Consider the following 57,529-nt stretch of genomic DNA (forward strand, 5'->3'; position numbering starts at 1 on the left):
AGCGCAAACGCATTGAACTGGCCAAAGGGCTGCTGATGAAAATGAAGGACTGCAACGAGGAAGAGGCCTACACCCTGATGCGCCGCCAGGCCATGAGTCGCCAGCAGAAGCTGATTCAGGTGGCGGAGCAGATCATTGCCATGAGTGAGTTGCTTGGCTGAATTCTATCAGAGCCCGTAAGCCCTCTTCGCGAGCAGGCTCGCTCCCACATTGGAAATGCATTCCCCTGTGGGAGCGAGCCTGCTCGCGAATCGCCGCCCCCACCCCCCGTCAAGGACTGTTGGCACAAATCTGGCTAAGTATTCCGCACAGGTAACCAACGGCGGTTGCCCCACCCACGACAAAGACGTCGCTCACCCCGCTCGCCCACATCGGCGAACCAGGTAGCGGCGTTTTTGCGTTTTGGCCCCACAGCCCGGGGCCGGTGGTGCGGCCGTGGCGGCGCGCCACCTGCTGTGACTCCTTTCGAGACTCTTTTCAGCTGAGGTGCGCGATGAATTCAAGCTTCTGGAAATCCGGCCACACCCCGACCCTGTTCGCAGCGTTCCTGTATTTCGACCTGAGCTTCATGGTCTGGTACCTGCTCGGTCCGTTGGCGGTGCAGATCGCCGCCGACCTGCACCTGACCACGCAACAACGTGGTCTGGTGGTGGCGACACCGATTCTCGCCGGCGCGGTGCTGCGCTTTGTGATGGGCATGCTGGCCGATCGTCTGTCGCCGAAAACCGCTGGCCTGATCGGTCAGGTGATCGTGATCTGCGCGCTGTTCGGCGCGTGGAAACTCGGCATCCACAGTTATGAACAGGCGCTGATTCTGGGACTGTTCCTCGGCATGGCCGGTGCTTCGTTTGCTGTGGCCCTGCCGCTGGCCTCGCAGTGGTATCCGCCGCAGCATCAGGGCAAGGCCATGGGTATCGCCGGCGCCGGTAACTCCGGCACCGTGTTTGCCGCACTGATTGCCCCGGTACTGGCTGCGGCGTTCGGCTGGAGCAACGTGTTCGGTTTCGCCCTGATTCCGTTGATCCTGACGCTGGTGCTGTTCGCCTGGCTGGCAAAAAACGCCCCGCAGCGGCCCAAGGCCAAAGCCATGGCCGACTACTTCAAAGCCCTTGGCGATCGCGACAGTTGGTGGTTCATGTTTTTCTACAGCGTCACCTTCGGCGGCTTTATCGGTCTGGCCAGCGCCCTGCCCGGCTACTTCAACGACCAATACGGCCTGAGCCCGGTGACCGCCGGTTACTACACCGCTGCCTGTGTGTTCGGTGGCAGCCTGATGCGTCCGCTCGGTGGTGCGTTGGCTGATCGCTTCGGTGGCATCCGCACCTTGTTGGCGATGTACACCGTGGCGGCAATCTGCATCGCCGCTGTCGGTTTCAACCTGCCCAGCTCCTACGCCGCACTGGCGCTGTTCGTCTGCACCATGCTCGGTCTCGGTGCCGGCAACGGCGCGGTGTTCCAGTTGGTGCCGCAACGTTTTCGCCTGGAGATCGGGGTGATGACCGGGCTGATCGGCATGGCCGGCGGCATCGGCGGTTTTGCCCTGGCGGCCGGCATGGGCGCGATCAAGCAAAGCACCGGCAGCTATCAACTGGCGCTGTGGTTGTTCGCCAGCCTCGGCGTGTTGGCGTGGTTCGGTCTGCACGGGGTCAAACGTCGCTGGAGAACCACCTGGGGTTCGGCCGCAGTGACCGCTGCGCGGGTCTGAAGCCTCCATGCCCCTGCAACTGAGCTTTGCCCAGGCCAGCGCCACCGGCCCGCGCGCGGAAAATCAGGACGCAATGCGCCTGGTGACGCCCGCCCCGGCGCTGGCCGCCAGCAAAGGCTATCTGGTCGCCATCGCCGACGGTGTCAGCCAATGCGCCGACGGCGGCCTGGCCGCACGCTCGACCCTGCAAGCACTGGCGCTGGACTACTACGCCACGCCGCAAACCTGGAGCGTGGCCCAGGCGCTGGATCGCCTGCTGCTCGCGCAAAATCGCTGGTTACAGGCCAATGGCGGCGGGCAACCGTTGCTGACCACGGTCAGCGCGCTGGTCCTGCGCGGTCGGCGTTTCACCCTGGCCCACGTCGGCGATTGCCGGGTCTATCGCTGGCAGGCTGACGCTTTGCAGCGGATTTCGCAGGACCATGTCTGGGAGCAGCCGGGCATGCAGCACGTGCTCAAACGCGCGCTGGGACTGGATCAACATCTGGTGCTGGATTTTCTCGACGGTGACTTACGCGAGGGCGAATGTTTCGTGCTGCTCAGCGATGGCGTGTGGTCGTCGCTGGGCGATACCGCAATCGCGGCGATTCTGCGCGATCAACCGGATCTCGACAGCGCCGTACGCACGCTGGTCAACGCCGCGCATCTGGCCGGCAGTCAGGATAATGCCAGTGCGCTGCTGGTGCGGGTCGATGCGCTCGGCGAAGCGAACATCGGCGATGCGCTGATTCACTTACAGCAATGGCCGCTACCGCCAGCGCTGAAAACCGGGCAGATGTTCGAAGGCTGGCAGGTGCAGGGCGTTGTCGCTCAGAGCCAGCAATCGCTACTGTATCGAGTGCTGGATGGCCAAGGTCGGGGCTGGTTGTTGAAAACATTGCCGGCGCGGCTGGCCGATGATCCCCAGGCCGGGCAAGCCTTGCTGTCGGAAGAATGGTTCCTCAAGCGTGTCGCCGGGCGGCATTTTCCTGAAGTCCACAGCGGCACTCAGCGTCAGCATTTGTACTACGTGATGCGCGAATATTCCGGGATGACGTTGGCGCAGCTGTTTCAACACCACCCTGCATTGCCGCTGGCGCAGTGGCAGGACATTGCCGAGCGCTTGCTGCGGGCGGTAGGCCTGCTGCATCGGCGGCAGATTCTGCACCGCGACATCAAGCCGGAAAACCTGCATCTGGGTGACGATGGCGAGTTGCGCCTGCTGGACTTTGGTCTGGCGTACTGCCCCGGTCTATCCGAAGACACCCCGTCAACGCTGCCGGGAACGCCCAGCTTCATCGCCCCGGAAGCCTTTCGCGGCGAGCCACCGAGTGCGCAACAGGATCTGTACGCGGTGGGCGTGACCCTGTTTTTCCTGCTGACCGGGCATTTTCCCTATGGCGAGGTCGAAGCGTTCCAGCGGCCGCGATTTGGCCTGCCGGTGAGTGCAGGTCGCTACCGCCCGGACGTGCCGGAATGGATTGCGCAGAGTCTGGAGCGTGGCGTGGCTGCCGATCCGCAACAGCGCTTTGAAACGGCTGAGGAATGGTTGCTGGTGCTGGAACAAGGTGAGCGGCGCAGTTTGAGTGCGCGACCCAGGCCTTTGCTGGAGCGTGAGCCGTTGAAGGTCTGGCGGACGGTAGCATTGCTGGCCTTGCTGGGGAATCTGGTGCTGCTGGTGGTGTTGTTTAACCGCTGATACCGCGTCGCGCCCTTCGCGAGCAAGCCCGCTCCCACAGGGGATTTGTGAACGACACCGATCACTGTGGGAGCGAGCCTGCTCGCGAAGAGGCCAGCCCAATCACAACAATTCTGTCTGCCTGAATGCCCCGCGAACGAGCAACCCGCGTCGATTCGGTGCAAAAAATCCCCGTCTATAAACGCTTGCGCCTAATAAACACGCCATTCTCCCACTTGGCACAACCACTGCATTACCCGTTTCACCATACATAAAGCCCAGCCTTCAACGACGAAGGCTGCGCTTCCCGAGAGAACGGGACCAGGACAAAGGCGTCCTCGCTAGGCAACTAGCGGGACGCCTTTTTTGTTTGCGCAACATTTGTCGAGCACGGCCTGACTGCCCACAAGAGGCCAGCCACCGCTCCCCGGAGAACCTGATGAAAAAACTCAAACTGGTGATGATCGGCAATGGCATGGCTGGGGTTCGCACCCTGGAAGAACTGCTCAAGTTGAGCAACGAGCTGTACGACATCACGGTCTTCGGTGCCGAACCGCACACCAACTACAACCGCATCCTGCTGTCGCCGGTGCTGGCCGGTGAGCAGACCTTCGAAGAGATCGTGCTCAACGACCTCGACTGGTACCTGGAAAACCACATCAAATTGCTGCTTAACCGCAAGGTGGTGCAGATCGACCGGGTTAAACGCCGGGTGATCGCCGAGGACGGCACCGAGGCTGAGTATGATCGCCTGCTGATCGCCACCGGCTCGACGCCGTTCATCCTGCCGATTCCGGGCAATGACTTGCAGGGTGTGATCGGCTACCGCGACATCGCCGACACCCAGGCGATGATCGACACCGCCAAAACCCACAAACACGCGGTGGTCATCGGCGGCGGCCTGCTCGGCCTCGAAGCCGCCAACGGCCTGATGCTGCGCGGCATGCACGTCACCGTGGTGCACATCGGCGAATGGCTGCTGGAGCGACAACTGGACAAGACCAGCGGCCAACTGCTGCAAACGGCGCTCGAAGCCCGTGGCCTGCACTTTCGTTTGTGCGAGCAGACCCAGGCCCTGCACGACGCAGGCAACGGCCGGGTCGGCTCGGTACAGTTCAAGAACGGCGAGATCATCCCCGCCGATCTGGTGGTGATGGCCGCCGGTATTCGCCCCAACACCGAACTGGCGGAACGCGCCGGCATCCCCTGCAATCGCGGGATTCTGGTCAACGACACCCTGCAGACCTACGATCCGCGCATCTATGCCATCGGCGAGTGCGCCAGTCATCGCGGCATCGCCTATGGCCTGGTGGCACCGCTGTTCGAACAGGCCAAAGTCTGCGCGAACCACCTCGCACAACTGGGTTTCGCCCGCTATCAGGGCTCGGTGACCTCGACCAAATTGAAAGTCACCGGCATCGACCTGTTTTCCGCCGGTGATTTCATGGGCGGCGAAGGCACCGAAACCATCACCCTCTCCGACCCGATCGGCGGCGTGTACAAAAAACTGGTGATCAAGGATGACGTGCTGGTCGGCGCCTGTCTGTACGGCGATACGGCAGATGGCGGTTGGTATTTCCGACAGATTCGTGAGAATCACGCCATCGGCGAGATCCGCGATCACCTGATGTTTGGTGAAAATTCTATCGGCGACGTAGGACATCAGGGCCAGGACAAAGCCATGAGCATGGCCGACACTGCCGAAGTCTGCGGCTGCAACGGCGTGTGCAAAGGCACCATCGTCAAGGCGATTCAGGAACACGGCCTGTTCAGCGTCGATGACGTGAAGAAGCACACCAAGGCTGCCAGTTCCTGCGGCTCCTGCGCCGGGCTGGTCGAGCAGATCCTGATCAACACCGTCGGCGGCGCGGCGGACGTCAAACCGAAAAGCGAAAAAGCCATCTGCGGTTGCAGCGACCTCAACCACGGGCAGATCCGCCAGGCGATCCGCGAACAGCATCTGCTGACCATCGCCGACACCATGAGCTACCTCAACTGGCGCACCCCGAACGGCTGTGCCACCTGCCGGCCGGCGCTGAACTACTACCTGATTTCCACCTGGCCCGGCGAAGCCAGGGACGATCCGCAATCGCGCCTGATCAACGAACGCGCCCACGCCAACATTCAGAAGGACGGCACCTATTCGGTGGTGCCACGGATGTGGGGCGGCGTGACCAACCCTTCGGAACTGCGGCGCATCGCCGACGTGGCCGACAAATACAACGTACCGATGGTCAAGGTCACCGGCGGTCAGCGCATCGATCTGCTGGGGATCAAGAAGCAGGACTTGCCGGGCGTCTGGAAAGACCTCGACATGCCCTCCGGCCACGCCTACGGCAAATCCATTCGCACCGTGAAAACCTGCGTCGGCAGCGAGTTCTGCCGCTTCGGCACGCAGAACTCGACACAACTGGGCATTGAGCTTGAGCACGACCTGTTCAACATGTGGTCGCCGCACAAAGTGAAACTCGCTGTCTCCGGATGCCCACGCAACTGCTCGGAAGCGGGGATCAAGGACGTAGGAATCATCGGTGTCGACTCCGGCTGGGAGATGTACATCGGCGGCAACGGCGGGATCAAGACCGAAGTCGCCGAGTTCTTCGTCAAGCTGAAAACCGCCGAGGAAGTTCGTGAATACAACGGCGCGTTCCTGCAGCTGTATCGCGAAGAAGCCTTTTACCTCGAACGCACCGTGCACTACCTGCAACGGGTCGGCATGGAGCACATCAAGCAGGCCGTGCTTGAAGATCCGGAGCGGCGCAAGGCCCTGAACGAGCGTCTGCAGTTCTCCCTGTCGTTCGAACAGGACCCGTGGAAAGAGCGTCTGGCGCAGCCGCAACTGAAGAAAGAATTCGAGGTGATCCCCGTGAAAAACCTGGAGGTGCCGGCATGAATTGGCTCGATATCTGTGCCCTGGAAGAGATCAATGCCCTCGGTTCGCGGATCATTGCCGGGCCGAAAGGTGACATCGCGATTTTTCGTACAAGCGACGACGAAGTTTTCGCCCTCGACGATCGCTGCCCGCACAAGGGCGGGCCGTTGTCACAGGGTTTGATCTACGGCAAACGTGTGGCCTGCCCGCTGCACAACTGGCAGATCGACCTGCAAACCGGCGAGGCTCAGGCCCCGGACATCGGCTGCGCGCACCATCATCCGGCCCGAGTCGAAAACGGCCGCGTGCAGCTGGCACTGCGGGATGCGGTCTGATGAACCGCCAGACGACCGCCTCGACCTGCTGTTATTGCGGCGTCGGCTGCGGCGTGCTGATCGAGCATGACGGCGAGCGCATTCTCGGCGTCAGCGGCGATCCGGCGCACCCGGCCAACTTCGGCAAATTGTGCAGCAAAGGCTCGACCCTGCACCTGACGGGCGACCTGGCCGCCCGGGCGCTGTACCCGGAGCTGCGTCTGGGCAAAAGCCTGGCCCGCAGCCGTTGCGACTGGAATACGGCGCTGGATCACGCGACCCAGGTCTTTGTCGAGACCATCGCCGAACACGGCCCGGACAGCGTGGCGTTTTACATCTCCGGACAGTTGCTGACCGAGGACTATTACGCCTTCAACAAATTGGCGCGAGCGCTGGTCGGGACCAACAACATCGACAGCAATTCCCGACTGTGCATGTCGTCAGCGGTGGTCGGTTACAAGCGCAGCCTCGGCGCCGATGCGCCGCCGTGCAGCTATGAAGATCTGGAGCTCAGCGATTGCGTGATGATCGCCGGCAGTAACATGGCCTACGCCCACCCGGTTCTTTTCCGACGCCTTGAAGAGGCAAAATCGCGCCGACCGCAGATGAAGGTCATCGTCATCGATCCCCGACGCACCGACACCTGTGAGTTGGCGGACCTGCATCTGGCGATTTTGCCCGGCACCGATGTCGCTCTGTTCCATGGGATTTTGCATCTGCTGCTGTGGGAAGACTGGATCGACCGCGACTTCATCAAGGCGCACACCGACGGTTTGCCTGAACTGAAAAATCAGGTGCGCGATTACACCCCGCAAATGGTCGCGCAACTGTGCGGGATCAGTGTCGAGCAATTGCAGCAGTGCGCGGAATGGGTGGGCACCGCGCCGAGTTTCCTGTCGCTGTGGTGCATGGGCCTGAATCAGTCCACCGCTGGCAGCGCGAAAAACAGCGCGCTGATCAATCTGCACCTGGCCACCGGGCAAATCGGCCGTCCAGGCGCGGGACCTTTCTCACTGACCGGTCAGCCGAATGCCATGGGTGGACGGGAAACCGGCAGTCTGTCCAATTTGCTGCCCGGTCACCGGGAGGCAGCCAACCCCGAGCACCGCGCCGAAGTGGCAGCCTATTGGGGGGTCGATCAACTGCCTGAAAGCAGCGGCCTGAGCGCCATCGAGCTGTTCGAACGGATGCGCAGCGGCCAGATCAAGGCGCTATGGATTGCCTGCACCAACCCCGCGCAGTCCATGCCAGATCAACACGCGGTTCGCGAAGCACTGCAAGCTTGCCCGTTCGTGGTGTTGCAGGAAGCCTTCCGCACCACCGAAACCGCCGCCTTCGCCGACCTGTTGTTACCCGCTGCCAGTTGGGGCGAAAAGGAAGGTTCGGTGACCAACTCCGAACGGCGCATTTCACACGTGCGCCAGGCCATTCTCCCACCCGGTGAAGCGCGGCCGGACTGGGCGATCACCGTGGATTTCGCACAACGGCTGGAGCAACGTCTGCGTCCGCAACAACCAAGCCTGTTTGCTTTCGAGCATCCGGCGCAGTTGTTCGACGAATACAAGCAACTGACCCGTGGACGCGATCTGGACCTGTCGGGCATCAGCCATCAATTGATCGATGAACTGGGACCGCAGCAGTGGCCCTTCCCCACCGGCGCCCGACAAGGCACCGCGCGTTTGTATGGCGACGGGATTTTTCCCACGGCCAACGGTCGTGCGCAGTTTGTTGCCGATCCTTATCGTGCGGCCAAAGAACAACGCGATGCACGGTTTCCGCTGACCCTGATCACCGGGCGTCTGCGCGATCAATGGCACGGCATGAGCCGCACCGGCACCGCAGCGCAATTGTTCGGGCATGTCAGCGAAGCGCTGTTGAGCCTGCATCCGGACGAAATGCGCCGTCATCGTTTGCAGCCGGGAGATCTGGTCAATCTGAAGAGTCGACGCGGTGCGGTGATTGTGGCTGTCGGCAGCGACGACGGCGTGCGTCCGGGTCAGGCTTTTTTGCCGATGCACTGGGGCGAGCGCTTTCTCAAGGGCGGAGTAAACAGCCTGACCCTAACGGCCTTCGACTCGCTGTCGAAGCAGCCCGAACTCAAGCACAGCGGCGTGCGTCTGGAACCGGTGAATCTGCCATGGCAGCTCTTCGCACTCATCGAGGGCGATGTTCAACGGCATTTCGAGACACTACGCCCCCTGTGTGAGGCGTTTTCCTACGTCAGCCTCAGCCTTGCCGGACGTGAACGGCCCGCGCTGCTGATACGCGCTGCCAACGCCACGGCGCCGGCGCCGCAACTGCTGCGCGATATCGATCAGTGTCTGGCGCTGCTCGACGGGCCGGTACTGGCCTACGACGACCCCCGTCGCGCCATCGGCAAACGGGTACGCATCGAAAACGGCCGCATCACCGCGATCCGCCTGGCCGGCGAAACCCTGGCCCGGCATTGGCTGCAGGGGCTATGGCTGGAGGGCCGCGCCGATGAACAACTGCGACGCTGGCTGCTGGCGCCGATGAGTGCGCCGCCGGGCAGTGCCGGTTTGCAGGCCAATCCGGGAAAAACCCTGTGCAACTGCCAAAACGTCAGCCACAGCGCGGTGTGTGCCGGGATTCGCCAGGGTCTCGATCTGCTAGGCCTCAAACAACAACTGGGATGCGGCACGCAATGCGGTTCGTGCGTCCCGGAAATCAAACGATTGCTGGCGGCCGATCTGCAGCCGGTATCCAGCTGATAAGGAAAACACCATGAATGCAAAAGTCTGGCTGGTGGGGGCAGGTCCCGGTGATCCCGAACTGCTGACGCTCAAAGCGGTGCGCGCATTGCGTGAAGCGCAGGTGGTGTTGATTGACGATCTGGTCAATGCCGCGGTGCTGGAGCATTGCCCCACCGCGCGAATCATTGCCGTGGGCAAACGCGGCGGCTGTCGCTCGACACCGCAGGCGTTCATCCATCGGCTGATGTTGCGTTATGCGCGCCAAGGCAACTGCGTGGTGCGGCTCAAGGGCGGTGACCCGTGCATTTTCGGTCGTGGCGGCGAAGAGGCGCAGTGGTTACGCGAACGTGGGATTGAGGTCGAGTTGGTCAACGGTATTACCGCCGGACTCGCCGGCGCGACGCAATGCGATATTCCGCTGACGTTGCGCGGGGTGGCGCGCGGGGTGACGCTGGTGACCGCGCACACCCAGGACGACAGTCAATTGAACTGGCAGGCGTTGGCGCGAGGTGGGACGACACTGGTGATTTACATGGGGGTGGCCAAGCTTGGCGAGATTCGCGATCAGCTATTGGCCGGCGGGATGGCGGCAGATACGCCGGTGGCGATGATCGAGAATGCCTCTCTGCCAGAACAGCGTGAGTGCCGTAGTGATCTGATGAGCATGAGTGACGATGCCTGTCGGTTTGAGCTCAAGAGCCCGGCCATACTCGTCATCGGCGCAGTGGCTGCCATTGCAGAGCAAAGGATCGCAGTCTCCGGCAGCTCCCCCATGGGAACTGTGTACGCCCTGTAAAGCCAAATCGCAGGCAAAGAAAAGCCCGGCCTGAGCCGGGCTTTTCTCGTAGCGGCAGCTAATTACTTAGCTTGAGCTTCAACCTGCGCTTCTACGCGACGGTTAACAGCACGGCCAGCTTCAGTTTTGTTGTCAGCAACTGGGCGGGATTCGCCGTAGCCGATCGACTGAACGCGGGACGACTCAACACCGTACTGCTGGGTCAGAACCTGCTTAACGGCGTTTGCACGACGCTCGGACAGTTTCTGGTTGTAAGCGTCAGGACCGACGGAGTCAGTGTGACCTTCAACAGTGGTGTGAGTGGCTGGGTACTGCTTCATGAAGTCAGCCAGGTTCTTGATGTCAGCGTAGCTGTTTGGCTTGACGACCGACTTGTCGAAGTCGAACTTCACGTCCAGCTCTACACGAACAACTTCAGCAACTGCTGGGCAGCCATCAGCGTCAACAGTTACGTTGGCTGGGGTGTCCGGGCACTTGTCAACGTTGTCGCAAACGCCATCGTTGTCGCTGTCGGAGCAGACTTCAGCCGGAGCTGGAACTGGAGCAGCAGCTGGCTTGCCGCCGCCACCGAAGTTCACACCCAGACCAACCGATGGAGCGTAGTCCCAACGGCCATTGTCCAGTTTGTAGTCAGCTTCTACGCCAGCACGGGCGAAGAAGTTTTCAGCGAAGTAGTACTTAACGCCAGCGCCAGCAGTCAGGAAAGTCGACTGGTCGCGACCGGTGTGGCCGTCAGCAGCTACGTTGGTCAGGTTGCCGTGCTTGACACCACCTTCAACGTAAGGACGCAGAGCGTCGCCAGCGTTGTTGAAGTGGTACTGAGCGGTCAGACCGAAGTTGTCACCGCGCAGTTTCTGGCTACCGGTACCGTCGTTCGAACGGGTGTGGTTGTTACGATCCCAGCCGAAGTTGATCGAGACGTCGTCGGTCAGGAAGTAACCGATTTTGGCGCCTGGGTTGAAGCCGTCTTCGACATGATCAATGCTGTCGTTGTACTGCTTCTTGTAGTTGATCTCGCCTTCAACTGCGCCTTGGCCTTGTGCCAGTGCGCCGAACGAAGTAGCGGCAATAAGAGAACCAATGGCCAAGCCCAAGGTGTTTTTCAGTTTCATCCGTTAAATCCCCATCTGGTGATTGTGAAGCAGTCCCGCAAACCGGGGGACAACTCGGCGGCAAGTCTATCAGAACTTGCCTACACGTAAGAGATATTTGCGCTGAACTAAGTTTCAGCAATGCCTGCAAATTTCTCACGCAATTTGTCTAGAGCACGTTTGTACCGCATTTTTGTCGCACTCAAACCCATGTGCATGATGTCTGCGATCTCCTGAAACTCCAGCTCTGCGACAAATCGTAGCACCAGAATTTCACGGTCAATCGGGTTCACATACACCAGCCAGCGATCGAGTCCGCCCTTCTCCTCGGGTTTCGGCGCCTTTTCTTCCGACGCTTCTTCCAGCGGGTCCAGACTCAAGGCGTCCATCAAGCGACGCTTTCGCCGTTCCTTCCGATACTGCGTGATGCATTCGTTATACGTGATGCTGTAGAGCCAGGTTTTGAACTTCGATTTCCCCTCGAAGTTCTTCAGGCCGTACAGCACCTTAAGCATCACTTCCTGACAGACATCGTCTGCGTCGCGATCGTTCCCAAGATATCTCGCACAAACGTTAAATAATGTTCGCTGGTAACGCCGCATCAGCTCTTCATAGGCGCGCGTCACGTGAAACAGCTCGGTATGCGAGCGCGCGACCAACTCCTCATCAGAGAGCTCACGGGGGTCATAGCGCGTGGATAGCGTTTGGGCTTTATTCAAAACAAGTCGTGCCGACAGTCAGGTCAATGTCCGCCGCACCCCTCTCAGGGCATTTTGCGGCGGCATACATTAGCAGGGTTTGCCGGGTTAGCGGCTACTCACATGCTGTTCCAGCAGGATCCGATTGGAGAGTGAGACTAGCTCACCCTCATCGGTCAGCAATGTGGTTTTAACCGTGCCGATCTCTTCGATCTGGCCTTCGACCTCGCCAACACGCACTTGTTGCCCAACCTGATACAACTCACGCACATAGATTCCCGCAAGAATCTGACCGGCAATTTCCCGGCTTCCCAAACCCATGGCCAGCGCAACAGCCAGACCAACGGTAATCAATACGATGACAATCACATGGTTCAGCAGGTCAGTCTTGACCTCGAGCTGGCTGATCGCGACCGAGATACTGATGATGATCACCAGCCCCTGGGCGATTCGGCCCAAACCCGAAGCGTAGTCCAGCCCTACGCCTTCTGCCGCTCCGCGCACCAGGCCGTTGGCCAATTGCGCGAGCAAAACACCGACCAGCAACACCAGCGCGGCGCCGAAAACCTTCGGCAAATACAACGCCAGCATGTCCAGCGTAGCTGAAACTCGCTCAAGTCCAAGGGACTCTGCTGCAGAAACCAGGAAAATCAGCAGAACGAACCAGTAAACAATCTTCCCGATCAAGGTTGAGATCGGCACTTGCAGGCCGGCCCGCGACATCAACTTGGTCAGACCGGTGCCGCCCATCAGGCGATCAAGGCCCAGTTTGGCGAGCAATTTGGACAGCAAGGTATCAAGCAGCTTGGCCACCACGAAACCCAACAGCAGCACCACCAGTGCGCCGAACAGGTTCGGGATGAAGTTGGCGACTTTGGTCCACAACGCAGTCATTGCAGTGACGAGGCTCTGAGTCCAGAGATCAAGTTCCATATTCAATCAGCCTTATCAGCAGTGCGTGCAGTAGTTTTACGAAGACGGGAAACCGGCGAGACGTGGGCCGATCCGTTATTCAGGGCGATCATCAGCGCGGGCAGCCAGCGGCCCAGCAGGCTGAACAGATCACCGGCGCCCACCTGGCGGTTGGCGGTTTTGAGTACGCGACCCAGGCATGCGTCGTCGTCACGGCTGGACGGCGAGGCGTTGAGCATGTCGCGCAAAGACTGTTCAAACGGATCGTGCATACGCACCTCTCGTGATGTCTGTGAAAGACGCGGGCAAATTTGGTCGGGTCACATGTTGCATCTTCACACCCAGCGCAAACGGCGGAATAACCACCATTGACCGAAGGCCATCGCCAGCACCGTCAGACAGGCAATCAGGAAACCATAAGGGCTGCTCGAGAACGGAATGCCGCCCACATTGATGCCCAGCAGGCCGGTGAGAAAACTCATCGGCAAAAAGATGCAGGTGATGATGCCGAAGCGGTACATCGTGCGATTCATGCGCACGTTCAAACGCCGGTCTTCGGCCTCCAGCACAAGCCCCATGCGCTCTCGGGTCAATTCCAGCTCTTCGAGATAGCGCGTCAGGCTGTTGTTCAATTCGTTCCAGTAGTCAGCGTCATCGTCGACAAACCACGGCAGTTTTATCCGGGTCAGTTGTCCGAAAATATCCCGCTGCGGTGCCAGGAAACGCTTCAGTCCAGCTGCCCTGCGCCGAATGTGCAAAATCGAGCCATGCTCGGGGGTATACCGTTCGTCGGCATCCAGTTTTTCTTCCTCTTCATCGACCAGTTCCGACAGGCAGGTGACCAGATCCTGCACCTTGTTGGTGAGGAATTGCGCCAGATACAGGATCAGTTCAGATGAGGTTTTCGGGCCTTCGCCTTCGCTTAGCAGCGCCAGCAGCTCATCGGTGGCACGCAGCGGACGCAAACGCAGCGAGATGACCCGTTGCGCCGACGCGAAAATCCGCACCGAGACCATGTCTTCCGGCTCGGCGCCGGGGTTGAGGTTGACCCCGCGCAGAAACAGCAGAAGTTCGGCATCCGGCAACGGCAACAGGCGTGGCCGGGTGTTCTCTTCCAGCAGCAGGTCGCAGGCAAATTCATTCAGGCCGCTGGATTTGCGCAGCCAGGTCTGGGTTTGCGGATGGCTGCGATCCCAATGCAGCCACAGGCTCTCATGGGCCTGCAGTTGCAGATCGTCGAGCTCAGTCCGGGCAATCGAACGCGCACCGCCTTTACCGTCCAGCACCAGGGCATGCACCAGCCCCCACTGCGCGTTTTCTTCCTCGAACATCCGCATCCCTTTGTCGAAAAACTTATTCAGGCATCTGCAGCGGACTTGGCGAAACGATCACGCCGTTGTTGTCCGCATAGATGTAGTGGCCCGGATGGAACGTCACGCCGGCGAAAGTCACCGGTACGTTGAGATCGCCGATACCGCGCTTTTCGGTTTTCATCGGATGGCTGGCCAACGCCTGAACGCCGAGATCGGTCTGGGCAATAACGTCGACGTCACGGATACAACCGTAGATGACCATCCCTTCCCAACCGTTTTTCGCGGCCTTCTCGGCGATCATGTCGCCCAGCAGCGCGCGCCGCAGCGAACCGCCACCATCGACCACCAGCACCTTGCCGTTACCCTTGAGTTCGGCTTGCTCTTTGACCAGCGAGTTATCTTCGAAACATTTGATGGTCACGATTTCGCCGCCGAAGGAATCACGGCCGCCGAAATTGCTGAACATCGGTTCCAGCACCTGCACCAGCTCCGGATAGGCGTCGCACAGGTCAGGCGTGAGGTAATGGTTCATCGAAAAACTCCTGTAAAAAGGAAGACGATCTAGGATGTCGCACTCTTTTGAAACGAGTCCCGGCGGTCGCTGTTTACCTTAGTTCATGCAATGGTCGCTGAACGAACCTGAACAAACGCTGAAACGTAATAGCTAAACAGCCACCAAATATGACCAGAACCGCACAATGCGTCATATCTTAGCCGCAAGCCGACCTGAACGAAATGCCCTTTTCAGAGCCCCGGACTCAGACCGCAGCGGCAAGATCCGGCTTATCGCCAAGCAACGGCGTCTGCTGATCGTTCAACCAGCGTGCGACCAATGGCCAGACCTCGGCCTGCGCCGCCTTGCTCACCAACATCTCGACATGCCCGAAGTTGTCGCTGAAGCCCTGCTCGCGCCCCAGATTGACGAACTGTTTGTGCTCGGAGCCGATCTGCTCGAACAGTTTGCGACAGGCCCATGCCGGATCCTGATGATCGCCCGCCGCGGTCACTGCCAGCACCGGCACCTGAACCTCGGCCAGGCCGGCCCACCAGTCCTTGTCCTTGTCGCCAAAACGCCCGAACAAGCCGTACCAGCGCATGCTTTCCAGCGCCAGCCCGATCGGCTCGTCTTCCGGGCCGCGCTTGAGGCGTGCGCCGGACAACTGCGCGAAACGCTTGAGAATGAAGCGCCCGCTCCACTCCACTGGTGGAATTTTCAGCGGCCAGTACGTGCGGCTGACCTGCGTGCCGAAAAACGCCGCCGAGGCCACGGCCGGCTCGCCGAGGTATTCGCCACCCAGCGCCGCCGCCAGCGTGATGCCGCCCAGCGAATGGCCGATCCAGTGCGGCACCTGCCCGCTCTGCTCGCGGACGAACGCGGCAATCGCCGGCAGATCGTAACGGGCGTAGTCGGCCACGCGGTTGCGCCGGTAGTCCTCGTTGCGCTGCGACAGGCCGTGACCGCGCATCTCCGGGATCCACACGTCGAAGCCCAGGCGCGTCAGGTACGCGCCCAGCCCCAGGCCTTTGGGGGAAAACCAGAAACGCCGGTTGGAAAAGCTGCCGTGCAGCAAAATCACCGGCACGCCGCGTGGTGTCGTATCGTCGGCCATGCCCAAACGGGTAACGGCGATTTCCACGGACCAGTCGGGACTGTTGCCGGGTTTGAGTCGATACACGTCTTCGCTCAGATCACCGCGACGTTCGGCGCTGATCAGGGCGACAGGAAACAGGTTGCTGCTGCTTTGCATAATGCTCTTGCACAAAAAAGGGCGGCATCTACAGGAGCCCGCCCTACTCAAATCTCAAAGCCCCCGACCTTTGTGGGAGCGGGCTTGCTCGCGAAAGCGGTGTATCAGCCAACATTTGTGGCGGATCTTATTCCGTCTTCGCGAGCAAGCCCGCTCCCACAGGGGAGGATGGCCGTTCACATATGGATCAAGCCTGCGCCTGACCTTCGGCGAGGAAGAACCAGGTTTCCAGCACGGAGTCCGGGTTCAGCGACACGCTTTCGATGCCCTGCTCCATCAGCCACTTGGCCAGATCCGGGTGGTCCGAAGGGCCCTGACCGCAGATGCCGATGTACTTGCCGGCCTTGTTGCACGCAGCAATCGCGTTCGCCAGCAGCTTCTTCACCGCCGGATTACGCTCGTCGAACAGGTGCGCGATGATCCCGGAGTCACGGTCCAGGCCCAGTGTCAGCTGAGTCAGGTCGTTGGAACCGATCGAGAAGCCGTCGAAGAATTCGAGGAACTCTTCAGCGAGAATCGCGTTGGATGGCAGTTCGCACATCATGATCACGCGCAGGCCGTTGTCGCCACGGGCCAGGCCGTTTTCGGCGAGCAGATCGACTACCTGACTGGCTTCACCGAGGGTACGAACGAACGGCACCATGATTTCGACGTTGGTCAGGCCCATCTCGTTGCGCACGCGTTTCAGCGCACGGCATTCGAGTTCGAAGCAGTCACGGAACGATTCGCTGATGTAACGCGAAGCACCACGGAAGCCGAGCATCGGGTTTTCTTCTTCCGGCTCGTACAGCTTGCCGCCGATCAGGTTCGCGTATTCGTTGGACTTGAAGTCCGACAGACGCACGATGACCTTCTTCGGCCAGAACGCAGCAGCGAGGGTGCTGATGCCTTCCACCAGTTTTTCGACGTAGAAACCGACCGGATCGTTGTAACCGGCGATGCGCTTGTCGACGCTGTCCTTGATTTCCTGCGGCAGGCCGTCGTAGTTCAACAGCGCTTTCGGGTGTACGCCGATCATGCGGTTGATGATGAATTCCAGACGGGCCAGGCCGACACCGGCGTTCGGCAGCTGCGCGAAATCGAAGGCGCGGTCCGGGTTGCCGACGTTCATCATGATCTTGAACGGCAACTCCGGCATGGCGTCGACGGAGTTCTTCTTGACGTCGAAGCCCAGCTCGCCTTCGAAGATGTAACCGGTGTCGCCTTCGGCGCAGGACACGGTCACACCCTGACCATCCTTGAGCAGTTGGGTGGCGTTGCCGCAACCCACGACCGCTGGAATCCCCAGTTCACGGGCGATGATCGCCGCGTGGCAGGTACGGCCGCCACGGTTGGTGACGATGGCGCTGGCGCGTTTCATCACCGGCTCCCAGTCCGGGTCGGTCATGTCGGAGACCAGCACGTCGCCGGCCTGGACTTTGTCCATTTCCGAGACGTCCTTGATGATCCGCACTTTGCCGGCGCCGATGCGCTGGCCGATGGCGCGACCCTCGACCAGCACGGTGCCGGTTTCTTTCAGCAGGTAACGTTCCATGACGTTGGCCTGGGTGCGGCTCTTCACGGTTTCCGGACGGGCCTGCACGATGTACAGCTTGCCGTCGTCACCGTCCTTGGCCCACTCGATGTCCATCGGGCAGCCGTAGTGCTTCTCGATGATCATCGCCTGCTTGGCCAGCTCGCTGACTTCGGCGTCAGTCAGGCAGAAACGCGCGCGTTCGGCCTTGTCGACATCGACGGTCTTCACCGAACGACCGGCCTTGGCCTCGTCGCCGTAGATCATCTTGATCGCCTTGCTGCCGAGGTTGCGGCGCAGGATTGCCGGACGACCAGCCTCCAGCGTGCCTTTGTGTACATAGAATTCGTCGGGGTTGACCGCGCCTTGGACAACGGTTTCGCCCAGGCCGTAGGCGCCGGTGATGAACACCACGTCACGGAAACCGGATTCGGTATCGAGGGTGAACATCACGCCGGCGGTACCGGTTTCCGAACGCACCATGCGCTGCACGCCGGCCGACAGGGCGACCAGTTTGTGGTCGAAGCCCTGGTGCACGCGGTAGGAAATCGCCCGGTCGTTGAACAGCGAAGCGAATACTTCTTTGGCGGCGCGGATAACGTTTTCCACACCACGGATGTTCAGGAAGGTTTCCTGCTGGCCGGCAAACGAGGCGTCCGGCAAGTCTTCGGCGGTGGCGGAAGAACGCACGGCCACGGCCACGTCAGGGTTACCGGCCGACAGCGCGGCGAACGCGGTGCGGATCTCGGTATTGAGTTTTTCAGGGAATTCGGCGTCCATGATCCATTGACGGATCTGCGCACCGGTCTTGGCCAGCGCGTTGACGTCATCGACGTCCAGGGCGTCGAGAGCCTTGTGGATCTGGTCGTTGAGGCCGCTCAGTTCGAGAAAGTCGCGATAGGCCTGCGCGGTGGTGGCAAAGCCGCCGGGGACCGACACACCGGCACCCGCCAGGTTGCTGATCATCTCGCCCAGGGATGCGTTCTTGCCCCCCACATGCTCAACATCGTGTTTGCCGAGCTTATCGAGGGAAACTACGTACTCTACCAAGGTGATCTCTCCACTAACTGTGTTGGAAAAGCTCAGAAACCGGCGGCTCGGGGGAGCGTGGGCCGGCTGTATGGCCTGGACCTGGAAAATAAGTGAGAATGCGGGCCAATGGCGGCCGGCAAATCGCGCCTATCATATCCAGAAATACTCTTTAGCTTAAGGCCCAAGGTGCAAATGAAACGATCTGCTTTCTTTATCTCCGATGGCACCGGCATTACCGCCGAAACCCTGGGTCAAAGCCTTCTGGCGCAGTTCGAAAACATTACCTTCACCAAGCTCACGCGGCCGTATATCGACAACGCGGACAAAGCGCGGGCCATGGTACAACAAATCAACAAAGCCGCTGAAACCGACGGCTTCCGTCCGATCATCTTCGACACCATCGTCAATCAGGACATCCGTGAGATTCTCGCAACGTCCAATGGTTTCATGATCGACATTTTCTCGACCTTCCTCGCCCCGCTCGAACAGGAACTGACCGAGCATTCTTCCTACACCGTCGGCAAGTCCCACTCGATCGGGCATAACTCCAATTACATGGAGCGCATCGAGGCGGTGAACTTCGCCCTCGACAACGACGACGGCGCGCGCACCCACTATTACGACAAGGCCGACCTGATACTAGTGGGCGTGTCGCGTTGTGGTAAGACGCCGACGTGTCTGTACATGGCGATGCAGTTCGGTATCCGCGCGGCCAACTACCCGCTGACCGAAGACGACATGGAGCGTCTGACCCTGCCGACCGCCCTGCGCGCCCATCAGCACAAGCTGTTCGGCCTGACCATCGACCCCGACCGCCTCACCGCGATCCGTAACGAGCGCAAGCCCAACAGCCGTTATTCGAGCTACGCCCAGTGCGAATTCGAAGTGCGCGAAGTGGAAAACCTGTTCCGCCGCGAGAACATCCCGCACATCAACTCCACACATTTTTCGGTGGAAGAGATTTCGGCGAAGATTCTGGTGGAGAAAGGCGTGGAGCGGCGTTTCAAATAGATTGGCGGCGTCTGCTTTGGCGCCTTCGCGGGCAAGCCCGCTCCCACAGGGTTTCAGAGTGTTCATGCATGTTGTGCCAGGCACAAAACCTTGTGGGAACGGGCTTGCTCGCGAAGGCGGCGGCACATTCAGCATTGATGTTGTCTGACACACCGCTAGCGTGAGCCGGCTCACGCCCGCAATTGGTCTTCAATGCTCGCGTTGTCAGATCACAAACAGGTCGATGAAACGATTCACCGGGGTCGCCTCAAGTTGCGCCTGATCCTTGCACAACGCGAAGATCTCGCCACTGCGCTGCCCGGTGAATCGTGTCAGCAGATTCGCCTTGAACTTGTCCTCCAGCAATGGAATGCCCTCGACCCGGCGCCGGCGATGGCCGATCGGGTATTCGACTTCCACGTTCTCGGTGCTGGAACCGTCCTTGAAAAACACCTGCACCGCGTTGGCAATCGAGCGTTTGTTGGCTTCCAGATACTCGCGGGTGAAACGCGGGTCTTCGACGACGACCATCTTCTCGCGCAGCACATCAATGATCGGGTGCGCGGCGTGGAAAGCGCCCTCGTACTGTTCAGCCACCAGGTTGCCGAATGCCAGCGGCACGGCGGTCATGTACTGGAGGCAGTGGTCGCGGTCGGCGGCGTTAGCCAGCGGCCCGACCTTGGAAATGATGCGAATCGCCGACTCATGGGTGGTGATGACGATGCGGTCGATTTCATGCAAGCGGTTGCGCACCAACGGATGCAAGGTCACCGCTGCTTCGCAGGCCGTTTGCGCATGGAACTCGGCGGGGAAGCTGATCTTGAACAGCACGTTTTCCATCACGTAACTGCCGTAGGGCCGCGAGAAGCTGAAGATGCGCTTGCCCTCCGGCTTGAGCGCCAGATCGTTGTTGGTGTGGCTGAACGATACGTCGTAGAAGCCCCACTGTTTGGCCGTCAACACCCCGGGAATGCCCATCTCGCCGCGTAGCGCGATGTCGGCCAGACGCACGCCGCGGCTGGTCGCATCCCCCGCCGCCCAAGACTTGCGCGACCCGGCGTTCGGCGCATGGCGATAGGTGCGCAGCGCCTGACCATCGGCGAAGGCATGGGACAACGCCGACAGCAGTTGTTCGCGATTGGCGCCCATCAGTTTGGCGGTGACGGCGGTCGAAGCGACTTTCACCAGTAGAACGTGGTCGAGGCCGACGCGGTTGAACGAGTTTTCCAGAGCGATCACGCCTTGGATCTCGTGGGCCATGATCATCGCTTCTAGCACCTCGCGCATTGTCAGCGGCGCCTCAGCGTTGGCAACGCGTTTTTGCGACAGGTGATCGGCCACCGCGAGAATTCCGCCGAGGTTGTCCGACGGATGCCCCCACTCGGCGGCGAGCCAGGTGTCGTTGTAATCGAGCCAGCGCACGATGCAGCCGATGTCCCACGCGGCTTTCACCGGGTCGAGGCGATAGGAAGTGCCCGGCACCCGCGCCCCGAACGGCACGACGGTGCCCTCGACGATGGGGCCAAGGTGCTTGGTGCATTCGGGAAAACGCAACGCCAGCAGGCCACAGCCGAGGGTATCCATCAGGCAGTTGCGGGCGGTGTCGAGGGCTTCGGCAGATTCGACGTTGAAGGTGAGGACGTAATCGGCGATGTCCTGCAGGACACGGTCGTAGTCGGGACGGTTGTTCTGGTCGACGTTGGCGCTCATTGCGGTTCTCCTGGTGGGGAATGATGAGTGGGGTGGTCTTCCTCAGGGGCTGGTTGGTTTTTTGTTTCGAGCAGATCGTGGTGTCTGCTTTGTGATGTTTCGTCAGTGGATTGTTTCCCTCACCCTAGCCCTCTCCCGGAGGGAGAGGGAACCGACCGGGTGATATTCAACACTTACGTCGACCTGAAAGCTCTTCCGTGAATCAATAATCGCCAAGATGCTTAAGGTCGCAGGACATCCAATTACAACTCGGTCTGCTCCCTCTCCCTCCGGGAGAGGGCTGGGGTGAGGGCATCGATACTGGATCAGAAAGAGTCGCCAGGGATACGGACGAAACCTTCCATGAGGACGCGGGCACTGCGGCTCATGATGGCTTTTTTCACCACCCACTCACCGTTTTCCAGACTGGCCTCGGCACCGACACGCAAGGTCCCGGACGGATGGCCGAAGCGCACTGCCGTGCGTTCAACGCCACCGGCGGCGAGGTTCACCAGGGTGCCGGTGATCGCTGCAGCGGTGCCGATGGCCACGGCGGCAGTACCCATCATCGCGTGGTGCAACTTGCCCATCGACAACGCACGCACCAGCAGATCCACATCAGCGGCAGCAATCGCCTTGCCGCTGGACGCCACGTAATCTGCAGGCTTGGCGACAAACGCGACTTTCGGCGTGTGCTGTCGCTTGGCCGCTTCATCCAGACTGGAAATCAGGCCCATGCGCAACGCACCGTAGGCGCGGATGGTTTCGAACATCTGCAAGGCTTGCGGGTCGCTGTTGATCGCGCTTTGCAGTTCGGTGCCGGTGTAGCCGATGTCTGCGGCGTTGACGAAAATCGTCGGGATCCCGGCGTTGATCATGGTCGCCTGGAACGTGCCGACACCCGGCACTTCCAGCTCGTCGATCAGGTTACCGGTGGGGAACATCGAACCGCCGCCGCCCTCTTCTTCCGCCGCCGGGTCCATGAATTCGACCTGCACTTCGGCGGCCGGAAAGGTCACGCCGTCGAGCTCGAAATCACCGGTTTCCTGCACCTCGCCGTTGCTGATCGGCACGTGGGCGATGATGGTCTTGCCGATGTTGGCCTGCCACACGCGCACCACCGCCACACCGTTGTGCGGAATGCGGCTGGCCTCCACCAGACCGTTGCTGATGGCGAACGAACCGACCGCTGCCGAGAGGTTGCCGCAGTTGCCGCTCCAGTCCACGAACGGTTTGTCGATGGAGACCTGACCGAACAGGTAATCGACGTCGTGATCAGCCTTGATGCTTTTCGACAGGATCACGGTTTTGCTGGTGCTCGAGGTGGCGCCGCCCATGCCGTCGATCTGCTTGTCGTACGGGTCGGGGCTGCCGATCACCCGCAGCAGCAAGGCATCGCGGGCGGGGCCGGGAACCTGCGCGGCTTCGGGCAGATCCTTGAGGCTGAAGAACACGCCTTTGCTGGTGCCGCCGCGCATGTAGGTGGCGGGGATTTTGATCTGCGGTGCGAAATGAGCTGCGTGAGCCATGGTGCTCCTTATCCGCAAACGCGGGTCAACCGACCCGCGCTCGCACTACGTGATTTAAACGGCAACCGCCGACTCTTCGAGGAAGTCCTGGGCGAAGCGTTGCAACACGCCGCCGGCCTCGTAGATCGACACTTCTTCAGCGGTATCCAGACGGCAGGTCACCGGCACTTCAACGCGCTCGCCATTCTTGCGGTGGATTACCAGCGTCAGGTCGGCGCGCGGGGTGCGCGCGCCGATCACGTCGTAGGTTTCGCTGCCGTCGATGGCCAGCGTGTTACGGTCGGTGCCCGGTTTGAACTCCAGCGGCAACACGCCCATGCCCACCAGGTTGGTGCGGTGGATGCGCTCGAAACCTTCGGCGACGATCGCTTCGACACCCGCCAGACGCACGCCCTTCGCCGCCCAGTCGCGGGACGAACCCTGACCGTAGTCGGCGCCGGCAATGATGATCAGTGGCTGCTTGCGCTCCATATAGGTTTCGATGGCTTCCCACATGCGCATCACTTTACCTTCCGGCTCGACCCGCGCCAGCGAACCCTGTTTGACCTTGCCGTTTTCCTGAACCATTTCGTTGAACAGTTTCGGGTTGGCGAAGGTCGCGCGCTGCGCGGTCAAGTGGTCGCCACGGTGCGTGGCGTACGAGTTGAAGTCCTCTTCCGGCAGGCCCATTTTCGCCAGGTATTCGCCGGCGGCGCTGTCGAGCATGATCGCGTTGGAGGGCGACAGGTGATCGGTGGTGATGTTGTCCGGCAGCACCGCCAGCGGACGCATGCCCTTCAGCGGCCGCGCACCGGCCAGCGCACCTTCCCAGTACGGTGGACGGCGGATGTAGGTGCTCATCTCGCGCCAGTCGTACAGCGGCGTGACTTTCGGGCCGGTGTCTTCGTGGACGGCGAACATCGGAATGTAGACCTGACGGAACTGCTCCGGCTTGACCGACGACTTCACCACCGCGTCGATTTCTTCGTCGCTAGGCCAGATGTCTTTCAGGCGGATTTCCTTGCCGTCGACCATGCCCAGCACATCCTTTTCGATGTCGAAACGAATGGTCCCGGCAATGGCGTAAGCGACCACCAGCGGCGGCGACGCGAGGAACGCCTGTTTGGCGTACGGGTGAATTCGGCCGTCGAAGTTACGGTTGCCGGAGAGCACGGCCGTCGCATACAGATCGCGGTCGATGATCTCTTGCTGGATCACCGGATCGAGGGCGCCGGACATGCCGTTGCAAGTGGTGCAGGCAAACGCGACGACGCCGAAACCGAGTTGCTCCAGCTCGGTGGTCAGCCCTGCCTCGTCGAGGTACAGCGCCACGGTTTTCGACCCCGGTGCCAGCGAGGATTTGACCCACGGCTTGCGGGTCAGGCCTAGCTTGTTGGCGTTGCGCGCCAGCAGACCGGCGGCGATCACGTTGCGCGGGTTGCTGGTGTTGGTGCAACTGGTGATGGCGGCGATGATCACCGCGCCATCAGGCATCTGCCCCGGCACGTCATCCCACTGCCCGGAGATGCCTTTGGCCGCCAGATCCGCTACCGCCACACGGGCGTGCGGATTGCTCGGGCCGGCCATGTTGCGCACCACCGACGACAGATCGAAGGTCAGGCCACGCTCGTATTGCGCGCCTTTCAGGCTGTCGGCCCACAGGCCGTTGAGTTTGGCGTACTGCTCGACCAGTTGCACTTGCTGGTCTTCGCGACCGGTGAGTTTCAGGTAGTCGATGGTCTGCTGGTCGATGTAGAACATCGCTGCGGTGGCACCGTATTCCGGGGCCATGTTGGAGATGGTCGCGCGGTCGCCGAGGGTCAGCGCCGAGGCACCTTCGCCGAAGAACTCCAGCCACGCGCCGACGACTTTCTGTTTGCGCAGGTATTCGGTCAGCGCCAGCACCATGTCGGTGGCGGTGATGCCGGGTTGCAGCTTGCCGGTCAGTTCGACGCCGACGCTCTCCGGCAGGCGCATCCACGAGGCGCGGCCGAGCATCACGCTCTCGGCTTCGAGGCCACCGACGCCGATGGCGATCACGCCCAGCGCATCGACGTGCGGGGTGTGGCTGTCGGTGCCGACGCAGGTGTCGGGGAACGCCACGCCATCGCGCACCTGAATCACCGGGGACATTTTCTCCAGGTTGATCTGGTGCATGATGCCGTTGCCCGGCGGGATCACGTCGACGTTCTTGAAGGCCTTTTTGGTCCAGTTGATGAAGTGGAAACGGTCTTCGTTGCGCCGGTCTTCGATGGCGCGGTTCTTCTCGAACGCCTGCTTGTCGAAACCGCCCGCTTCTACCGCCAGCGAGTGGTCAACGATCAGTTGCGTCGGCACCACCGGGTTGACCTGCGCCGGGTCACCACCCTGCAGGGCGATCGCGTCACGCAGGCCGGCGAGGTCGACCAGTGCGGTCTGGCCGAGAATATCGTGGCACACCACACGCGCCGGGAACCACGGGAAGTCGAGGTCGCGTTTGCGTTCGATCAGTTGTTTCAGGGAATCGGTGAGCGTGGCCGGGTCGCAGCGACGCACGAGGTTTTCCGCCAGCACGCGGGAGGTGTACGGCAGGGTGTCGTAGCTGCCGGGCTGAATCGCCTCGACCGCCGCACGGACGTCGAAATAATCCAGGGAACTGCCGGGCAGGTTTTTGCGGAATTCTGTGTTCATCGGGTCAGGACTCGGGTCACGGTAGTTTCAAAGGGTGGGCAGACGCCCGACTCAAGATTCACACCGTCCCTTGTAGGAGTGAGCCTGCTCGCGATAGCGGTAGATCAGTCGACATCAATGGTGAATGTCAGTCCGTCTTCGCGAGCAGGCTCGCTCCCACAGGGTCTAGCGGTGTTCTCTGGTTCCGGGTCAGCCCACCATTCAGCGACGTTCGATTGGCACGAACTTGCGCTGTTCGACGCCGACGTACTCGGCGCTTGGACGGATGATGCGGTTGTTGGCGCGCTGTTCGAACACGTGCGCGGCCCAGCCGGTCAGGCGCGAGCAGACGAAGATCGGCGTGAACAGCTTGGTCGGGATGCCCATGAAGTGGTACGCCGAGGCATGGTAGAAGTCGGCGTTGGGGAACAGCTTTTTCTGCTCCCACATGGTCTTGTCGATGGCTTCGGAAACCGCGAACAACACCTTGTCACCGACTTCGTCGGCAAGTTTTTTCGACCAGCCCTTGATCACCTCGTTGCGCGGATCGCTGTCCTTATAGATCGCGTGGCCGAAGCCCATGATCTTGTCCTTGCGCTCGAGCATGCCGAGGGTGCCTTTGATCGCCTCTTGCGGCGACGAGAAGCGCTCGATCATTTCCATTGCCGCCTCGTTGGCGCCACCATGCAGCGGGCCACGCAACGAACCGATCGCTGCGGTGACGCAGGAATACAGGTCGGACAGGGTCGATGCGCAAACGCGAGCGGTGAAGGTCGAGGCGTTGAATTCGTGTTCGGCGTAGAGGATCAGCGACACGTTCATCACTTTGACGTGCAGTTCGCTCGGCTTCTTGTCGTGCAACAAGTGCAGGAAGTGGCCGCCGATCGATGGCTCGTCGCTGACGCAGTTGATGCGTTTGCCGTCGTGGCTGAAGCGATACCAGTAGCACATGATCGCCGGGAACGCGGCGAGCAGGCGGTCGGTCTTGTCGCGCTGTTCGGAGAAGTCTTTCTCCGGCTCGATGTTGCCGAGGAACGAGCAACCGGTGCGCATCACGTCCATCGGGTGGGCGTCGGCGGGAATGCGTTCGAGCACTTCTTTCAGTGCCTGCGGCAGGTCGCGCAGCTTGCTCAGCTTCTGCTGGTAAGCGTCGAGTTGCGCCTGGGTCGGCAGTTCGCCGTACAGCAGCAGGTACGCGACTTCTTCGAACTGCGCGTCTGCCGCCAGTTCACGCACGTCGTAACCGCGATAAGTCAGCCCGGCACCGGCCTGGCCCACGGTGGACAGTGCGGTTTGCCCGGCAACCTGGCCACGGAGCCCGGCGCCACTGAGTACTTTTGCTTCGGCCATTGCTGTCTCCAATTTTCTTGAATTTGTAGGGGAAACTTGTGGGAGCGAGCCTGCTCGCGAAAGCGTCGTGTCAGTCACTTTGTTATTGCCTGACTCACCGCTTTCGCGAGCAGGCTCGCTCCCACAGGGGATCTTGTTCAGCCTTTCTTCTGTGCAAACAACGCATCGAGCTTCTGCTCGAAGGTGTGGTAATCGATGCGATCGTAGAGCTCCATGCGCGTCTGCATGGTGTCGATGACATTCTGCTGGGTGCCGTCGCGGCGGATCGCGGTGTAGACGTTTTCCGCGGCCTTGTTCATCGCGCGGAACGCCGACAACGGGTACAGCACCAGCGACACGTCGGCGCCGGCCAGTTGCTCGGTGGTGTACAGCGGAGTGGAGCCGAACTCGGTGATGTTGGCGAGAATCGGCGCTTTCACCCGGTTGGCGAACAGCTTGTACATCTCCAGCTCGGTGATGGCTTCCGGGAAAATCATGTCGGCGCCGGCCTCGATGCACGCCGCGGCGCGATCCAGTGCCGACTCCAGACCTTCCACCGCTAGCGCGTCAGTCCGCGCCATGATCACGAAGCTGTCGTCGGTACGGGCATCGACGGCGGCTTTGATGCGGTCGACCATTTCCTGCTGGCTGACGATTTCCTTGTTCGGACGGTGGCCGCAGCGCTTGGCGCCGACCTGGTCTTCGATGTGAATCGCCGCCGCGCCGAACTTGATCATCGACTTCACGGTGCGCGCCACGTTGAACGCCGACGAACCGAAACCGGTGTCGACGTCCACCAGCAGCGGCAGGTCGCAGACGTCGGTGATGCGCCGCACGTCGGTGAGCACGTCATCCAGGCCAGTGATACCCAGGTCCGGCACGCCGAGCGAGCCTGCGGCCACCCCGCCACCGGACAGGTAGATCGCTTTGAAACCGGCGCGCTTGGCCAGCAGCGCGTGGTTGGCGTTGATCGCGCCGACCACCTGCAATGGGTGCTCGCTGGCGACCGCATCGCGGAAACGCTGGCCTGGAGTGTTCTGCTTGGAACTCATGACTCACCTCGTTCAGTGGCTGTCTTATTGTCGGCGCCGTCCTGGTAATGACGGGCGATGTTGCGTTTCGAGGCGCCGATGTGGCGGCGCATCAACAATTCCGCGAGCTCGCCGTCACGGTCGGCGATGGCATCGAGAATCCGGTGGTGTTCGGCGAAGGCCTGACGCGGGCGATTGGGCGTGGTGGAAAACTGGATGCGGTACATGCGCACCAGTTGGTACAGCTCTCCGCAGAGCATCTGGGTCAGCGTGCGGTTGCCGCTGCCCTGGATGATCCGGTAGTGAAAGTCGAAATCGCCTTCCTGCTGGTAATAGCCGACTCCGGCCTGGAACGCCGCGTCGCGCTCGTGGGTTTCCAGCACCCGGCGCAGTTCGTCGATTTCTTCGACGCTCATGCGCTCGGCCGCCAGCCGGCAAGCCATGCCTTCAAGGGATTCGCGGATTTCGTAGAGTTCGAGCAATTCGGCGTGGCTGAGCGACACCACCCGCGCGCCGACATGCGGTACGCGCACCAGCAGGCGTTGGCCTTCGAGCCGATGAATGGCCTCGCGCAGCGGCCCGCGACTGATGCCGTAGGTGCGCGCCAGCTCCGGCTCGGAGATCTTGCTGCCGGGGGCGATCTCACCTTTGACGATGGCCGCCTGGATGCGCCGGAAGACGTTTTCCGAGAGCGTCTCGGAATCGTCGCCGCTGATGACCGGGGGATCGAGTTGATCCAGCATGATTGTCGACACCTTCAAATCCAATGCGGCAAAAACTAGCCAATTAGCCCGCATCAGTCAAAGGATAAATCCACATTGTCGACAATCGTCTAATAACCCTCTCCAACAACCCCAAGGGTTATAGACCGGCGCGGGCGCTGGCGCCATAAAACCACCGTGCTAGAATGCCGCCCGCATTTGCTGGCCATTTGTACGGCTTGTCATAAAAAGCTGATAGGCACACGAAGGAGCTTGCGCAGTATTGCCAGGAACCTGAACCGAAAACGGAACGCTGCGCACCAGGATTTATGAGACTCAAGCCCTTCCCCACATTTTTTGCGCTGTTTTGCCTGCCCGGCCTCGCCGCGGCGGGGGAAAAAACCGTGTACGGCCTCAACGAATACGCATCGCTTGACGGCATCAATCTGCAAGTCGCGGCCAAACTCGACACCGGCGCCAAAACCGCCTCGCTGAGTGCCCGCGACATCAAACGCTTCAAACGCAACGGCGAGTCCTGGGTGCGTTTCTACCTGGCGATCGACGCGGCGCATTCGCACCCGATCGAGCGGCCGCTGGCCCGGGTCAGCAAGATCAAACGCCGCGCCGGCGACTACGACCCGGAAGAAGGTAAAAAGTACACCGCGCGCCCGGTGATCGAGCTGGATATCTGCATGGGCACGGCGTTGCGCAGCATCGAAGTGAACCTGACCGACCGAAGTGCGTTCCAATACCCGCTTTTGATCGGCTCCGAAGCCTTGAAACGCTTCGACGCGCTGGTCGACCCCAGTCTTAAATACGCTGCCGGCAAACCTGCCTGCACCATCGCCGCTCATACCGCCGAGTAATTTCCATGCGTTCTCTAACCTTCCACCTGAAAATCCTGATCACCATTCTGGTGCTCCTGGGCGTTTCGGTTACGGCCTATCAGATTTTCGTGCTCGGCATCCCGGTGACCGAAGATGCCACCGACGACTTGTGGAACATCGACGCCAAAGTCGAGTTCGTCGCCAGCACCAAGGACCCGGTGAAGGTCCAGATGTTCGTGCCACCGCTGAGCCGCGATTACGTCAGCCTCAACGAAAGCTTTATCTCCAATAACTACGGCGTGGCAGTCAACCGCGTCGACGGCAACCGCAAGGTCACCTGGTCGGCGCGCCGGGCCAAGGGCAACCAGACCCTTTATTACCGTCTGGTGCTGACCAAGCGCTACACCGCGGAAAAATCCAAGATCAAAGGCCCGACCTTCCGCGACAGCATCGCCATCGAAGGCCCGGAAAAAATCGCCGCCGAAGCCTTGCTCGCGCCGATCCGCCAGCACTCGGCCGACGTCGAAACCTTCATCGGCGAAGCGATCAAACGCGTCAACAACGCCAACGATGACAACGTCAAACTGCTGCTGGCAGGCGACCCGTCGACACCGCACAAGGCGAAGATCGTCGAACTGCTGCTGTCGATCGCTCACGTGCCGGTGGAAAAAGTCCACACCATCCGCCTCGTCGCCGATCAGCCGCAAACCCCGGAACTGTGGCTGCGCAGTTTCAACGGCAACGACTGGCTGTACTTCAACCCGGAAACCGGCGAGCAAGGCCTGCCGACCGACCGCCTGCTGTGGTGGACCGGTGATGAAAACCTGATCACCATCGAGGGCGCGAAGAAAGCCAACGTGACCTTCAGCCTGAACAACAGCGAGATGAACGCGATTCGTCTGGCCAAGCTGACCGACGAAAACACCGACGCCAACTTCCTCGAATACTCGCTGTACGGCCTGCCGCTGCAGACCCAGCAGACGTTCATGATCATGGTGATGATCCCGATCGGCGTGCTGGTGATCCTGATCCTGCGCAACCTGATCGGCCTGCAGACCCTCGGCACCTTTACCCCGGTGCTGATCGCCCTGGCCTTCCGCGAAACGCAACTGGGCTTCGGCATCCTGCTGTTTACCGTGATCACCGCGCTGGGCCTGTCCTTACGCTCGTACCTGGAACACCTGAAGCTGCAGATGCTGCCGCGCCTGTCGGTGGTGTTGACCTTCGTGGTGGTGCTGATTGCCGCCATCAGTCTGTTCAGCCATAAACTCGGCCTGGAGCGCGGTTTGTCGGTGGCGCTGTTCCCGATGGTGATTCTGACCATGACCATCGAACGCCTGTCGATCACCTGGGAAGAACGCGGCGCCAGCCATGCCATGAAAGTGGCGATCGGCACCCTGTTCGCCGCCTCGCTGGCACACCTGATCATGACCGTGCCCGAGCTGGTGTACTTCGTGTTCACCTTCCCGGCGATCCTGCTGATTCTGGTCGGCTTCATGCTGGCGATGGGTCGCTATCGCGGCTACCGCCTGACCGAACTGGTGCGCTTCAAGGCTTTCCTGAAAAAGGCTGACGCCTGATGTTCGGTTTCTGGAAGACCTGGAAGGCGCTGGAGGCGCGGGGCATCATGGGCATCAATCGGCGTAACGCCGACTACGTGCTCAAGTACAACAAGCGCAGCCTGTACCCGATCGTCGATGACAAGATCATCACCAAGGAGCGCGCGATCGAGGCCGGCATTCATGTGCCGGAACTGTACGGCGTGATCTCCACGGAGAAGGAAATCGACAAGCTCGACGAGATCATCGGCGGGCGCAACGACTTCGTGATCAAGCCAGCCCAGGGCGCTGGCGGTGACGGCATCATCGTCATCGCCGACCGCTTCGAGGGCCGCTATCGCACGGTCTCGGGCAAGATCCTTGCCCATGAAGAACTCGAACATCACATCTCGAGCATTCTTACCGGCCTGTATTCGCTGGGCGGCCACCGCGACCGCGCGCTGATCGAATACCGGGTGACCCCGGACCAGATCTTCAAGAGCATCAGCTACGAAGGCGTGCCGGACATCCGCATCATCGTGCTGATGGGCTATCCGGTGATGGCCATGCTGCGTTTGCCGACCCGTCAGTCCGGCGGCAAGGCCAACCTGCACCAGGGCGCCATCGGCGTCGGTGTCGACCTCGCCACCGGCCTGACCCTGCGCGGTACCTGGCTGAACAACATCATCACCAAACACCCCGACACCACCAACGCGGTGGACGGCGTGCAACTGCCCTACTGGGACGGTTTCATGAAGCTCGCCGCCGGCTGCTACGAGCTGTGCGGCCTGGGTTACATCGGTGTGGACATGGTGCTCGACCAGGAGAAAGGCCCGCTGATTCTCGAGCTGAACGCGCGGCCGGGGCTGAATATCCAGATTGCCAACGATTGCGGGCTGACCCTGCGTACGCATGCGGTCGAGGCGCATCTGGAAGAGCTGAAGGCACGCGGGGTGACGGAGTCGGTCGAGGAACGGGTGGCGTTTACTCAGGAGATGTTTGGGCATATTCCGGCGGTCGAGGGCTGATCCAGCACTGAGGCGCGGCTATCGCGAGCAGGCTCACTCCTACAGGGGAACGCATTCCAAATTGTAGGAGTGAGCCTGCTCGCGATAGCGGACTTACCGCCACTACAAGACTCAACCCTGCCCCCAATCTGCTCATCCCCGACATCCCCTCTAGGAGCAACTCCCGCAGAGGACTACAATCCCCACCCCGCCTCGATGGCTGATCTGCCCCGCCCATGTTGACCTGTTCCGTACACCCGCTGCCCTACCGCGCCAACCCCGCCGATTACTTCGCGGCCATCCGCCATGCGCCCGGCGCCGTGCTGCTCGACAGCGGTCGGCCGAGTGCTGACCGTGGCCGTTATGACCTGCTCAGCGCCTGGCCGCTGGAACAACTGGCGGTGTTGCCCGACGAAAGCGGCAGCGTTTTCCTGCAACGCCTGCGCAATAACCTGACCCGCCTGGGCGAAGCGCAGCTGCCTGGCGAATATGACCTGCCCTTCGCTGGCGGCCTGATCGGCTATCTGAGCTACGACTTCGGCCGACATCTCGAGAATCTGCCGAGCCAGGCCAAGGACGATCTGCAATTGCCCGACGCGCGGTTCGGTCTGTACGACTGGGCGCTGATCAGTGATCACCAGACCGCCACCAGTCAATTGGTGTTTCACCCGTCGCTGGCCGACAGCGAGCGGCAACGGCTGATCACGCTATTCAGCCAACCGACCTCGGCGCCGCTGACCCCATTCAAGCTGGACACGCCGATGACCGCCGATCTGTCGGCCGATGACTATCGCCAGGCGCTGGAACGCATTCATCAATACATCCAGGCCGGCGACTGCTATCAGGTCAACTTCGCCCAGCGTTTCCGCGCGACCTGTCAGGGCGATCCGTGGCTGGCCTATTGCGCGTTGCGCGAGGCCTGCCCGACGCCGTTTTCCGGTTTCCAGAGCCTGCCCGACGGTGACGCGGTGCTGAGCCTGTCGCCGGAGCGCTTCGTAAAAGTCAGCCAGCGTCAGGTGGAAACCCGCCCGATCAAAGGCACCCGCCCTCGCGGCCTGACGCCTGCCGAAGACGCCGCCAACGCCGCCGAACTGCTGGCCAGCCCCAAGGATCGCGCAGAAAACCTGATGATCGTCGACCTGCTGCGCAACGACCTCGGCCGCACCTGCCGGATTGGTTCGGTGCGGGTGCCGGAGCTGTTCAGCCTGGAAAGCTATCCCAACGTGCATCACCTGGTCAGCAGCGTGACCGGCGAACTGGCCGAGGATCGCGATGCGCTGGATCTGATTGCCGGCAGTTTCCCCGGCGGCTCGATCACCGGCGCACCGAAGATCCGTGCGATGCAGATCATCGATGAACTGGAACCGACCCGGCGCGGTTTGTATTGCGGTTCGTTACTGTACCTGGACGTACGCGGCGAGATGGACAGCTCCATCGCGATTCGCAGTCTGTTGGTCAAGGATGGGCAAGTGTGTTGCTGGGGTGGCGGCGGGATCGTGGCCGATTCGGACTGGCAGGCGGAGTATCAGGAGTCGATTACCAAGGTCAGAATCCTCCTCGAAACCCTGCAAAACCTTTAAAAGCTTCGCGAGCAGGCTCGCTCCCACATTAGGAATGCATTTCCCTGTGGGAGCGAGCCTGCTCGCGAAAGCGTCCTTCCAGACGACTACAAACTCAACGCTCTGTTAGAAGCTTTGAGGAACTCCTGCTTCAACTCGGCAAACGTATGCACCGCCGGAAACTGCGGGAACTCGCGAATCACGTTGTCCGGCGCATGGAACAGAATTCCCGCATCCGCCTCACCCAGCATGCTCGTGTCGTTATACGAATCCCCCGCCGCAATTACCCGGTAGTACAGGCTCTTGAATGCCAGCACCGACTGACGCTTGGGATCTTTCTGACGCAATTGATAGCCGGTCACCCGCCCGCTGTCGTCAGTGATCAGGCGATGGCAGAGCAAGGTCGGGAAGCCCAGTTGCCGCATCAGCGGCTGGGAGAATTCGTAGAAAGTGTCCGAGAGAATCACCACCTGAAAGCGCTCGCGCAGCCAGTCAACGAACTCCACCGCGCCATCCAGCGGCTTGAGGGTGGCGATCACTTCTTGAATGTCCGAGAGTTTCAGGCCGTGCTCGTCGAGGATGCGCAGACGCTGCTTCATCAGCACGTCGTAATCGGGAATGTCCCGGGTGGTGGCCTTGAGGGATTCGATTCCGGTTTTTTCGGCGAAGGCGATCCAGATTTCCGGCACCAGTACCCCTTCAAGATCCAGGCAAGCAATTTCCACAAGACACTCCCGTTTGTAGTGATTATTGAGTCGAGCGAGCCCGAACTCTAGCGACTCCCCCGCCACCGCGCAACGCAGCGGGCACACCCTACTCCGCCGCTTTTTGTTACCATCGCCGCCATATAGAGCGCCCAGCGCCACCGACCTGTAGGAAGCCGCCCTGATGAGCCCAACGTTCGATGTCGTGGAACTCGCCACGACCTATGCCAACAAATCCGCCCAAGACATCCTGAAACTCGCGTTCGCCGAGTTCGGTGACGAGCTGTGGATATCTTTCAGTGGTGCCGAGGATGTGGTGCTGGTGGACATGGCCTGGAAGCTGAACAAGAACGTCAAGGTGTTCAGCCTCGACACCGGCCGCCTGCATCCGGAAACCTATCGCTTCATCGATCAGGTGCGCGAGCACTACAAGATCGATATCGAACTGGTGTCACCGGACTACACGAAGCTGGAACCGTTCGTGAAGGAAAAAGGCCTGTTCAGTTTCTACAAGGACGGCCATGGCGAATGCTGCGGCATCCGCAAGATCGAACCGCTGCGGCGCAAACTGTCCGGCGTCAAAGCCTGGGCCACCGGCCAGCGCCGCGACCAGAGCCCGGGCACCCGCAGCGCCGTGGCGGTGCTGGAGATCGACACCGCGTTCTCCACGCCCGAGCGCACCCTGTACAAGTTCAACCCGCTGGCGCAGATGACCAGCGAAGAGATCTGGGGTTACATCCGCATGCTCGAACTGCCGTACAACAGCCTGCATGAACGCGGCTTCATCAGCATCGGCTGCGAACCATGCACCCGCCCGGTGCTGCCGAACCAGCACGAGCGCGAAGGTCGCTGGTGGTGGGAAGAAGCGACGCAGAAAGAATGCGGGCTGCATGCGGGGAATATCATCAGCAAGGCGTAAACCCCTGCCACGATGATTTCCCCTTGTAGGAGTGAGCCTGCTCGCGATAGCGGTGTATCAGGCAAAAAATTCATCGACTTATACGCCGCTATCGCGAGCAGGCTCACTCCTACACTGGCCTCTAGCGACTCAAAAAATGTGTACACACGAATGTCACCATCGGTGCCATTTATGTGTGCACTTTTTGCTTTCACGCCCTGAAAAGTTACATCCCTGCTGAATTCCCCTGCGCTCCACCACCTCCGCAAAATCCCTCGCAAAAAATAAATACCTGTTCAATCGGTCAATTTATAACCAATTATTTTCAAACACTTAGCGCTCATCGATAACTTTTCGAAATGAGCGCAGCGCTCGATAGATCGCTGACTGGCACAGATCTGGCTTTGGTGCATACATGTTTTGTATACAAAACTGCAAAACATCAATCCACACTTTCGATCCGCAAGCCTGAAGCGCCCTATCCCGTACAGGCTGCAGATGCCCCGTAACCAGTGATGTCTGCTGGCCGCGACGAAGATTTGTCGAGCCCTGAGCTCATGCACAGTCATCGCGGCCCCGCCCATCAGGAGCCTGCCGGAATGCGTACAAGTCTCTCCAACAACATCGCGCTGAATCTGCCCGCCTCTGCACTCGACCAGCCATTGCCCGACACGGGTCTGGCTCAACCGTTACAACTCAGCCCGCGCCTGCACAACAGCGACCTGGCACCGACCCGCGCCGAAGGTCGGCGCTGGGGCAAATACAGCATCTTCGCCCTGTGGACCAACGATGTGCACAACATCGCCAACTACTCGTTCGCCATCGGGCTGTATGCGTTGGGCCTGGGGGGCTGGCAGATTCTGCTGTCGCTAGGGATCGGCGCGGCGCTGGTGTACTTCTTCATGAACCTGTCCGGCTACATGGGGCAGAAAACCGGGGTGCCGTTTCCGGTGATCAGCCGGATCAGTTTCGGCATCCACGGCGCGCAGATTCCGGCGCTGATTCGCGCGGTGATCGCCATCGCCTGGTTCGGGATTCAGACGTATCTGGCGTCGGTGGTGTTTCGCGTGTTGCTGACGGCGATTCATCCCGGTTTCGCCGACTACGACCACAACTCGATCCTCGGCCTGTCGTCGCTGGGCTGGGTGTGTTTCGTGGCGATCTGGTTCGTGCAGCTGGCGATTCTCGCCTACGGTATGGAAATGGTTCGCCGTTACGAGGCTTTTGCCGGCCCGGTGATTCTGCTGACCGTAGCCGCCCTCGCCGCGTGGATGTACACCCAGGCCAACGCCACGATTGCCTGGTCAATCCGCGAACCGCTAACTGGTGGCGAGATGTGGCGCAACATCTTTGCCGGCGGCGCGCTTTGGCTGGCGATCTACGGCACGCTGATCCTGAATTTCTGTGACTTTGCGCGTTCTTCGCCGTGCCGCAAGACCATCAAGGTCGGCAATTTCTGGGGCCTGCCGGTGAACATACTGGTATTCGCCGCCATCACCGTCCTGCTCTGCGGTGCGCAATTTCAGATCAACGGGCGGATCATCGAAAGCCCGACCGAAATCATCGCCTCGATCCCTAACACGTTCTTTCTGGTGCTCGGTTGCCTGGCGTTCCTGATCGTCACCGTGGCGGTGAACATCATGGCCAACTTCGTCGCCCCGGCCTTCGTCCTCAGCAACCTGGCGCCGAAGTACCTGACCTTCCGCCGCGCCGGGCTGATCAGCGCGACCATCGCCGTGCTGATCCTGCCGTGGAACCTCTACAACAGCCCGCTGGTGATCGTGTACTTCCTCTCCGGCCTCGGCGCCCTGCTCGGCCCGCTGTACGGGGTGATCATGGTCGACTACTGGCTGATCCGCAGAGGCCGGATCAACGTCCCGCAGTTGTACAGCGAAGACCCCAACGGCGCCTATTACTACAGCCGTGGAGTGAATTTCCGCGCGGTGGCGGCGTTCATTCCGGCAGCGCTGATCGCCATCGTCCTGGCGCTGGTGCCGGGCTTCCACAGCATCTCGCCGTTCTCCTGGCTGGTGGGCGCCGGCATCGCCGCGATGCTTTATCTGATCATTGCCAAACGTCAGCCGCACTACGCCGACGTCAGCGGCGAATCGATCGCCGTCGACAACGTCAGCCATTAACTTCCTCGCGGCCCGGATTTGGGCCGCTGAACTGCCCGCAATAAGGACTTCCCATGCGTATTCTTGTGGTCAACGTCAACACCACCGAATCCATCACCCAGGCCATCGCCCGCTCGGCGCAGGCCGTCGCGTCTGCCGATACGGAGATCGTCGGCCTGACACCGTTCTTCGGCGCCGACTCGGTGGAAGGCAATTTCGAAAGTTACCTGGCGGCCATCGCCGTGATGGACCGGGTGATGTCCTACGATCAACCGTTCGACGCGGTGATTCAGGCCGGTTACGGCGAACACGGTCGCGAAGGTTTGCAGGAACTGCTCAACGTGCCGGTGGTGGACATCACCGACGCTGCTGCCAGTACCGCGATGTTCCTCGGCCACGCCTATTCAGTGGTGACCACGCTGGACCGCACCGTGCCGCTGATCGAGGACCGGCTGAAACTCTCGGGCCTGTGGGATCGCTGTGCCTCGGTGCGGGCCAGTGGTCTTGCGGTGCTGGAGTTGGAGCACGAACCACAGCGCGCACTGGAAGCCATCGTGCAACAAGCGGAACTGGCGGTGACTCAGGACAAGGCCGAGGTGATTTGCCTGGGTTGCGGCGGCATGGCCGGACTGGATGAGCAGATCCGCCGCCGCACCGGCGTGCCGGTGGTGGATGGCGTGACGGCGGCGGTGACCATCGCCGAATCGCTGGTGCGGCTGGGGTTGTCGACGTCCAAAGTGCGGACTTACGCGACGCCACGGCCAAAGCAGATCATTGGCTGGGCGGAGCGGTTTGCCCGGTAGACCGGGTTATCGCTCTTCGCGAGCAGGCTCGCTCCTACAGTGATCGGTGTTGCCCACAGATTTCGGGCACAACACTGTTCCTGTAGGAGTGAGCCTGCTCGCGATGGCCGCAACTCGGTCAAAAGCCAAACTCAGACAGCACTGAACCGCCGAGCCAACCCCCGCTCGGCAAACTGCTCAATCACAAAATCGACAAACGCCCGAGTCTTGCCCGGCAACAATTTATGCTCGGCGTAATAGATCGAAATGTTGCCGTCATCGATGTACCAGTCCGGCAGCACGCGTTGCAATGTGCCGGCCTCGAGGTAACCCACGGCAAACGGCATGCTGACCAGCGCGATGCCCAGCCCTTGTGCTGCCGTGGCGCAGGCGGCTTCGGAGTCGCTCATGGTCATTCGCGTCTTGAGGGTCAAGGGCTGACAGAGCTGACTGCGGCCACTGATCAACTGCCAGGAGCGCACTCGACCGGTCTGCGGCGAACGAATCAGGATGCCATCGTGACGTTGCAGGTCATCAGGCTCGACGATTGCCTCGTGCTGTTGCAGATAGTCAGCAGACGCCACTAACACGCGATGCGCGGGTGCCAACTTGCGTGCGACCACGCCTTGGGGCAATTCAAAGCCGCCGCCAATCGCCGCATCGAAACCTTGCCCTATCAAATCGACCTGACGGTTATCAAAATGCCAGTCAGGGTTGATTGCCGGAAACCGACGTAAAAATTCTTGCAGCAATGGCACGATGTACAAACGCCCGAATACCGTGCCCATGCTGACTTTCAACGTCCCCGCCGGCAGCCCTTCCACACTCGACAGATTGGCCACCGCATTCTGAATCGTCGTCAGACTGCCACTGACCTGACTCAAAAACAGCTGACCGGCCTCGGTCAGGGTCAGGCTGCGTGTACTACGCTGGAACAGCCGTACACCGAGCCGCACCTCGAGCTTCGCCACACTCTTGCCAACGGCGGCCGGGGTCAGGCTCAAGCGCCGGGCGGCTTCGGCAAAGCTGCCGACTTCGGCGCTGCGCACGAAGCATTCAATACTGCTGAAAGTTTCCATGATCGCCACTATAAACTTCTGGTTTACACAGACTATAGCAATCATGGTCTACACGGTTGTCGATGCGAGGCCGATACTCGGCTCCAACAACAAGGCAGCCCGCCTTGAATTTTCTGGAGATCGAACATGACCACTCAACACCTCAGCGGCAAAGTCGCTCTGATTCAAGGCGGTTCTCGTGGTATCGGCGCCGCCATCGTCAAACGCCTGGCCGCCGAAGGCGCCGCTGTCGCATTCACCTACGTCAGCTCCACCGCCAAGGCCGAAGAGTTGCAGAACAGCATCACTGCCAACGGCGGCAAAGCCTTGGCGATCAAGGCCGACAGCGCCGATGAAGCCGCAATTCGCAATGCCGTCAGCGCCACCGTCGAAGCCTTTGGCCGCCTGGATATTCTGGTGAACAACGCCGGCGTCCTGGCCATCGCGCCGCTGGAAGATTTCAAACTGGAAGACTTCGACCAGACCCTGGCGATCAACGTACGCAGCGTGTTCATCGCGTCTCAGGAAGCCGCCAGGCACATGGGCGAAGGCTCACGCATCGTCAATATCGGCAGCACCAACGCCGACCGCATGCCCTTCGGCGGTGGCGGTGTGTATGCGATGAGCAAATCGGCGCTGGTCGGCCTGACCAAAGGCCTGGCCCGTGATCTCGGCCCGCGCGGCATCACCATCAACAACGTGCAACCCGGCCCGGTCGACACTGACATGAACCCGGCCCATGGCGATTTCGCCGAGAGCCTGATCCCGCTGATGGCGGTGGGCCGTTACGGCACTGCTGATGAAATCGCCGGTTTCGTCGCTTATCTGGTCGGCCCGGAAGCCGGTTACATCACCGGTGCCAGCCTGACCATCGACGGTGGTTTTGGCGCCTGATTGCGCTGAATCCCGGATACAAAAAACGCCGCACCTCTTTGCAGAGGGCGGCGTTTTTTATCGGCGCTTATTGGCTGATCAAGCCCACTCCAGCGCCGGCAAACCGCAGGCACTCGGGGTAAACGCCTTGAGCGTGCGCAGAATCCCGTCGGCATGCGCGTATTTTTCATCGGCCATGGCCGCGTCGGGAATCGCAATGGCAGTCATTCCCGCCGCTTTCGCGGCGGTGACGCCAAACGGCGAATCCTCGAACACCAGACAGTCTTCAGGCGCTACACCCAGACGCCGGGCGGCGGTGAGAAAGATGTCCGGCGCCGGTTTTGCTGCGCCAACTTCGGGGTCGTCGGCGGTGACGATGAAATCGAACAGGGCAAACCAGTCGCGGTGCAAGGTGGTTTTCTGGCCGAACGACTGCCGCGACGAACTGGTGCCCACGGCGATCGGAATGTTGTGCGCCTTGAGGTGGCGAATCAGCTCCTCCGCGCCGGGCATCGCCTGGGCCTTGGGAAAGCGTTCACGCATCAGCGGCTCGCGGATCAGCAGAAACTCTTCGGCGCTGATCGGCAGATCCAGCGCCTGCACCACGTAGTTCGCCAGGTCATTGGCGCCACGACCGATGATGTTCTGTTTAACACTCCAGTCGAAGGTCCGCCCGTAACGCTCGGCAATGAGCGAGGTGACCTCGGTGTAGATACCTTCGGTGTCCAGCAGCAAACCGTCCATGTCGAAAATCACGGCCTTGATCGGGCCAAACGTCTTCATCGGTGCATTCATCATCGGATCCGTTATCAAAAACATCCCGGGCGGCCCAGCCGGCGCCGCTACGCGGATCTGATTAATGGGTTCAGCAGCATAGCGAGGCCAGCGGACATTGAGCAACGGGCAATGTTTACGGGCGGTGGAATGACTCGCTGACATTTAGCGAAATGCCCTACAGATAACGCCTACTTTCCCGACTTCTTTCCACTTTGATCCCCCGCAAAGTCCGCGCACCTCTTTCACGTGCGCGAGTGCTTGCGAATGTTCCAAACCGATCGGCTCCTGGCCCTGAACAACAGCATCGGCCTGCTGGTGGTTGCCGCCCTGAACCCGCAACACCCGGACTTTGAAAGGCTGATCCGCGAGTTTCGCCTGTGCCTGAGCAACTACGAGGCCTGGGCCGAGCAGTTCTGGACGGGAACGGCGCTGGATATCGAGCAGGTGTTCAAGGTCGGCGACGACGTGCACCTCAGCGCTCCGGTCAAATCCCGCCAGCCGATCCAGACCTCGGTGGTCATGTGCCCCGCCAGCGGCCCGTTGACTCTGGTGCACCTGTTCGAGGCAGTGCGCTTCGTACCGATCGGCAATACCCCGGTGATGCTGGAACCGGTGATCGGCGAAGTCGACGGGGTATTGAGTTTCGGTGAACCGCTGCGCCATACCATCGGCCCGAGCGGCATTCTGGAAGTGCGCGACTGCGACCGGGGCCAGCGTTATCGCATCACCTTCTTTCCTGATGTTTCCAGCGCCCATATCCAAGCGCTGTACGCCTCCTATGAAGAGATTCTGGACGGGCTGGAGGTCTGGCTTCGTCAGGAGTGGGACGGGTTTCAGCCGCTATGGGCGGAGTTTTCCGGCGCCGGTTTGGCTGATCGTTACCAGCAGTTGCAACAGGCCGACTGGCGCGGTTTCGAGAAAGCCCTGCACGACATCTGGGATGACGTTAAACAGCTGTTTGCCCTGCTCGCCGACCTGCAGGCCAACAGCGAAAAACTCCTGCAGTACCTGAGCGATGTCGAGCTGCAAGCGCTGCTCGACGCCTCCAGCGAGGCTATCGCCAATGGCTTGCTGATCCTCAGTGACGAGCCGTTGCTGTTTATCCATCTGGCCGCGTTTAGCAGTTGGTTGAAGATGCTGCCGCCGCAGTACCTGGCGGAAGTGGTGGCAGAAGTCCGGGTCGAGTTGTTGATCAGCTTTTTGCTGATGCGCGTTTGCGGCGGCGTTGGCGTGCCCGTGCGACTGAGCAGCAAGGTGCTGAGCAAGATCAAGTCGCCCCGGGCGCGGCAATGGCTGGCCGCATCGGCCTTGCGCCTGAGCGAACTGACCTCCACTGCGGATCTGAGCAAGCATGCGGGCGCGTTGAAGCCGTTGATGGTCAATGCACGCAATGTGTCTTTGAAGCCGACACCAGCGATCCCGCTGAACATTCGTCAGACGGACGCCGTGGTGTTGACCGTGCCGAATCCGGCACCGATGGCACGGGACAAGTCCCGCGGCACGACGCGGATGGAGCGTCACGAACCTCACGACGACGCTTCAAACCAGGCGAAAAACCCCAACGGCGACAGCGCCGACTGCGCGCCTCTGACCTGCACCAACGGCTGTCCGGTGTCGATGGTTACCGGCGAAGAACTGCTGACCCTGACCGACGGCACGCTCGATGGCTTGCTGCCGTTCGAATTCACCCGGCTGTATCGCACCAGCGCGGTAGAGATCGATGTCGGGCTGGGGTTTGGCTGGAGTCACTCGCTGGCGCATCGGCTGGAGTTTGATGGCGATGCGGTGGTCTGGGTCGATCACGAGAACCGCCGCACGCGGTTTCCGTTGCCCAGTGTGGAGCGGCCGCAGATTCACAACAGCCTGTCGCGGGCGGCGATTTTTCTCGGCGATGAGCCGGAGGAACTGATCCTCGCGCTGGCCGGGGATGCGGCGCGGTTTTATCACTTTCGGGCCGGGCGGTTGGTGGCGGTCAGTGATGCGTATGGCAATCGTCTGACGGTGCATCGCGATTTTTCCGAGCGTGTGCAGCGCCTGGATAACGGGGCCGGGCGGTCGCTGCTTTTGCGCTATGACCGGGCGCATCTGGTCGCGGTTGATTACCAGGTGCTTGAGGCTGATGGCTGGCGCACCGAGCAAACGCTGGTCAGTTATTGCTACGACGCGCGTCAGCGGTTGTTGGCCGCGACCAATGCGGTCGGTGACAGCGAGCGTTACGACTACGACGATCAGCACGTCATCCTGCAGCGGCAACTGACCGGCGGCGCGAGCTTTTTCTGGGAGTGGGAACGCTCGGGCAAGGCGGCGCGCTGCGTGCGGCACTGGGCGTCGTTCGCGCAGATGGACACGCGTTACGTCTGGGCCGATGACGGCAGCGTCGCGGTGCACTACGTCGATGGCAGCGAAGAAACCTACGTCCACGACGACAGCGCACGGCTGGTGCGCAAGGTCGAGGCCGATGGCGGTGAGCACCTCAAGGCTTATGACGATCAGGGCCGGCTGATCGCCGAGCAGGATCCGCTGGGCGCGGTCACCGAATACCGCTACGACGACGTCGGACGGCTGATCGCGCTGCTTCCGCCGGACGACGAGCCAACGTCCTACGAGTACCGCAACGGTTTCCTGCACAGCCGTTCCCGCGGCGAGGCGGTGTGGACGTTTCGGCGCAACGCCGAGGGCGATGTCACCGAGGCGGTCGATCCCGACGGTCAGGTCACCCATTACTACTACGACACGCGCGGGCAGTTGCTGTCGATCCGCTATCCGGACAGCAGCCGGCACAAATTGTCGTGGAACGACCTCGGGCAACTGATCGAGGAAACCCTGCCCGACGGTGGAGTACGGCGCTTTTCCTACGACGCGCTGGGGCGACGGACGACCACTTGCGACGAGCACGGCGCGATCACCCGCCAGCAGTGGGATGCGGTTGGCCGACTAATTCAGACGACATTTCCTACAGGCGCCACTCGCGCCTACAGCTATGGCGCTTACGGCCAGGTCACTGCCGAGCGCGACGAACTCGGGCGCATCACCCGCTACGAGTATGACGACGACCTGCACCTGGTCTCGCGCAAGATCAATCCCGACGGCACGCGGGTGCAGTACCGCTACGACCATGCGCAGTTGTTGCTCACGGAAATCGAGAACGAATCCGGGGAAAAGTACCGGCTGGACTACACGCCGAGCGGATTGATCCGACAGGAAACCGGCTTCGACGGCCGGCGCACCGCTTACGCCTACGACCGCAACGGGCACCTGCTGGAAAAGACCGAGTTCGGCGATGACGGCTCGACGCTGGTCACTGCCTACGCGCGTGATGCGGCCGGGCGTCTGCTGCTCAAGACCCTGCCCGACGGGGTTCAGGTGGCTTACACCTACGACCGCCTGGGCCGTTTGACCGGGGTCGATGACGGCCAGCAACATCCGCTGGCCTTTGAATATGACCGGCAGGACCGGCTGATCACCGAGCATCAGGGCTGGGGCACCCTGCGTTACACCTACGACGCCTGCGGCCAGCTCAAGCGCCAGCGTCTGCCGGACAACAGCAAGCTCGACTATCACTACGCCAAGGGCGGCGCGCTGACCGCCATCGACCTCAATGGCACGCGGCTGACCAGTCACGTCTACCAGTCCGGTCGCGAGCAACAACGCCAACAAGGCCTGCTGCGCAGCGATTATGCCTACGACGATCAGGGACGTTTGCTGGCCCATGCTGTAGGTCATCAGCACGACTCGCTGTACCGCCGCGATTACGCCTACAGCGCCAACGGCAACCTCGAGCACATTGCCGACAGCCGTCACGGCCAGCGCACCTACGGTTACGACGCGCTCGACCGCTTGATCCGCGTGCGCCACTCGCGCGACGAACTGCCGGAATCCTTCGCCCACGAGCCGGCCGGCAACCTGCTGATGCAGGATCGTCCCGGCCCCACCCGGATCAAGGGCAACCGCCTGCTGATGCAGGGCGACCGGCATTACGACTACGACGCCTTCGGCAACCTGATCCGCGAACGCCGTGGCCGCGACCAGCAACTCGTCACCGAATACCGCTACGACTGCCAGCACCGTCTGATCGGCCTGACCCGCGCCGATGGCCAAACCGCGACCTACAAATACGACGCCTTCGGCCGGCGCATCCGCAAAACCGTCGACGGCCAGACCACCGAGTTCTTCTGGCAAGGCGACCACCTCGTCGCCGAAAGCAGCAAAACCCACCACCGCAGCTACGTCTACGAACCCGGCACCTTCCGCCCGCTGGCGCTGCTCGACGGCAAAGGCCCGAAAAAGGCCTGCCCGTTCTACTACCAACTCGACCACCTCGGCACGCCGCAGGAACTCACCGACTACAGCGGCGAAATCGTCTGGTCAGCGCAATACGACGCCTACGGCAAGGTGTCGGCGATCACCCTCGCGGGCGAGGACTACCTGGACCAGCCGCTGCGGTTTCAGGGGCAGTATTTCGATGCGGAAAGTGGCCTGCATTACAACCGGCATCGGTATTACGACCCGAGGTTGGGCAGGTATCTGACGCCGGATCCGGTGAAGTTGGCTGGAGGACTAAACCAATACCAGTACGTGCCGAATCCGACGGGTTGGGTGGATCCGTTGGGGTTGAATTCCAATTGTCCGCCGCCGAATAAGCCTGGGTGTGAAGTACCGGGTGGGATTGTTGGGGCTAAGGTTGATGAGGGTGAACCGCAGGTACCAAATCTAACTCATGGCGTAGACCCAAAAACATTGAAACGAACACATGCGCTCATGGGGAAAACCTCAACTAGACTAGTCGAGAAAATGAGGATAGAAATGGGAGATATTGGGTTTAACCGCGAGTTTCCTATAGATGTCGCTGAGCACCACGGAAACCTTTACATTTTAGATGGCCATCATAGAGCTTCGGCTGCACGACAAACCTCTACCGAAGTAACGATCCAGCTAATAACCAACATCGAAGATCACCACGGCAACCTAAACACTATTGAAGAAGTGCTAGAGCCAGCGGCTAACGTCGGTAATGACAGATTGGAGCATCGCAGAAGAAGATGAATAAAAAAGACAAAAACCTTGAAGACCTCATTAACGACTTTCTTTCTAAGGTTGATAGTGCGACGTTGCTGCTCGAGAAAAGATTTGGTACCAGAAATATCCTGAGGCTTTGGCGCAGCAATCAAATACAACGGTGCGGTAACATAACTGACAACACCCAATACGAGCTTCATGGAGTTGGATGCATCGTTCACTTCACTACAGAATCAGTGAATTTCGATTACGGTTCAAACAATAGAATCGACGGTTTTGATGTTTGGCGCCTTTACATTTATGCCAGTGACAGGCCATCCAAATATAAAAAATACTGCGACAAAAAAACAGTTGAAAAGGAGTTTAAAGAGTACATCGCATCAGGCCGAATAAAAAAAATGTCGGCATCAGATAATCTTTACATACTCATCAACCCTGATTTAACTGCCAAATAACAAAATATTTTGTCGGTTTGCTTTCGTCCGCCTTGACGATTGTTTAACAAGCTTGACCTCGAGAACAAACCAATCCGAATCAAAGGGCCTGAAGTACAGGCCCCGGATATTTAAATTCAGTGCGCCGCCACGCTCGACTTTCAAGACAACTTATTGCTCATCCTCATCCTCATCCTCTTCATACTCCTCATCCAAAGCCTCATCCGCATCATTCAACGGCACCGTCGCATCATCCATCAGCGACCCCGGATCCTCGTTCCCCGGATCATTGATAAACGGCAGACCACTCGGGCCTTTTTCTTCCTTGCCTTCGGTTTCGGGCGTCATGGCAAACCTCTACGTCTGGTGGGTTGTATAACGTTCGAAAAGCCTTACAGGCAATCGTTCCAGTGTCCGGCCGCCAGAAACGAAAAACCCGGCGCCAGGCCGGGTTTGTTTTCGAATATTCAATCAGTGATGGCGGTTTTTGTGTTTGTACTTGTTGTGCTTGTGACCACCACCGGAATGAGCTCTGCCACCGTCGTCACCCAGGTTGTTGCCCACCGCACCACCCGCTGCGCCGCCCAAACCGGCACCAATGGCCGAACCAGTGGAGCCGCCCAGGCTGTTGCCGACCACTGAGCCGCCGGCAGCGCCGAGACCACCGCCAATGGCGGCTTCGGTGCGATTGTGTTTATTCGCCCCGACCGCGCTGCCCGCCGCGCCACCGACACCTGCGCCAACCGCGGCACCGGTGCTGCCACCTAGCTGGCCACCGACCACGTTACCGAGGACACCGCCCAAACCGCCACCTACGGCGGCGCTGCCATCTCCGGCGGCCATCGCACCTTGAGCGATGAATAATCCGAAAAACAGTGCAGACAATGACAAGCGCATTTGAACCTCACAGTTCCCGAATCGGGAGGGTATGCCCATAGGGCCTATGTCAGATTGGAGACATTTTTCCAGAAAACGTTCAGCCATGAAAAAGCCCGACATCGAGCCGGGCTTTTTTTGACAAACGTTCGCTATCAGTGACGCTTGTGACCTTTGGACAGGTTAGCGCCGACGGCACCACCCGCAGCGCCACCAAGACCGGCGCCAATGGTTGCACCATTCCGGCCGCCCAGGCTGTTGCCGATCACCGAACCACCGGCCGCGCCAACACCACCACCAATGGCCGCTTTGGTGCGGCTGCCCTTGCCGGCAGCCATCGCACTGCCGGCCGCGCCTGCAACACCGGCACCAATCGCTGCGCCCGTGCTGCCGCCCATCTTCTGGCCGACCACGTTACCCAGCGCGCCACCCAGACCGCCGCCGAGTGCAGCAGTACCCTCACCGGCGACCGCACCTTGAGCAACGAGAAGCCCCAGAACCAGAGCAGGCAATGTTAGACGCATGACGAAAACCTCAAAAATAGGGAGATCAAAAGGGGCCGAGATTGAAAGCTGCCGACGCGCTGAAGTCCAGACAAATCAGCTGCCGCCGCGCACTTGGCGCCGATTGGACAGCGATTTCGCCAAAGGTTTTATCGCAGGCAAAAAAAAGCCCGCTGGGGAGACGGGCTGGAGACTTGCTTTCTAACGGATGGCTTCACCCTACGTCCGTGGACGTGAAAAGTTTGTGAAAAACACCAAACTCGGCCAAGAGTTTGTAGGAGATTTCCTTTTCATAAACAGCAGGCATAAAAAACCCCGTTCATAGACGGGGTCGTTCGGTCTCACTTTATTTTCTTGAGCGGGCCGAGACCTTTGGAAGGAATTTGGCTTTCGGCCCCTTGGGTGCCGTGGACTTGATCTTGCCGGTCTGCACCGGATCCTCGCCAAAGCCCGATTGGTACTCCGTCTGGCCGCAACGGACACAGTTGTTGAATGAAAATTCGGCTCCATCGTCTTCGATATACGGATCAGTCATAGCCTCTCCCCTTTGCGATAGATCGACACCGGCAAAGCCCTTTTGCCTGAAAAAATATCGACCTCCAAGGCTTTTGAGACTAGCCGGTCATTACCGGACTTGTGGTTCAGTTCGACCGATGCCCGACGAATGGCCTACACCTGCTCAACATCCGAACCAACCGTTGATCTCACAACGCTAAAGATTCCCGCCCACAGGCCGTTGCCCTTTTTCATACAAATGAATCTCAAGGAGAGAACATGAAAATCAACGGATTCCCGGAAATGCCGGTCGTAAAACTCACGGACGAACAAATCGCTGCCGGCAAAGCCGCCGGTGAAAAATTCAAGGAAAAGCTCGCATCAGGCGACATCACCATCACCTACCCGGACAAACCGGTTCTGACTCCCGGCGTTATCTACCACCCGAGTCAGCCGGCCGATCCGACGCCCTCCACCGGCACCCCGCCGATGGTCGCAATCGATACGCCCCTGACCTATGGCGCCCACGGGCTTGTCATCCTCAAGCCACAGGGCTGATCGAAAGCAGAAAAGCAAAAAGCCCATTCATCATCTGAATGGGCTCGCTTGAACACCGCGACTGCATCAACGCAACTTGACCGCCGTACCCGTCGCGAACACCACTACCATGCCACCCTTGCCCGCCGGCATGCTGATCTCGAAATCCAGCCCGACCACCGCATCCGCCTGCAACGCCCGCGCCCGTTCCTTGATCTCGTCCGTCGCCTGAACCCGAGCTTCTTTCAACGCACGCTCCAGCGTCTGCGAGCGCCCACCGAAAAAATCGCGCATGCCGGCAAACATGTCACGGATCACGTTGACGCCCTGCACCGACTCCGCGCTGACAATGTCCAGGTACGCGGTGATCTGTCGGCCTTCGATGGCGTGGGTGGTGGAGATGATCATGGGAACAGTCCTTTTTTCTACGGATAAAGCGGCGATTGTAATGCGCTATCGAAACCAGGCCGAACTCTTCCTGTGTGACCTGTACGTCCAATTATTCTAAAGGCAGGACGAAGGTCGAGCGTGCAGGTGCTAAAGCCCGACTCGCCCATTTGTAGCACGCCAGCCCCCAACTCGTTCTATCGCACTCTTCGTCCCTCAGTCAGCTCGTTCCCACCAATCCTGTCGTCAGCACATGTCCTTCAATGTGCAATTCATAGGGCGAAATGTCACTTTTCTAACTAGAAATTTTAAAATAGTACACATTAAAAATTAGCTAGTAAAAAGCCGCCTCAGCGGCGGCTCAGCACTTGGGAAATACTTGAGATTAGAGGTAGCGAACACTCAACTCACTCATCGTACAGTTCGTTTATTTGCAACCTCACGCAGTCAGTTTTTATAGCAATTGTGAACGAAACTGCACGGATTATATTTTCTTTAGCATCCCTCGAAGCTCTCTTCCGGAGGGTCCATCCATTACGAGATAACTAACTTTGTCTCCAACGGAAAGGTATTTCTTTCCGGTTTCCCAATCAAGATTTTCGCCTATCTCGATGGCAACATCCTGACTCCCATCATCCGGACTGATAATGGCAAATTTTTGCGTTGGACCTCCCCAAACAATGCCAATTTCCGAAAATGACTTAACAACCCCGTTGACATTCCTCTCTGACATATCGCTCTCCGTACAACTTTATGTAAAGGCGTAATTACGCCGTCACAATAGATAAGACACTCCACGGAAGGATTTGCATACTGTAAAACTTGACAGGTATTACGATTCAGCTTCGTAGAAAACAAGCCGTTCGTCGCCTCATTCACGTTTTAGAAAACTCATATCCCTAACAACATATTTGTAGTATTCAAAGGCTGGTGTTCTCCAGCGATCATGAACTTCTCTGGTACCAGATCTCCCTCACGAAAAGAAAAAAGGCTGTCTGACTAAAAATCATGTTCTTCGTTCCTTTCGCGAACTTGGTTGCAAGGTCAGTGCCCGCATACCTATACCAGTCAATTGCATATCCGAGTACGGTGCTTCGATTGACTGAATTGCAAAGCAGATTGGTAATAACAACTGGGACTCGTCCGGCAGCACCGCGGTTATTTTCCCGAGTCGACCAAGCCCGCTGCGAACAGATTCCGGGCACTACCTGGACGTGGGGCTGAACATCAAAAGCAACAGCGTGGCCGCTACTTCTTTTTTGTGGGTACAAAAACAAGCTGAGGTTCATGTGCGGCCGCGTTGGGGTGACATTCAGATTGATCACCTGCACCTGCAAGGGTGGATTCAGAGATCGCTGTCGAAGCGCCTAAAGAAAGAGACCATCCGCGATATCATCAGCAATGTGCGCCAGGTGTTCAGGCTCTACCGCATACGGAAGAAGGTCGCGCACGACCCGACTGAGGGGCTATTCGTGCGTATGCCCGATCCTGAAACACCTGATCCGTTCACCAGAGCGGAAATCAAGCAGATCCTCTAAACGCATACCAACCGAACGCAGGAACTGCTGATGGTGCAATTCATGATTTGGGCAGGCCCACGGGTTTCAGAACCCATTGCGCTGGCCTGGGAGGACGTCGACCTTAAACAGGGGACGGTGACTTTCCGCCGATCCAAAGTGCGTGGGGCCTGTCGCGTGACGAAGACACGGCGCTCTACGCGCAAGGTGCGTTTGTTGGAGCCTGCGTGGGACGCCCTTCGCAAACTGGGCGATCAACCAGCTCAAAACGGTGGGCACCATCGACGTCGTCGAGCGGGACAACAAGACAGTCCGCAGACAAAAGCTGCACTTCGTGTTCCTCAACACCAGGAGCGGCCTACCGCACGTCAGCGACTTTTTCGTGAGGGACAGGTTCTTCAGCGAACTTGAAAGCGGCCGGCGTTCGGTATCGCGGGCCAGGTCAGTGCCGGCATACCTATGCCAGTCAGTTGCTAACTACAGGCGTGGCTTCGATTGACTGGATCGCTGAGCAGATGGGGCATACGAATGGAAATATGATCCGGCAGCACTATGGGACGTGGATCAATGAGGACGGACCGGACGTGGTTGGGATGTTAAAACTGGCATTGAAGCTGTCAACGGTTTCAGTTCCACACTGAACTCGGTGATGTCCACGTTTTCGGCAAAGAGCACTACGGCCGTCAAGCCTGTCGAAGTGCTCAGCGACTAACGGCGAAAGCACATTGGCAGCCAGCGCGCACCGCTAAAAACTGTTACACCGTTAATAATGAATGCTCGATGTCTTCCACTCATGATTCGTCTTTCGGCAGCAAATGCAGTTGCAGCCTGAGCCGTTCCAGATTGCCAGCCGATAATGCGCCGCCGTAATGCAGCCCTTGTGCTAGCCGCAAAAGTTCCCGAATAACTGTGACCTCTCCGTTGCCAATACGAATACACAGTAAGCTGATAAGCGCTCCTAGGTCACTGGTGTACCCGGGAGTGACTGACAGGAGTTCAATTAGCTTATCCCCCAGCCTCTTGGCAGTCGTGATCAGGTTCGGGGAAATATCGTCATCAGGGATCGACATGACGCGGGTTCCTATTCAGTAAATGGCGTTAAATGCGCACAAAGCGCTGGTACGGCCAGTCTAGGGGGTGGTGGTTCTACGGAAAAACAAAAAGGCCCACACACCTAGGCAAGGTGTGAGAGCCTTTTGTACATAAGCGGCGTTATATGCACCCCATCAGCTCGGAAAGCGAACGTTCAAGTTCTTCGCCATTTGAGGTTCAGGCGCCGTCTTGCCCAGGACGTAAGTCACGCCATTGGACCCAGGTGCAACTGCCAATAATTTCCAGCCTTCTTGCACCGCCGTATTCGCGCTGCTCACTGAATACGCTTCTTTCAACTCAACCGCTTCATGCAACTGCATACCTACTCCTTGTAATGAACCGTGATGGCCCGGTGAGCGTAGCGCATCGGCCACGCAGGTGGTGTTCTTTCTGTTCGTTATTAGCAAGCCTCTATCGTTGCTGCAGAGCCGCGTTCCGCAAGAGACTTTCGCGGAGCCTTGCGTCGATATCAGATATCACGTCTTTCATGCTTTGATCACGGCTCCACCCCTCCGGATCAAGCTCCTCAGCAGGAAGGCCGACATATGAGCGAAGTTTTTTGGCTAGATCAGATGCCTGTAGCCCAAGCACAGCATATCCCCGGCGTCTTGCTTGAAAATATCCGACATATTCCGGAGGGTCGGAATTGTACTCACGTATTCCAGCAAGGTTTCCTTGCAACTGATCTTGTTGATCTGGCAGTCGAAGAATCGAATACATTAGATCCATTGGTAACAGCTTCCATTCAACATTAACGTCTAACGGTCGGAAATCAGGAGGCGTAACAACTGGCACGTATTCACCGCGCTCACCAGCGGGCTGGCCGTATTGGGTCCCGTCGTCCAATGCAACTTGAAAACAGCCAGTTGCAAACCGATTCAAATGAGAGACGACGATGATTCCAAGGTAAATTGTGTCCTGCTTGGCCGTTTTCCGCTTAGTCCACCACTCTTTGATTAGGACGAAAATGTTACCGAGTAGAACCCCGCTGATACCGGCGCCGGCTGAAATGATGGCTGATATTGCGCTGATTCCATGAGTCCCTCTGTGTGAATAAGCGTGTGAACGCCAATTGTAGGCGTAGCAATCAGTTAAATACGGGCGAGCATCTGTAAGCCAGAAAAAGACGCTCCAGTCCCATATCGCCATTTTCCAGACGCCAAAAACCACAAACCCCCGACTTTCTCTAGGAAAATCAGGGGTTTGCGTTTACTGAATGTGGCGGTGAAGGAGAGATTCGAACTCTCGATACAGTTTCCTGTATACACACTTTCCAGGCGTGCTCCTTAAGCCACTCGGACACTTCACCGTATCTCTTCAAACATGTTCTGTCTGTCGAGGCGCGCTAATGTAGTCGAAAGCTTTTCTGATGGCAAACTTTTTTTCAGAATTTTCATGCGGTTAAGACAAAAAGGCGTTTCGCCCCACCTTGGGCGATGGCAAACCGGCCAATCTCTGGTGACGGCCACCCTTCTATATAGAAGCAGAATGGCGTGCTACGCCGGGCGCGGCCGGAAACGGTGACCGGCGAGTCAGTCACAGCGCTTTACCTGGCCTACGGTGGTGGGTAACGTCTGCCCATCTTTCTTACAAGGAATAGCGTCATGAGTGAGTTGATTGCCTACCACCTCGAAGACGGTATCGCGACCCTGACCTTGAACAACGGCAAGGTCAATGCCATTTCCCCGGACGTGATTGCGGCGTTCAACGCGGCGCTGGATCAGGCGAAGACTGATCGTGCCATCGTGATCATTACCGGTCAGCCGGGGATTCTGTCTGGCGGCTATGACTTGAAGGTGATGACCGCCGGGCCTAAAGAAGCCGTGGCGCTGGTGACTGCGGGTTCGACACTCGCCCGTCGCCTGCTGTCCCACCCGTTTCCGGTGATCGTTGCCTGCCCAGGCCACGCCGTGGCCAAAGGTGCATTCCTGCTGCTGTCCGCCGACTACCGCATCGGTGTCGACGGCCCGTTCAGCATCGGTCTGAACGAAGTGCAAATCGGCATGACCATGCACCACGCCGGCATCGAGCTGGCGCGTGATCGTCTGCGTCGTTCGGCGTTCCACCGTTCGGTGATCAACGGCGAAATGTTTGATCCGAAAAGCGCGGTGGATGCCGGCTTCCTCGACAAGGTGGTGGCTGCCGAAGAGCTGCAAGGCGCAGCCCTGGCCGCGGCGCGTCAGTTGAAGAAGATCAACATGAACGCGCACAAGAACACCAAGCTCAAAGTGCGCAAGGCGCTGCTCGAAGCCCTCGACAACGCGATCATCCAGGATCAGGAACATCTGGGCTAAGCCCGCGCTTCCCAAGCCAAAGAAAAGCCCGACCGTCGTGTCGGGCTTTTTCTTACGCGTTCGATTGATCGAGCGTCGACTGCTCTAGCTCGGGTCTGACAATCAACTCGGAAACATGCGCTTAAACATCGCCTATCTCCGGACTCTATAGCAGCAATTGCCGAAAACAGTGCACATCCGTACACTGCGCCACCTTTTGTCCCGGTGGGCCTGAAAATGCTGTTTGTGTTTCGTATGTTATTGATGGGCCTGCACTTTATTCTGGCCGGCGTGTTGGGGGTGATCCTCGGGCTGTGCCGTCCGTTCAATCCGGACAACAGCCGACTGTGCGCCCGTCTCTACGCGCTGCCGGCCATGTGCATTCTGCGTCTGCGGGTAAAAGCCGACGTCGCCCCGTTGATGAACAAGCCTGACAGTTGCGTGATCGTTGCCAACCATCAGTCCAACTACGACCTGTTCGTGTTCGGCAACGTGGTGCCCCGGCGGACCGTATGCATCGGCAAGAAGAGCCTGAAATGGGTGCCTCTGTTCGGGCAACTGTTCTGGCTCGCGGGCAACGTGTTGATCGATCGCGGCAACGCGCACAAGGCGCGCAAGTCGATGCTCACCACCACCCACACCTTGCAGCACGAAGACACGTCGATCTGGGTATTCCCGGAAGGCACGCGCAACCTCGGTGAAGAACTGCTGCCGTTCAAGAAAGGCGCGTTCCAGATGGCGATCGCCGCCGGTGTGCCGATCGTGCCGGTGTGCGTCAGCAGCTACATCAAGCACATGCGCCTGAACCGCTGGCGCAGCGGGAAAATTCTCATACGCTCGCTGCCGGCGATTCCTACAGCCGGGCTGACCATGGATGACATGCCCATGCTCATGTCCCAGTGCCGCGAGCAGATGCGCGAATGCATCGCCGCGATGGATCAGCAGCTGCAAGCTGCGTGAAAAAAACCCGCCTTGTGCGGGTTTTCTTTTGCCGGGTGAACTGTGCAGATTTCACTGACTCTCAAGCAGCGACACAGCTAAGCTGAAGCCTTGTATTCCCTGCCATCTGCCAAGAAGAAGTGAACCACTACCATGGGTCGAGTTGTTGCTGCTGCGGTTTACAGCGCCGGTAAGAAAGTCACCAATATCACGCTTGACGAAGGCGCCGCCTGGGCCGCGAAAACCGGACATTTTGTCTGGATCGGCCTGGAAGAGCCGGACGCTCAGGAGCTGGCCAATCTGCAGCGCCAGTTCAACCTGCACGAACTGGCCATCGAAGACGCCCTGGAAAAACACAGCCGGCCGAAGCTGGAAACCTTTGGTGACGCCTTGTTTATCGTCACCTACTCGCCGATCCGCGAACATGGGATCTTGCAGTTCATCGAAACGCACATCTTCGCCGGCAAGGGCTACATCATCACCGCCCGCAACGGTCACTCGGCGTCCTACGCGCATGTCCGCCAACGCTGTGAGGCGCGGCCGCTGTTGCTGGAGCACGGCGAAGATTTCGTCCTGTATGCGCTGCTGGATTTCGTCATCGAAAACTACCAGCCGGTGGGCGAAGCGATTCATGCCGAGATCGATGAACTGGAGCGCAACGTGCTGTGCAGTGCGTTGAACGAGCATGACATCCAGAAACTCCACGGCCTGCGCCGCGACGTGTTGCGCCTGCGCCGCTATGCAGCGCCGATGGTGGAGATTGGCGAGGAGCTGCAGAAGCTGAGCTTCCCGTTCATCGACAAGAACATGCGCCCGTACTTCCGCGATGTGCAGATCCATGTCACGCGGCAGATGGAAGACCTGACCACCCTGGCCGACATCGCCAGCCAGACCATCGAAATCGGTGTGCTGCTCGAGGCGTCACGGCAGAGCGTGGTGCAACGCAAGTTTGCCGCGTGGGCGGCGATTCTGGCATTCCCGACGGCGGTAGCTGGGATTTACGGGATGAACTTCCAGAACATGCCGGAGCTGAGCTGGCACTACGGCTATTTCGCTGTGTTGGGGTTTATTACGGTGGGGTGTGTAAGTTTGTGGGCGAGTTTCAAGAGGTCGGGGTGGTTGTAGTCCTGTGGCGAGGGAGCTTGCTCCCGCTGGGGTGCGATGCGCCCCCATACAGACATCAAGTTGCCGTAAATTACGGCTGCTGCGCACCCGAGCAGGAGCAAGCGCCCTCACCACATAGGTAAATGTCAGGTCTTAAATCGCTGCAGCTTCTGGCTTGTGCGCCACAAAGCGCATCATCCACTCTGCCACCGTGGTGCCATGGTGCTCCTGCTCGAGGCTGGCCACGCCTTTCGAGTAGATCTGCGAACCCAGCGCTTCCTGGCGCAGATCCAGCAGCGCCCGCGAATAGTCGTGAATGAATTCCGGGTGCCCCTGGAAGCACAGCACCTGATCGTTGATGTGGTACGCGGCAAACGGGCAGAAATCGCTGGAAGCGATGACCGTGGCGTTTTCCGGCAGCGCAGTGACCTGATCCTGGTGGCTGATCAGCAGCGTCAGCTCTTCTCGCACCGGGCTCATCCACGGCGCCTTGGCCGCCAGTTTGTAGTTGTGGGTGCCGACGCCCCAGCCTTGGCTGGCGCGCTCGCTCTTGCCACCTAGCAGCAGCGCCAGCAATTGATGGCCGAAGCACACGCCGAGCAGCTTGTCGCCACGCTCGTAGCGGGTCAGCAGGTATTGCTTGAGGGTCTGGATCCACGGGTCGGTGCCGAACGAATCGGCCTTGCTGCCGGTGATCAGGTACGCATCGAAGGTCAGGTCGTCGCTGGGGTATTCGCCCTGCATCACGTTGTACACGGTGAACTCGGCGGCAATCGGTTGCTGCGAGAACAGGCGCTGAAACATCTGCCCGTAACCCTGATATTGATCGACCAATTCCGGACGCAGGATGTCGGTTTCCAGAATGCAGATGCGTAGCGACATAAAAAATACCTGACACGTGATGGGAATAATGAACACCCCAGAGCCTGCCTTGAAACACCCTCGCAAGGCAAGCCCCGCAGCGTTCAGCCGATCACTTAAAACAGCTCGCCTTTCGCGGCTTTCTCCAGCAGCAGCGCCGGTGGCGCAAAGCGCTCGCCGTACTGCTCGGCCAGATACTGCGCGCGTGCGACGAAGTCCTGCATGCCGTACTGATTGATGAATTGCAAGGCGCCGCCGGTCCACGGCGCAAAGCCGATGCCGAAGATCGAGCCGACGTTGGCATCCGCCGTCGAGGTGAGCACGCCCTCCTCCACGCAGCGCACGGTTTCCAGGGCCTGCACGAACAGCAGACGATCACGCACATCCTTCGGCGAAATCTGCCCGTCGGCCTTCTCGAAGCGCGTCTTCAACTCCGGCCACAGATGTTTCTGACCACCCGCCGGGTAATCGTAGAAACCACCGCCAGCGGCTTTGCCCGGGCGCTTGTATTCGTTGAGCAGCAAGTCAATCACGGCGAAGGCCGGGTGTTCTATCAGCGGTTTCCCTTCCGCTTGCAGGTCTTTGGCCGTTTGCTGACGGATATGGCTCATCAGGCTGAGGGAAACTTCGTCGGAGATCGCCAGCGGCCCGACCGGCATCCCGGCCTTGCGCGCTTCGGTCTCGATCATCGGCGCGCTCACGCCCTCGCCGAGCATGGCGATGCCTTCATTGGTGAAGGTGCCAAACACCCGCGAGGTAAAGAAGCCTCGACTGTCATTGACCACGATCGGGGTTTTCTTGATTTGCAGGACGAAGTCGAAACAGCGCGCCAGGGTTTCAGCACTGGTCTGCGCACCTTTGATGATTTCCACCAACGGCATTTTGTCCACCGGGCTGAAGAAGTGCAGACCGATGAACTTACTCTGATCGGGTACTGCGGTCGCCAGCCCGGTGATCGGCAAGGTCGAAGTGTTGGAGGCAATCACCGCGTCAGCACCGACAATCTTTTGCGCTGCCGACGAGACCTTGGCCTTGAGTTCGCGATCCTCGAACACCGCCTCGATGATCAGATCACAACCCGCCAGATCCGCAT

51 protein-coding genes and 1 tRNA gene (2 of these 52 cut by a window edge) are annotated in these 57,529 nt (G+C 59.7%); 23 read left to right on the forward strand and 29 right to left on the reverse strand.

Going from position 1 to position 57,529, the window contains the following annotated elements:
* The 7 genes from AC3WMV_RS14505 to cobA form a co-directional block, all read left to right on the forward strand.
* On the forward strand, nt 1-161 hold the 3' end of the coding sequence (locus AC3WMV_RS14505; protein WP_027613283.1) for an ANTAR domain-containing response regulator. It extends 415 nt beyond the left edge of the window; 161 of the gene's 576 nt are visible here — the last part of the coding sequence; its start codon lies off the left edge, out of view; the stop codon is at nt 159-161.
* 332 nt (nt 162-493) lie between these two features.
* Nucleotides 494-1,705 carry a nitrate/nitrite transporter gene (locus AC3WMV_RS14510; protein ID WP_027613284.1) on the forward strand — a complete coding sequence of 404 codons (1,212 nt, stop codon included), beginning with the start codon at nt 494-496 and terminating at the stop codon, nt 1,703-1,705.
* Nucleotides 1,706-1,712: 7 nt separating this feature from the next.
* A complete protein-coding gene (locus tag AC3WMV_RS14515; RefSeq protein ID WP_103369347.1) occupies nt 1,713-3,383 on the forward strand; it encodes a bifunctional protein-serine/threonine kinase/phosphatase in 1,671 nt (556 codons plus the stop codon).
* Between the two features lie 418 nt (nt 3,384-3,801).
* Complete coding sequence (nirB, locus tag AC3WMV_RS14520) at nt 3,802-6,255, forward strand: nitrite reductase large subunit NirB (protein ID WP_103369346.1); 2,454 nt, start codon at nt 3,802-3,804, stop codon at nt 6,253-6,255.
* Entirely contained in the window at nt 6,252-6,569 is a 318-nt protein-coding gene (gene nirD, locus AC3WMV_RS14525; protein WP_027613287.1) for a nitrite reductase small subunit NirD, read from the forward strand. The genes nirB and nirD overlap by 4 nt, the downstream gene beginning before the upstream one ends.
* Nucleotides 6,569-9,280, forward strand: coding sequence for a nitrate reductase (locus AC3WMV_RS14530; RefSeq protein ID WP_103369345.1), 2,712 nt, complete (start codon nt 6,569-6,571; stop codon nt 9,278-9,280). Before nirD ends, AC3WMV_RS14530 begins: the two co-directional genes overlap by 1 nt.
* 13 nt (nt 9,281-9,293) lie before the next feature.
* On the forward strand, nt 9,294-10,058 hold the full coding sequence (gene cobA / locus AC3WMV_RS14535; protein ID WP_097087603.1) for a uroporphyrinogen-III C-methyltransferase: 765 nt from the start codon (nt 9,294-9,296) through the stop codon (nt 10,056-10,058).
* A gap of 62 nt (nt 10,059-10,120) precedes the next feature.
* Here cobA and AC3WMV_RS14540 read toward each other — a convergent pair whose 3' ends face one another.
* The 8 genes from AC3WMV_RS14540 to ppsA all read right to left on the reverse strand — a co-directional run bounded on the left by AC3WMV_RS14540 (nt 10,121) and on the right by ppsA (nt 18,383).
* Nucleotides 10,121-11,170 (reverse strand): OmpA family protein, encoded by a 1,050-nt coding sequence (locus AC3WMV_RS14540; protein ID WP_027613290.1) that lies wholly within the window; start codon nt 11,168-11,170, stop codon nt 10,121-10,123.
* Between the two features lie 107 nt (nt 11,171-11,277).
* Nucleotides 11,278-11,868, reverse strand: coding sequence for an RNA polymerase sigma factor SigX (gene sigX, locus AC3WMV_RS14545; RefSeq protein ID WP_011333251.1), 591 nt, complete (start codon nt 11,866-11,868; stop codon nt 11,278-11,280).
* Nucleotides 11,869-11,955: 87 nt separating this feature from the next.
* Nucleotides 11,956-12,780 carry a mechanosensitive ion channel family protein gene (locus AC3WMV_RS14550; RefSeq protein ID WP_007916401.1) on the reverse strand — a complete coding sequence of 275 codons (825 nt, stop codon included), beginning with the start codon at nt 12,778-12,780 and terminating at the stop codon, nt 11,956-11,958.
* Between the two features lie 2 nt (nt 12,781-12,782).
* Entirely contained in the window at nt 12,783-13,031 is a 249-nt protein-coding gene (locus AC3WMV_RS14555) for a hypothetical protein (protein WP_003223293.1), read from the reverse strand.
* A 63-nt stretch (nt 13,032-13,094) separates the two neighbouring features.
* Complete coding sequence (locus tag AC3WMV_RS14560; RefSeq protein WP_103369344.1) at nt 13,095-14,090, reverse strand: zinc transporter ZntB; 996 nt, start codon at nt 14,088-14,090, stop codon at nt 13,095-13,097.
* A gap of 22 nt (nt 14,091-14,112) precedes the next feature.
* Complete coding sequence (gene rraA, locus AC3WMV_RS14565; protein ID WP_098967958.1) at nt 14,113-14,604, reverse strand: ribonuclease E activity regulator RraA; 492 nt, start codon at nt 14,602-14,604, stop codon at nt 14,113-14,115.
* Nucleotides 14,605-14,830: 226 nt separating this feature from the next.
* Entirely contained in the window at nt 14,831-15,820 is a 990-nt protein-coding gene (locus AC3WMV_RS14570; protein WP_103369343.1) for an alpha/beta fold hydrolase, read from the reverse strand.
* A gap of 187 nt (nt 15,821-16,007) precedes the next feature.
* Nucleotides 16,008-18,383, reverse strand: coding sequence for a phosphoenolpyruvate synthase (gene ppsA, locus AC3WMV_RS14575; protein WP_096797095.1), 2,376 nt, complete (start codon nt 18,381-18,383; stop codon nt 16,008-16,010).
* A gap of 174 nt (nt 18,384-18,557) precedes the next feature.
* Here ppsA and ppsR point away from each other — a divergent pair, with 174 nt between their 5' ends.
* Nucleotides 18,558-19,376 carry a posphoenolpyruvate synthetase regulatory kinase/phosphorylase PpsR gene (gene ppsR / locus AC3WMV_RS14580; RefSeq protein ID WP_007960912.1) on the forward strand — a complete coding sequence of 273 codons (819 nt, stop codon included), beginning with the start codon at nt 18,558-18,560 and terminating at the stop codon, nt 19,374-19,376.
* A 204-nt stretch (nt 19,377-19,580) separates the two neighbouring features.
* Here ppsR and prpD read toward each other — a convergent pair whose 3' ends face one another.
* From prpD to AC3WMV_RS14610, 6 genes are all read right to left on the reverse strand, one after another.
* On the reverse strand, nt 19,581-21,065 hold the full coding sequence (prpD, locus tag AC3WMV_RS14585) for a 2-methylcitrate dehydratase (protein WP_103369342.1): 1,485 nt from the start codon (nt 21,063-21,065) through the stop codon (nt 19,581-19,583).
* Nucleotides 21,066-21,370: 305 nt separating this feature from the next.
* The gene (gene prpF, locus AC3WMV_RS14590; protein WP_103369341.1) at nt 21,371-22,573 is read right to left on the reverse strand and encodes a 2-methylaconitate cis-trans isomerase PrpF; all 1,203 of its coding nucleotides are present in this window, start codon (nt 22,571-22,573) and stop codon (nt 21,371-21,373) included.
* 54 nt (nt 22,574-22,627) lie between these two features.
* Nucleotides 22,628-25,222, reverse strand: coding sequence for a Fe/S-dependent 2-methylisocitrate dehydratase AcnD (gene acnD / locus AC3WMV_RS14595; RefSeq protein WP_103369340.1), 2,595 nt, complete (start codon nt 25,220-25,222; stop codon nt 22,628-22,630).
* Between the two features lie 201 nt (nt 25,223-25,423).
* The gene (gene prpC / locus AC3WMV_RS14600; protein WP_103369339.1) at nt 25,424-26,551 is read right to left on the reverse strand and encodes a bifunctional 2-methylcitrate synthase/citrate synthase; all 1,128 of its coding nucleotides are present in this window, start codon (nt 26,549-26,551) and stop codon (nt 25,424-25,426) included.
* Between the two features lie 137 nt (nt 26,552-26,688).
* A complete protein-coding gene (prpB, locus tag AC3WMV_RS14605) occupies nt 26,689-27,582 on the reverse strand; it encodes a methylisocitrate lyase (protein ID WP_007960897.1) in 894 nt (297 codons plus the stop codon).
* A complete protein-coding gene (locus AC3WMV_RS14610; RefSeq protein WP_169432611.1) occupies nt 27,579-28,301 on the reverse strand; it encodes a GntR family transcriptional regulator in 723 nt (240 codons plus the stop codon). Before AC3WMV_RS14610 ends, prpB begins: the two co-directional genes overlap by 4 nt.
* A gap of 290 nt (nt 28,302-28,591) precedes the next feature.
* On the opposite strand from AC3WMV_RS14610, the gene rloA reads away from it, so the two are divergent.
* From rloA to pabB, 4 genes are all read left to right on the forward strand, one after another.
* Nucleotides 28,592-29,128 (forward strand): retropepsin-like aspartic peptidase RloA, encoded by a 537-nt coding sequence (gene rloA / locus AC3WMV_RS14615; protein WP_025110318.1) that lies wholly within the window; start codon nt 28,592-28,594, stop codon nt 29,126-29,128.
* Between the two features lie 5 nt (nt 29,129-29,133).
* Nucleotides 29,134-30,669, forward strand: coding sequence for an osmotic stress tolerance membrane protein RloB (gene rloB, locus AC3WMV_RS14620; protein ID WP_007960894.1), 1,536 nt, complete (start codon nt 29,134-29,136; stop codon nt 30,667-30,669).
* On the forward strand, nt 30,669-31,655 hold the full coding sequence (locus AC3WMV_RS14625) for an alpha-L-glutamate ligase-like protein (RefSeq protein ID WP_103369338.1): 987 nt from the start codon (nt 30,669-30,671) through the stop codon (nt 31,653-31,655). Before rloB ends, AC3WMV_RS14625 begins: the two co-directional genes overlap by 1 nt.
* 215 nt (nt 31,656-31,870) lie before the next feature.
* Nucleotides 31,871-33,214, forward strand: coding sequence for an aminodeoxychorismate synthase component I (gene pabB, locus AC3WMV_RS14630; protein WP_103369337.1), 1,344 nt, complete (start codon nt 31,871-31,873; stop codon nt 33,212-33,214).
* 86 nt (nt 33,215-33,300) lie between these two features.
* On the opposite strand, the gene thrH is transcribed toward pabB, so the two are convergent.
* Nucleotides 33,301-33,918 carry a bifunctional phosphoserine phosphatase/homoserine phosphotransferase ThrH gene (thrH, locus tag AC3WMV_RS14635; protein WP_103369336.1) on the reverse strand — a complete coding sequence of 206 codons (618 nt, stop codon included), beginning with the start codon at nt 33,916-33,918 and terminating at the stop codon, nt 33,301-33,303.
* 163 nt (nt 33,919-34,081) lie between these two features.
* Between thrH and AC3WMV_RS14640 the strand changes: the two genes are divergently transcribed.
* From AC3WMV_RS14640 to AC3WMV_RS14650, 3 genes are all read left to right on the forward strand, one after another.
* The gene (locus AC3WMV_RS14640; RefSeq protein WP_003223260.1) at nt 34,082-34,816 is read left to right on the forward strand and encodes a phosphoadenylyl-sulfate reductase; all 735 of its coding nucleotides are present in this window, start codon (nt 34,082-34,084) and stop codon (nt 34,814-34,816) included.
* 578 nt (nt 34,817-35,394) lie between these two features.
* Nucleotides 35,395-36,933: an NCS1 family nucleobase:cation symporter-1 gene (locus tag AC3WMV_RS14645; protein ID WP_103369334.1), complete on the forward strand. Its 1,539-nt coding sequence runs from the start codon at nt 35,395-35,397 to the stop codon at nt 36,931-36,933.
* Between the two features lie 53 nt (nt 36,934-36,986).
* Nucleotides 36,987-37,715, forward strand: coding sequence for an aspartate/glutamate racemase family protein (locus tag AC3WMV_RS14650; protein WP_103369333.1), 729 nt, complete (start codon nt 36,987-36,989; stop codon nt 37,713-37,715).
* Nucleotides 37,716-37,846: 131 nt separating this feature from the next.
* Here the strand turns inward: AC3WMV_RS14650 and AC3WMV_RS14655 are convergent, their stop codons facing one another.
* Entirely contained in the window at nt 37,847-38,773 is a 927-nt protein-coding gene (locus tag AC3WMV_RS14655; protein ID WP_103369349.1) for a LysR family transcriptional regulator, read from the reverse strand.
* 126 nt (nt 38,774-38,899) lie between these two features.
* Here AC3WMV_RS14655 and AC3WMV_RS14660 point away from each other — a divergent pair, with 126 nt between their 5' ends.
* Nucleotides 38,900-39,646: a 3-oxoacyl-ACP reductase family protein gene (locus AC3WMV_RS14660; protein ID WP_103369332.1), complete on the forward strand. Its 747-nt coding sequence runs from the start codon at nt 38,900-38,902 to the stop codon at nt 39,644-39,646.
* Between the two features lie 78 nt (nt 39,647-39,724).
* Here AC3WMV_RS14660 and AC3WMV_RS14665 read toward each other — a convergent pair whose 3' ends face one another.
* Complete coding sequence (locus AC3WMV_RS14665; protein WP_027613306.1) at nt 39,725-40,420, reverse strand: HAD-IA family hydrolase; 696 nt, start codon at nt 40,418-40,420, stop codon at nt 39,725-39,727.
* 246 nt (nt 40,421-40,666) lie between these two features.
* Here AC3WMV_RS14665 and AC3WMV_RS14670 point away from each other — a divergent pair, with 246 nt between their 5' ends.
* Entirely contained in the window at nt 40,667-45,445 is a 4,779-nt protein-coding gene (locus AC3WMV_RS14670) for an RHS repeat-associated core domain-containing protein (protein ID WP_207264440.1), read from the forward strand.
* The gene (locus AC3WMV_RS14675; protein WP_103368909.1) at nt 45,442-45,873 is read left to right on the forward strand and encodes a DUF6896 domain-containing protein; all 432 of its coding nucleotides are present in this window, start codon (nt 45,442-45,444) and stop codon (nt 45,871-45,873) included. The genes AC3WMV_RS14670 and AC3WMV_RS14675 overlap by 4 nt, the downstream gene beginning before the upstream one ends.
* A 150-nt stretch (nt 45,874-46,023) precedes the next feature.
* On the opposite strand, the gene AC3WMV_RS14680 is transcribed toward AC3WMV_RS14675, so the two are convergent.
* The 4 genes from AC3WMV_RS14680 to AC3WMV_RS14695 all read right to left on the reverse strand — a co-directional run bounded on the left by AC3WMV_RS14680 (nt 46,024) and on the right by AC3WMV_RS14695 (nt 47,766).
* Nucleotides 46,024-46,200: a hypothetical protein gene (locus tag AC3WMV_RS14680; RefSeq protein ID WP_178085260.1), complete on the reverse strand. Its 177-nt coding sequence runs from the start codon at nt 46,198-46,200 to the stop codon at nt 46,024-46,026.
* Between the two features lie 123 nt (nt 46,201-46,323).
* A complete protein-coding gene (locus AC3WMV_RS14685) occupies nt 46,324-46,749 on the reverse strand; it encodes a glycine zipper domain-containing protein (protein ID WP_027613308.1) in 426 nt (141 codons plus the stop codon).
* A gap of 134 nt (nt 46,750-46,883) precedes the next feature.
* Entirely contained in the window at nt 46,884-47,252 is a 369-nt protein-coding gene (locus tag AC3WMV_RS14690) for a glycine zipper domain-containing protein (protein WP_007960728.1), read from the reverse strand.
* Nucleotides 47,253-47,577: 325 nt separating this feature from the next.
* On the reverse strand, nt 47,578-47,766 hold the full coding sequence (locus AC3WMV_RS14695) for a hypothetical protein (RefSeq protein WP_007960727.1): 189 nt from the start codon (nt 47,764-47,766) through the stop codon (nt 47,578-47,580).
* Nucleotides 47,767-48,005: 239 nt separating this feature from the next.
* Between AC3WMV_RS14695 and AC3WMV_RS14700 the strand changes: the two genes are divergently transcribed.
* Nucleotides 48,006-48,284 carry a hypothetical protein gene (locus AC3WMV_RS14700; RefSeq protein ID WP_103368910.1) on the forward strand — a complete coding sequence of 93 codons (279 nt, stop codon included), beginning with the start codon at nt 48,006-48,008 and terminating at the stop codon, nt 48,282-48,284.
* A gap of 66 nt (nt 48,285-48,350) precedes the next feature.
* Here AC3WMV_RS14700 and AC3WMV_RS14705 read toward each other — a convergent pair whose 3' ends face one another.
* Nucleotides 48,351-48,671 carry a YbjQ family protein gene (locus tag AC3WMV_RS14705; protein ID WP_027613311.1) on the reverse strand — a complete coding sequence of 107 codons (321 nt, stop codon included), beginning with the start codon at nt 48,669-48,671 and terminating at the stop codon, nt 48,351-48,353.
* 463 nt (nt 48,672-49,134) lie between these two features.
* Nucleotides 49,135-49,383 (reverse strand): S1 domain-containing protein, encoded by a 249-nt coding sequence (locus tag AC3WMV_RS14710; protein ID WP_103368911.1) that lies wholly within the window; start codon nt 49,381-49,383, stop codon nt 49,135-49,137.
* Nucleotides 49,384-49,864: 481 nt separating this feature from the next.
* Between AC3WMV_RS14710 and AC3WMV_RS14715 the strand changes: the two genes are divergently transcribed.
* The gene (locus AC3WMV_RS14715) at nt 49,865-50,188 is read left to right on the forward strand and encodes a site-specific integrase (protein ID WP_256584965.1); all 324 of its coding nucleotides are present in this window, start codon (nt 49,865-49,867) and stop codon (nt 50,186-50,188) included.
* Nucleotides 50,189-50,958: 770 nt separating this feature from the next.
* On the opposite strand, the gene AC3WMV_RS14720 is transcribed toward AC3WMV_RS14715, so the two are convergent.
* The 4 genes from AC3WMV_RS14720 to AC3WMV_RS14735 form a co-directional block, all read right to left on the reverse strand.
* Nucleotides 50,959-51,237 (reverse strand): hypothetical protein, encoded by a 279-nt coding sequence (locus AC3WMV_RS14720; protein ID WP_103368912.1) that lies wholly within the window; start codon nt 51,235-51,237, stop codon nt 50,959-50,961.
* Between the two features lie 156 nt (nt 51,238-51,393).
* On the reverse strand, nt 51,394-51,579 hold the full coding sequence (locus AC3WMV_RS14725; RefSeq protein WP_103368913.1) for a hypothetical protein: 186 nt from the start codon (nt 51,577-51,579) through the stop codon (nt 51,394-51,396).
* Between the two features lie 91 nt (nt 51,580-51,670).
* Nucleotides 51,671-52,408, reverse strand: a complete 738-nt coding sequence (locus AC3WMV_RS14730; RefSeq protein ID WP_219738003.1) for a hypothetical protein — start codon at nt 52,406-52,408, stop codon at nt 51,671-51,673.
* Nucleotides 52,409-52,478: 70 nt separating this feature from the next.
* Nucleotides 52,479-52,568 (reverse strand) — tRNA-Ser (locus AC3WMV_RS14735).
* 295 nt (nt 52,569-52,863) lie between these two features.
* On the opposite strand from AC3WMV_RS14735, the gene AC3WMV_RS14740 reads away from it, so the two are divergent.
* From AC3WMV_RS14740 to AC3WMV_RS14750, 3 genes are all read left to right on the forward strand, one after another.
* Nucleotides 52,864-53,553: a crotonase/enoyl-CoA hydratase family protein gene (locus AC3WMV_RS14740; protein WP_064586733.1), complete on the forward strand. Its 690-nt coding sequence runs from the start codon at nt 52,864-52,866 to the stop codon at nt 53,551-53,553.
* A 216-nt stretch (nt 53,554-53,769) separates the two neighbouring features.
* Nucleotides 53,770-54,492: a 1-acylglycerol-3-phosphate O-acyltransferase gene (locus tag AC3WMV_RS14745; protein WP_103368914.1), complete on the forward strand. Its 723-nt coding sequence runs from the start codon at nt 53,770-53,772 to the stop codon at nt 54,490-54,492.
* 132 nt (nt 54,493-54,624) lie between these two features.
* Nucleotides 54,625-55,596 carry a magnesium and cobalt transport protein CorA gene (locus AC3WMV_RS14750; protein ID WP_027613314.1) on the forward strand — a complete coding sequence of 324 codons (972 nt, stop codon included), beginning with the start codon at nt 54,625-54,627 and terminating at the stop codon, nt 55,594-55,596.
* Between the two features lie 132 nt (nt 55,597-55,728).
* On the opposite strand, the gene AC3WMV_RS14755 is transcribed toward AC3WMV_RS14750, so the two are convergent.
* A complete protein-coding gene (locus tag AC3WMV_RS14755) occupies nt 55,729-56,457 on the reverse strand; it encodes an amidotransferase (protein ID WP_103368915.1) in 729 nt (242 codons plus the stop codon).
* Between the two features lie 95 nt (nt 56,458-56,552).
* On the reverse strand, nt 56,553-57,529 hold the end of the coding sequence (locus AC3WMV_RS14760; RefSeq protein ID WP_103368916.1) for a 3-hydroxyacyl-CoA dehydrogenase NAD-binding domain-containing protein. Its footprint extends 1,168 nt past the window's final position; 977 of the gene's 2,145 nt are visible here — the last part of the coding sequence; its start codon lies off the right edge, out of view — the gene reads right to left on this strand; the stop codon is at nt 56,553-56,555.

It is taken from the genome of Pseudomonas sp. FW305-3-2-15-E-TSA4 (assembly GCF_058787295.1).

Bases quoted from the DNA above. Each gene is read 5' to 3' on its own strand.
- AC3WMV_RS14555 (WP_003223293.1), bottom strand. From the start codon at position 13,031: ATGCACGATCCGTTTGAACAGTCTTTGCGCGACATGCTCAACGCCTCG.
- AC3WMV_RS14675 (WP_103368909.1), top strand. From the start codon at position 45,442: ATGAATAAAAAAGACAAAAACCTTGAAGACCTCATTAACGACTTTCTT.
- prpC (WP_103369339.1), bottom strand. From the start codon at position 26,551: ATGGCCGAAGCAAAAGTACTCAGTGGCGCCGGGCTCCGTGGCCAGGTT.
- AC3WMV_RS14645 (WP_103369334.1), top strand. From the start codon at position 35,395: ATGCGTACAAGTCTCTCCAACAACATCGCGCTGAATCTGCCCGCCTCT.
- AC3WMV_RS14660 (WP_103369332.1), top strand. From the start codon at position 38,900: ATGACCACTCAACACCTCAGCGGCAAAGTCGCTCTGATTCAAGGCGGT.
- rraA (WP_098967958.1), bottom strand. From the start codon at position 14,604: ATGAACCATTACCTCACGCCTGACCTGTGCGACGCCTATCCGGAGCTG.
- AC3WMV_RS14680 (WP_178085260.1), bottom strand. From the start codon at position 46,200: ATGACGCCCGAAACCGAAGGCAAGGAAGAAAAAGGCCCGAGTGGTCTG.
- AC3WMV_RS14530 (WP_103369345.1), top strand. From the start codon at position 6,569: ATGAACCGCCAGACGACCGCCTCGACCTGCTGTTATTGCGGCGTCGGC.
- AC3WMV_RS14560 (WP_103369344.1), bottom strand. From the start codon at position 14,090: ATGTTCGAGGAAGAAAACGCGCAGTGGGGGCTGGTGCATGCCCTGGTG.
- prpB (WP_007960897.1), bottom strand. From the start codon at position 27,582: ATGAGTTCCAAGCAGAACACTCCAGGCCAGCGTTTCCGCGATGCGGTC.
- rloA (WP_025110318.1), top strand. From the start codon at position 28,592: ATGAGACTCAAGCCCTTCCCCACATTTTTTGCGCTGTTTTGCCTGCCC.
- AC3WMV_RS14695 (WP_007960727.1), bottom strand. From the start codon at position 47,766: ATGACTGATCCGTATATCGAAGACGATGGAGCCGAATTTTCATTCAAC.
- AC3WMV_RS14510 (WP_027613284.1), top strand. From the start codon at position 494: ATGAATTCAAGCTTCTGGAAATCCGGCCACACCCCGACCCTGTTCGCA.
- AC3WMV_RS14730 (WP_219738003.1), bottom strand. From the start codon at position 52,408: ATGGCGATATGGGACTGGAGCGTCTTTTTCTGGCTTACAGATGCTCGC.
- AC3WMV_RS14750 (WP_027613314.1), top strand. From the start codon at position 54,625: ATGGGTCGAGTTGTTGCTGCTGCGGTTTACAGCGCCGGTAAGAAAGTC.
- AC3WMV_RS14685 (WP_027613308.1), bottom strand. From the start codon at position 46,749: ATGCGCTTGTCATTGTCTGCACTGTTTTTCGGATTATTCATCGCTCAA.
- acnD (WP_103369340.1), bottom strand. From the start codon at position 25,222: ATGAACACAGAATTCCGCAAAAACCTGCCCGGCAGTTCCCTGGATTAT.
- cobA (WP_097087603.1), top strand. From the start codon at position 9,294: ATGAATGCAAAAGTCTGGCTGGTGGGGGCAGGTCCCGGTGATCCCGAA.
- prpD (WP_103369342.1), bottom strand. From the start codon at position 21,065: ATGAGCGCCAACGTCGACCAGAACAACCGTCCCGACTACGACCGTGTC.
- nirB (WP_103369346.1), top strand. From the start codon at position 3,802: ATGAAAAAACTCAAACTGGTGATGATCGGCAATGGCATGGCTGGGGTT.
- AC3WMV_RS14705 (WP_027613311.1), bottom strand. From the start codon at position 48,671: ATGATCATCTCCACCACCCACGCCATCGAAGGCCGACAGATCACCGCG.
- AC3WMV_RS14725 (WP_103368913.1), bottom strand. From the start codon at position 51,579: ATGCAGTTGCATGAAGCGGTTGAGTTGAAAGAAGCGTATTCAGTGAGC.
- AC3WMV_RS14540 (WP_027613290.1), bottom strand. From the start codon at position 11,170: ATGAAACTGAAAAACACCTTGGGCTTGGCCATTGGTTCTCTTATTGCC.
- AC3WMV_RS14570 (WP_103369343.1), bottom strand. From the start codon at position 15,820: ATGCAAAGCAGCAGCAACCTGTTTCCTGTCGCCCTGATCAGCGCCGAA.
- AC3WMV_RS14665 (WP_027613306.1), bottom strand. From the start codon at position 40,420: ATGAATGCACCGATGAAGACGTTTGGCCCGATCAAGGCCGTGATTTTC.
- AC3WMV_RS14740 (WP_064586733.1), top strand. From the start codon at position 52,864: ATGAGTGAGTTGATTGCCTACCACCTCGAAGACGGTATCGCGACCCTG.
- AC3WMV_RS14755 (WP_103368915.1), bottom strand. From the start codon at position 56,457: ATGTCGCTACGCATCTGCATTCTGGAAACCGACATCCTGCGTCCGGAA.
- AC3WMV_RS14515 (WP_103369347.1), top strand. From the start codon at position 1,713: ATGCCCCTGCAACTGAGCTTTGCCCAGGCCAGCGCCACCGGCCCGCGC.
- ppsR (WP_007960912.1), top strand. From the start codon at position 18,558: ATGAAACGATCTGCTTTCTTTATCTCCGATGGCACCGGCATTACCGCC.
- AC3WMV_RS14670 (WP_207264440.1), top strand. From the start codon at position 40,667: ATGTTCCAAACCGATCGGCTCCTGGCCCTGAACAACAGCATCGGCCTG.
- rloB (WP_007960894.1), top strand. From the start codon at position 29,134: ATGCGTTCTCTAACCTTCCACCTGAAAATCCTGATCACCATTCTGGTG.
- AC3WMV_RS14720 (WP_103368912.1), bottom strand. From the start codon at position 51,237: ATGTCGATCCCTGATGACGATATTTCCCCGAACCTGATCACGACTGCC.
- AC3WMV_RS14710 (WP_103368911.1), bottom strand. From the start codon at position 49,383: ATGTCAGAGAGGAATGTCAACGGGGTTGTTAAGTCATTTTCGGAAATT.
- AC3WMV_RS14625 (WP_103369338.1), top strand. From the start codon at position 30,669: ATGTTCGGTTTCTGGAAGACCTGGAAGGCGCTGGAGGCGCGGGGCATC.
- AC3WMV_RS14745 (WP_103368914.1), top strand. From the start codon at position 53,770: ATGCTGTTTGTGTTTCGTATGTTATTGATGGGCCTGCACTTTATTCTG.
- AC3WMV_RS14650 (WP_103369333.1), top strand. From the start codon at position 36,987: ATGCGTATTCTTGTGGTCAACGTCAACACCACCGAATCCATCACCCAG.
- pabB (WP_103369337.1), top strand. From the start codon at position 31,871: ATGTTGACCTGTTCCGTACACCCGCTGCCCTACCGCGCCAACCCCGCC.
- AC3WMV_RS14550 (WP_007916401.1), bottom strand. From the start codon at position 12,780: ATGGAACTTGATCTCTGGACTCAGAGCCTCGTCACTGCAATGACTGCG.
- nirD (WP_027613287.1), top strand. From the start codon at position 6,252: ATGAATTGGCTCGATATCTGTGCCCTGGAAGAGATCAATGCCCTCGGT.
- prpF (WP_103369341.1), bottom strand. From the start codon at position 22,573: ATGGCTCACGCAGCTCATTTCGCACCGCAGATCAAAATCCCCGCCACC.
- AC3WMV_RS14655 (WP_103369349.1), bottom strand. From the start codon at position 38,773: ATGGAAACTTTCAGCAGTATTGAATGCTTCGTGCGCAGCGCCGAAGTC.
- AC3WMV_RS14700 (WP_103368910.1), top strand. From the start codon at position 48,006: ATGAAAATCAACGGATTCCCGGAAATGCCGGTCGTAAAACTCACGGAC.
- AC3WMV_RS14640 (WP_003223260.1), top strand. From the start codon at position 34,082: ATGAGCCCAACGTTCGATGTCGTGGAACTCGCCACGACCTATGCCAAC.
- AC3WMV_RS14690 (WP_007960728.1), bottom strand. From the start codon at position 47,252: ATGCGTCTAACATTGCCTGCTCTGGTTCTGGGGCTTCTCGTTGCTCAA.